General features: G+C 67.6%; 52 protein-coding genes and 4 tRNA genes (2 of these 56 only partly in view). 28 read left to right on the top strand and 28 right to left on the bottom strand.

Annotated elements, in window-relative coordinates:
• On the bottom strand, window positions 1-459 hold the 5' portion of the coding sequence (locus tag ACFWUR_RS26180; protein ID WP_378910289.1) for a TetR/AcrR family transcriptional regulator. Its footprint begins 165 nt before the window's first position; the window shows 459 of its 624 coding nt (coding positions 1-459); its start codon is at window positions 457-459; the stop codon falls past the left edge of the window.
• 132 nt (window positions 460-591) lie between these two features.
• Between ACFWUR_RS26180 and ACFWUR_RS26175 the strand changes: the two genes are divergently transcribed.
• From ACFWUR_RS26175 to ACFWUR_RS26150, 6 genes are read left to right on the top strand one after another with little or no spacing between them, the layout of a single operon-like run.
• Window positions 592-1992 (top strand): MFS transporter, encoded by a 1401-nt coding sequence (locus tag ACFWUR_RS26175; RefSeq protein ID WP_378910288.1) that lies wholly within the window; start codon window positions 592-594, stop codon window positions 1990-1992.
• A gap of 60 nt (window positions 1993-2052) precedes the next feature.
• Window positions 2053-2874, top strand: a complete 822-nt coding sequence (locus ACFWUR_RS26170; RefSeq protein ID WP_378910287.1) for an SDR family oxidoreductase — start codon at window positions 2053-2055, stop codon at window positions 2872-2874.
• 15 nt (window positions 2875-2889) lie between these two features.
• On the top strand, window positions 2890-4104 hold the full coding sequence (locus ACFWUR_RS26165) for an acyl-CoA dehydrogenase family protein (RefSeq protein ID WP_378910285.1): 1215 nt from the start codon (window positions 2890-2892) through the stop codon (window positions 4102-4104).
• Between the two features lies 1 nt (window position 4105).
• Entirely contained in the window at window positions 4106-4888 is a 783-nt protein-coding gene (locus tag ACFWUR_RS26160; protein WP_378910284.1) for an SDR family oxidoreductase, read from the top strand.
• A 29-nt stretch (window positions 4889-4917) separates the two neighbouring features.
• Window positions 4918-5901 carry an NADPH:quinone oxidoreductase family protein gene (locus ACFWUR_RS26155; RefSeq protein ID WP_378910282.1) on the top strand — a complete coding sequence of 328 codons (984 nt, stop codon included), beginning with the start codon at window positions 4918-4920 and terminating at the stop codon, window positions 5899-5901.
• Window positions 5902-5923: 22 nt separating this feature from the next.
• Entirely contained in the window at window positions 5924-6613 is a 690-nt protein-coding gene (locus tag ACFWUR_RS26150; protein ID WP_378910280.1) for a TetR/AcrR family transcriptional regulator, read from the top strand.
• 65 nt (window positions 6614-6678) lie between these two features.
• Here the strand turns inward: ACFWUR_RS26150 and ACFWUR_RS26145 are convergent.
• The 4 genes from ACFWUR_RS26145 to ACFWUR_RS26130 form a co-directional block, all read right to left on the bottom strand.
• A tRNA-Phe gene (locus ACFWUR_RS26145) sits at window positions 6679-6752 on the bottom strand.
• A 30-nt stretch (window positions 6753-6782) separates the two neighbouring features.
• Window positions 6783-6856, bottom strand: a tRNA-Asp gene (locus ACFWUR_RS26140).
• Between the two features lie 40 nt (window positions 6857-6896).
• Window positions 6897-6969: transfer RNA gene (locus ACFWUR_RS26135), tRNA-Glu, on the bottom strand.
• Between the two features lie 91 nt (window positions 6970-7060).
• A complete protein-coding gene (locus tag ACFWUR_RS26130; RefSeq protein ID WP_378910279.1) occupies window positions 7061-7732 on the bottom strand; it encodes a TetR family transcriptional regulator in 672 nt (223 codons plus the stop codon).
• A 731-nt stretch (window positions 7733-8463) separates the two neighbouring features.
• Here ACFWUR_RS26130 and ACFWUR_RS26125 point away from each other — a divergent pair.
• The 3 genes from ACFWUR_RS26125 (at window position 8464) to ACFWUR_RS26115 (ending at window position 10522) form a co-directional block, all read left to right on the top strand.
• Window positions 8464-8539 (top strand) — tRNA-Lys (locus ACFWUR_RS26125).
• 193 nt (window positions 8540-8732) lie between these two features.
• The gene (locus tag ACFWUR_RS26120; RefSeq protein WP_378910277.1) at window positions 8733-9335 is read left to right on the top strand and encodes a DUF937 domain-containing protein; all 603 of its coding nucleotides are present in this window, start codon (window positions 8733-8735) and stop codon (window positions 9333-9335) included.
• A gap of 230 nt (window positions 9336-9565) precedes the next feature.
• Window positions 9566-10522, top strand: a complete 957-nt coding sequence (locus ACFWUR_RS26115) for an acyl-ACP desaturase (protein ID WP_378910276.1) — start codon at window positions 9566-9568, stop codon at window positions 10520-10522.
• A 106-nt stretch (window positions 10523-10628) separates the two neighbouring features.
• Here the strand turns inward: ACFWUR_RS26115 and ACFWUR_RS26110 are convergent, their stop codons facing one another.
• Window positions 10629-11201, bottom strand: a complete 573-nt coding sequence (locus tag ACFWUR_RS26110; protein ID WP_378910274.1) for a hypothetical protein — start codon at window positions 11199-11201, stop codon at window positions 10629-10631.
• Window positions 11202-11522: 321 nt separating this feature from the next.
• On the bottom strand, window positions 11523-12164 hold the full coding sequence (locus ACFWUR_RS26105; RefSeq protein WP_378910273.1) for a TetR/AcrR family transcriptional regulator: 642 nt from the start codon (window positions 12162-12164) through the stop codon (window positions 11523-11525).
• 61 nt (window positions 12165-12225) lie between these two features.
• Here ACFWUR_RS26105 and ACFWUR_RS26100 point away from each other — a divergent pair, with 61 nt between their 5' ends.
• The 7 genes from ACFWUR_RS26100 (at window position 12226) to phoU (ending at window position 19940) form a co-directional block, all read left to right on the top strand.
• A complete protein-coding gene (locus ACFWUR_RS26100) occupies window positions 12226-12897 on the top strand; it encodes a class II aldolase/adducin family protein (RefSeq protein ID WP_378910271.1) in 672 nt (223 codons plus the stop codon).
• 1 nt (window position 12898) lies between these two features.
• Window positions 12899-13828: a carbohydrate kinase family protein gene (locus ACFWUR_RS26095; protein WP_378910269.1), complete on the top strand. Its 930-nt coding sequence runs from the start codon at window positions 12899-12901 to the stop codon at window positions 13826-13828.
• Window positions 13825-15174, top strand: coding sequence for a flavin monoamine oxidase family protein (locus ACFWUR_RS26090; protein ID WP_378910267.1), 1350 nt, complete (start codon window positions 13825-13827; stop codon window positions 15172-15174). The genes ACFWUR_RS26095 and ACFWUR_RS26090 overlap by 4 nt, the downstream gene beginning before the upstream one ends.
• The gene (locus ACFWUR_RS26085) at window positions 15171-15605 is read left to right on the top strand and encodes an SRPBCC family protein (RefSeq protein ID WP_378910266.1); all 435 of its coding nucleotides are present in this window, start codon (window positions 15171-15173) and stop codon (window positions 15603-15605) included. The genes ACFWUR_RS26090 and ACFWUR_RS26085 overlap by 4 nt, the downstream gene beginning before the upstream one ends.
• 135 nt (window positions 15606-15740) lie before the next feature.
• On the top strand, window positions 15741-16862 hold the full coding sequence (gene dusB, locus ACFWUR_RS26080; protein ID WP_378910307.1) for a tRNA dihydrouridine synthase DusB: 1122 nt from the start codon (window positions 15741-15743) through the stop codon (window positions 16860-16862).
• Window positions 16863-17108: 246 nt separating this feature from the next.
• A complete protein-coding gene (locus ACFWUR_RS26075; protein ID WP_378910264.1) occupies window positions 17109-19181 on the top strand; it encodes an LCP family protein in 2073 nt (690 codons plus the stop codon).
• Window positions 19182-19274: 93 nt separating this feature from the next.
• Window positions 19275-19940 (top strand): phosphate signaling complex protein PhoU, encoded by a 666-nt coding sequence (phoU, locus tag ACFWUR_RS26070; protein WP_378910263.1) that lies wholly within the window; start codon window positions 19275-19277, stop codon window positions 19938-19940.
• 826 nt (window positions 19941-20766) lie between these two features.
• Here the strand turns inward: phoU and pstB are convergent.
• From pstB to ACFWUR_RS26040, 6 genes are all read right to left on the bottom strand, one after another.
• The gene (gene pstB / locus ACFWUR_RS26065) at window positions 20767-21543 is read right to left on the bottom strand and encodes a phosphate ABC transporter ATP-binding protein PstB (RefSeq protein ID WP_378910261.1); all 777 of its coding nucleotides are present in this window, start codon (window positions 21541-21543) and stop codon (window positions 20767-20769) included.
• 20 nt (window positions 21544-21563) lie between these two features.
• Window positions 21564-22469 (bottom strand): phosphate ABC transporter permease PstA, encoded by a 906-nt coding sequence (gene pstA, locus ACFWUR_RS26060; protein WP_378910260.1) that lies wholly within the window; start codon window positions 22467-22469, stop codon window positions 21564-21566.
• Window positions 22469-23440 (bottom strand): phosphate ABC transporter permease subunit PstC, encoded by a 972-nt coding sequence (gene pstC, locus ACFWUR_RS26055; RefSeq protein WP_378910259.1) that lies wholly within the window; start codon window positions 23438-23440, stop codon window positions 22469-22471. Before pstC ends, pstA begins: the two co-directional genes overlap by 1 nt.
• A gap of 91 nt (window positions 23441-23531) precedes the next feature.
• A complete protein-coding gene (pstS, locus tag ACFWUR_RS26050) occupies window positions 23532-24644 on the bottom strand; it encodes a phosphate ABC transporter substrate-binding protein PstS (RefSeq protein WP_378910258.1) in 1113 nt (370 codons plus the stop codon).
• 295 nt (window positions 24645-24939) lie between these two features.
• Window positions 24940-25848: a mycothiol synthase gene (mshD, locus tag ACFWUR_RS26045; protein ID WP_378910256.1), complete on the bottom strand. Its 909-nt coding sequence runs from the start codon at window positions 25846-25848 to the stop codon at window positions 24940-24942.
• A gap of 129 nt (window positions 25849-25977) precedes the next feature.
• Complete coding sequence (locus ACFWUR_RS26040) at window positions 25978-26739, bottom strand: winged-helix domain-containing protein (RefSeq protein WP_378910255.1); 762 nt, start codon at window positions 26737-26739, stop codon at window positions 25978-25980.
• 300 nt (window positions 26740-27039) lie between these two features.
• Here ACFWUR_RS26040 and ACFWUR_RS26035 point away from each other — a divergent pair, with 300 nt between their 5' ends.
• From ACFWUR_RS26035 to ACFWUR_RS26010, 6 genes are all read left to right on the top strand, one after another.
• Window positions 27040-27885 carry an LmeA family phospholipid-binding protein gene (locus ACFWUR_RS26035; protein ID WP_378910254.1) on the top strand — a complete coding sequence of 282 codons (846 nt, stop codon included), beginning with the start codon at window positions 27040-27042 and terminating at the stop codon, window positions 27883-27885.
• Complete coding sequence (locus ACFWUR_RS26030; protein WP_378910252.1) at window positions 27882-28316, top strand: thioredoxin family protein; 435 nt, start codon at window positions 27882-27884, stop codon at window positions 28314-28316. The genes ACFWUR_RS26035 and ACFWUR_RS26030 overlap by 4 nt, the downstream gene beginning before the upstream one ends.
• 272 nt (window positions 28317-28588) lie before the next feature.
• Window positions 28589-29131, top strand: coding sequence for a DUF4395 domain-containing protein (locus tag ACFWUR_RS26025; protein ID WP_378910251.1), 543 nt, complete (start codon window positions 28589-28591; stop codon window positions 29129-29131).
• 32 nt (window positions 29132-29163) lie between these two features.
• Complete coding sequence (locus ACFWUR_RS26020) at window positions 29164-29997, top strand: sulfurtransferase (RefSeq protein WP_378910250.1); 834 nt, start codon at window positions 29164-29166, stop codon at window positions 29995-29997.
• A gap of 5 nt (window positions 29998-30002) precedes the next feature.
• Window positions 30003-30308, top strand: coding sequence for a DUF1416 domain-containing protein (locus tag ACFWUR_RS26015; protein ID WP_378910248.1), 306 nt, complete (start codon window positions 30003-30005; stop codon window positions 30306-30308).
• Between the two features lie 180 nt (window positions 30309-30488).
• Window positions 30489-31181, top strand: coding sequence for an FABP family protein (locus ACFWUR_RS26010; protein WP_378910246.1), 693 nt, complete (start codon window positions 30489-30491; stop codon window positions 31179-31181).
• Between the two features lie 528 nt (window positions 31182-31709).
• On the opposite strand, the gene ACFWUR_RS26005 is transcribed toward ACFWUR_RS26010, so the two are convergent.
• The 6 genes from ACFWUR_RS26005 to ACFWUR_RS25980 all read right to left on the bottom strand — a co-directional run bounded on the left by ACFWUR_RS26005 (window position 31710) and on the right by ACFWUR_RS25980 (window position 39822).
• Window positions 31710-32267, bottom strand: coding sequence for a CAP family protein (locus tag ACFWUR_RS26005; RefSeq protein ID WP_378910245.1), 558 nt, complete (start codon window positions 32265-32267; stop codon window positions 31710-31712).
• A gap of 230 nt (window positions 32268-32497) precedes the next feature.
• Window positions 32498-34330 carry a thiol reductant ABC exporter subunit CydC gene (gene cydC / locus ACFWUR_RS26000; RefSeq protein WP_378910305.1) on the bottom strand — a complete coding sequence of 611 codons (1833 nt, stop codon included), beginning with the start codon at window positions 34328-34330 and terminating at the stop codon, window positions 32498-32500.
• Between the two features lie 17 nt (window positions 34331-34347).
• A complete protein-coding gene (cydD, locus tag ACFWUR_RS25995; protein ID WP_378910244.1) occupies window positions 34348-36285 on the bottom strand; it encodes a thiol reductant ABC exporter subunit CydD in 1938 nt (645 codons plus the stop codon).
• Window positions 36286-36288: 3 nt separating this feature from the next.
• Window positions 36289-37317 carry a cytochrome d ubiquinol oxidase subunit II gene (gene cydB / locus ACFWUR_RS25990; protein ID WP_378910243.1) on the bottom strand — a complete coding sequence of 343 codons (1029 nt, stop codon included), beginning with the start codon at window positions 37315-37317 and terminating at the stop codon, window positions 36289-36291.
• A gap of 9 nt (window positions 37318-37326) precedes the next feature.
• On the bottom strand, window positions 37327-38781 hold the full coding sequence (locus tag ACFWUR_RS25985) for a cytochrome ubiquinol oxidase subunit I (RefSeq protein ID WP_378910242.1): 1455 nt from the start codon (window positions 38779-38781) through the stop codon (window positions 37327-37329).
• 135 nt (window positions 38782-38916) lie between these two features.
• Window positions 38917-39822: an aminodeoxychorismate lyase gene (locus ACFWUR_RS25980; RefSeq protein ID WP_378910241.1), complete on the bottom strand. Its 906-nt coding sequence runs from the start codon at window positions 39820-39822 to the stop codon at window positions 38917-38919.
• 177 nt (window positions 39823-39999) lie between these two features.
• Between ACFWUR_RS25980 and ACFWUR_RS25975 the strand changes: the two genes are divergently transcribed.
• The 4 genes from ACFWUR_RS25975 (at window position 40000) to ACFWUR_RS25960 (ending at window position 43171) form a co-directional block, all read left to right on the top strand.
• Window positions 40000-41103, top strand: a complete 1104-nt coding sequence (locus ACFWUR_RS25975) for a YgfZ/GcvT domain-containing protein (protein WP_378910240.1) — start codon at window positions 40000-40002, stop codon at window positions 41101-41103.
• Window positions 41100-41783 carry an MOSC domain-containing protein gene (locus tag ACFWUR_RS25970; RefSeq protein WP_378910239.1) on the top strand — a complete coding sequence of 228 codons (684 nt, stop codon included), beginning with the start codon at window positions 41100-41102 and terminating at the stop codon, window positions 41781-41783. The genes ACFWUR_RS25975 and ACFWUR_RS25970 overlap by 4 nt, the downstream gene beginning before the upstream one ends.
• A gap of 43 nt (window positions 41784-41826) precedes the next feature.
• Window positions 41827-42777, top strand: coding sequence for an asparaginase (locus tag ACFWUR_RS25965; protein WP_378910238.1), 951 nt, complete (start codon window positions 41827-41829; stop codon window positions 42775-42777).
• A 175-nt stretch (window positions 42778-42952) separates the two neighbouring features.
• On the top strand, window positions 42953-43171 hold the full coding sequence (locus ACFWUR_RS25960; RefSeq protein WP_378910237.1) for a DUF3073 domain-containing protein: 219 nt from the start codon (window positions 42953-42955) through the stop codon (window positions 43169-43171).
• A 281-nt stretch (window positions 43172-43452) separates the two neighbouring features.
• Here the strand turns inward: ACFWUR_RS25960 and purM are convergent, their stop codons facing one another.
• From purM to purF, 6 genes are all read right to left on the bottom strand, one after another.
• Window positions 43453-44532, bottom strand: coding sequence for a phosphoribosylformylglycinamidine cyclo-ligase (gene purM / locus ACFWUR_RS25955; RefSeq protein ID WP_378910236.1), 1080 nt, complete (start codon window positions 44530-44532; stop codon window positions 43453-43455).
• Between the two features lie 88 nt (window positions 44533-44620).
• Complete coding sequence (locus ACFWUR_RS25950) at window positions 44621-46303, bottom strand: ABC transporter ATP-binding protein (protein WP_378910235.1); 1683 nt, start codon at window positions 46301-46303, stop codon at window positions 44621-44623.
• Window positions 46296-47246, bottom strand: coding sequence for an ABC transporter permease (locus ACFWUR_RS25945; RefSeq protein ID WP_378910234.1), 951 nt, complete (start codon window positions 47244-47246; stop codon window positions 46296-46298). Before ACFWUR_RS25945 ends, ACFWUR_RS25950 begins: the two co-directional genes overlap by 8 nt.
• Complete coding sequence (locus ACFWUR_RS25940) at window positions 47246-48286, bottom strand: ABC transporter permease (RefSeq protein WP_378910233.1); 1041 nt, start codon at window positions 48284-48286, stop codon at window positions 47246-47248. Before ACFWUR_RS25940 ends, ACFWUR_RS25945 begins: the two co-directional genes overlap by 1 nt.
• Before the next feature lie 69 nt (window positions 48287-48355).
• Window positions 48356-49954: an ABC transporter substrate-binding protein gene (locus ACFWUR_RS25935; RefSeq protein WP_378910303.1), complete on the bottom strand. Its 1599-nt coding sequence runs from the start codon at window positions 49952-49954 to the stop codon at window positions 48356-48358.
• A 285-nt stretch (window positions 49955-50239) separates the two neighbouring features.
• Window positions 50240-51811: an amidophosphoribosyltransferase gene (purF, locus tag ACFWUR_RS25930; RefSeq protein WP_378910301.1), complete on the bottom strand. Its 1572-nt coding sequence runs from the start codon at window positions 51809-51811 to the stop codon at window positions 50240-50242.
• A gap of 228 nt (window positions 51812-52039) precedes the next feature.
• On the opposite strand from purF, the gene ACFWUR_RS25925 reads away from it, so the two are divergent.
• Complete coding sequence (locus ACFWUR_RS25925) at window positions 52040-53458, top strand: YhgE/Pip domain-containing protein (RefSeq protein WP_378910232.1); 1419 nt, start codon at window positions 52040-52042, stop codon at window positions 53456-53458.
• 19 nt (window positions 53459-53477) lie between these two features.
• On the opposite strand, the gene ACFWUR_RS25920 is transcribed toward ACFWUR_RS25925, so the two are convergent.
• Window positions 53478-53891 carry a sterol carrier family protein gene (locus tag ACFWUR_RS25920; RefSeq protein WP_378910231.1) on the bottom strand — a complete coding sequence of 138 codons (414 nt, stop codon included), beginning with the start codon at window positions 53889-53891 and terminating at the stop codon, window positions 53478-53480.
• A 106-nt stretch (window positions 53892-53997) separates the two neighbouring features.
• Between ACFWUR_RS25920 and ACFWUR_RS25915 the strand changes: the two genes are divergently transcribed.
• Window positions 53998-54864 (top strand): alpha/beta fold hydrolase, encoded by an 867-nt coding sequence (locus tag ACFWUR_RS25915; RefSeq protein ID WP_378910230.1) that lies wholly within the window; start codon window positions 53998-54000, stop codon window positions 54862-54864.
• A gap of 68 nt (window positions 54865-54932) precedes the next feature.
• Here the strand turns inward: ACFWUR_RS25915 and ACFWUR_RS25910 are convergent, their stop codons facing one another.
• Together ACFWUR_RS25910 and ACFWUR_RS25905 are read right to left on the bottom strand one after the other, a co-directional pair.
• Entirely contained in the window at window positions 54933-55562 is a 630-nt protein-coding gene (locus ACFWUR_RS25910; protein WP_378910229.1) for a CPBP family intramembrane glutamic endopeptidase, read from the bottom strand.
• Window positions 55559-57254, bottom strand: the 3' portion of a protein-coding gene (locus ACFWUR_RS25905) for an alpha/beta hydrolase (protein WP_378910228.1). Its footprint extends 35 nt past the window's final position; the window shows 1696 of its 1731 coding nt (coding positions 36-1731); the start codon falls outside the window, past its right edge; its stop codon occupies window positions 55559-55561. Before ACFWUR_RS25905 ends, ACFWUR_RS25910 begins: the two co-directional genes overlap by 4 nt.

The raw sequence follows: 57254 nt of genomic DNA, 5'->3' as shown, positions 1-57254 counted from the left end.
GCGCTCGATCCCCGCCCGCACCTCCGCGACCGCGGCCTGCCGGATGCGGCGCCGGATCGCGGCGACGATGTCGTGATGCTCGGGGGCGAGATGCCTGCTCTCGTACTGGGCGATCCGGGCTCGCCGGTAGCTGCGCGCGTGCAGGACGCTGAACGCGGTGACCAACGCGCGGATCCGGTCCACCGGCTCGTCGTAGGGAGCGACCGCTGCCTCGACGATGGCGAGGGCCTTGCCGACCGCGTGCTCGACCAAGCGGAAGAGCAGATCCTCCTTCGACGCGAAGTGCACATACATCGCCGCCGGGCTCAGTCCCGCCGCGGCGGTGATGTCTCGGGTGCGGGTGGCCTCGAAACCCTTGTCGGAGAACAGCACCACCGCGGCGTCGAGTAGCCGCTGTGCGGTGTCGCCCAACCCGACGGCCGGGTCGGCCAGCGGGTCGTCATCGAGCAGCTCGGCCACCTGATCCCCCTTCGCTGTGCATGTGATTGACATTACATTCCCGCTGAATCACACTAAGCGAGCGCTCACTTACTTGAAGTTGACGTCAAGTTCCAATAGGTTCAACCCAGCGGATTCACTGAGGAGTCACCGATGATCGAACCCGGCCAGCGGACAGACATCGACACGCCGCCGCCCCTGCCCGACACAGCACCGTCGTCGGCCGCCACCCAGCGCGCGCACCGCAAGCTGCTCGCCGCGGGCCTGGTCGGCAGCTCGATCGAGTGGTACGACTTCTTCCTCTACGGCACCGCCGCCGCGCTGGTGTTCCCGCACGTATTCTTCCCCGACGCCTCGGCGCTGATGGGCACCCTGCTCTCGTTCAGCACCTTCTGGGCGGGGTTCCTGGCCCGCCCGATCGGCGGCCTGCTCGCCGGGCACTTCGGCGACCGGTACGGCCGCAAGCCCGTGGTCGTGGTCTGCCTGCTGGCCATGGGCGTGGCCACCTTCGCGATCGGTTGCCTGCCGAGCACCGGCTCGATCGGGATGCTCGCCCCCGTGCTGCTGGTGACGCTGCGCTTCGTGCAGGGCATCGCCTGCGGCGGCCAGTGGGGCGGCATCGTGCTGCTGCTCACCGAATCGGCGGATCCCAAGAAGCGCGGGTTCGCGGGCACCTTCGGGCAGATGGGCGTGCCCCTCGGCTTGATCATGGGCAACCTGGTGTTCCTGGCCGCCACCGCGGCACTGTCGACCGACGCCTTCCTCAGCTGGGGCTGGCGCGTGCCGTTCCTGGCCAGCGCGCTGCTGTTCCCGGTGGTGCTCTACATCCACACCAAGGTCGAGGACTCCCCCGAATTCCGCGCGTTGCAGGCCGAGACCGCGAAGAAGAACAAGGCACCCGCCGTCGCCCAGGCGCCGCTGGCCGAGGCGGTCACCCAGCACTGGCGCACCATCCTGCTCGGCTGCGGCCTGCTGGCGGGCACCAATTCCCTGTTCTACGTGAGCATCGCCGGCCTGCTCAGCTACGGCACCACCGAACTCGGCATGAATCGCAATGCGCTGCTTGCCATCTCGTTGGTCTCCTCAGCCCTGCTCACCGGGGTGATCCTGTGGGCGGGCGCGCTGTCGGACCGGATCGGCAGGCGACCGCTGATCCTGATCGGCGGCGCGGGCATGGCGCTGTGGGCGTTCCCGTTCTTCGGACTGATCAACACCGCCAGTGTGCTCGCCGTTTTCGTGGCGGTGTCGGTCGGCGCGGTCATGCAGTCGCTCACCTACGGCCCGATCGCCGCCTTCATGAGTGAGCTGTTCGCCCCGCGAGTGCGGTACTCGGGCGCCTCGCTGGCCTACCAGCTGGCCGCGATCACCATCAGCGGCGGCACCCCGTTCATCATGACCGCGATCATCGCCGAAACCGGTTCCACCACGGGGGTCTCGCTGTTCCTGATGGCGATGGGACTGATCACCGTGTTCAGCGCGTGGAAACTGCGCGAGACCAACACCCCGGCGGTCCGTGACGACCCGGAGGCGGTGCCAGGAACCCAGCTGTACTGACCGACCCATCCGAATCGAACGCTGCTCGGGCTCGACATGGCCCGAGCGAAAGGATTTCTCGTGAGAGTTGCCGAAAAGGTGGCCATCGTGACCGGAGCCGGCGCGGGCATCGGCGCCGCACTCGCCGCCGCACTCGCCGCGGCGGGCGCGAAGGTGGTGGTCTCCGACCTCGACGAGCCCGCCGCGCTGGCGGTGTCGGAGCAGATCAACGCCGAGCACGCCGGCGCCACCGTCGGTATCGGCGCCGACGCCGCCGACACCGCGGCGATCCAGACCGTGATCGCGCTGGCCGAGCGCGAGTTCGGGCCGGTCGACCTGTACTTCGCCAACGCGGGTATCGGCGGCGCCCCCGGGCTCGACGCCACCGAGGACGACTGGGACCGCTCGCTCGAGGTGAACCTGCGCGCCCACATCCGCGCCGCGCGACTGCTGGTGCCGCAGTGGGTCGAACGCGGTACGGGCTATTTCATCGGCACCGCGTCCGCCGCGGGGATGCTCACCCAGATCGGTTCGGCCACCTACTCGGTGAGCAAGCACGCCGCGGTCGGGTTCGCCGAGTGGCTCAGTGTCACCTACGGCGACCAGGGTGTCCGCGTCAGTTGCCTGTGCCCGATGGGCGTCAACACGAAACTGCTCTACTCGGGCCGGGATTCGGGCGCGCGACTCGGCGCCACCGCGACGCGTGCCGTCGTCTCGGCGGGCGAGGTCCTCGAACCCGCCGACGTGGCCGACATCGTGCTCACCGCCGTCGACGCCGAGCAATTCCTGATCCTGCCGCATCCCCAGGTGCTCGACATGTACCGCAACAAAGGCGCCGATTACGACCGATGGCTGCGCGGCATGCGCCGCTACCAGTCGTCGCTACTGGCGCAAACCCACTGAGCGAGAGAGCACGTCATGTCACTGTTCGATCTGAGCGACCGCGCGAAGAAGTACTCCGAAGGCCTGCTCGACTTCATGGACGCGCATGTCTACCCGGCCGAGTCCGTCTACGCCACGCAGATGCGCGAATCCGACGACCCCCACTTCCAGCCACCGATCCTGGAAGAACTCAAAGCCGAAGCCAAAAGGCGCGGACTGTGGAACCTGTTCCACCCGCACCCAGGACACGGACCGGGCCTGACCAACCTCGAATACGCGCCGCTGGCCGAGATCATGGGCCGCAGCCACCTCGCCTCCGAGGCCTGCAACTGCAACGCCCCCGACACCGGCAACATGGAAGTCCTCGAACTGTTCGGTACCGCCGAGCACAAGGAGAAGTACCTGAAGCCGCTGCTCGACGGCACCATGGCCTCGGCCTTCGCGATGACCGAGCCCGCCGTGGCCAGCTCCGATGCCACCAACATCGAACTGTCGATGGTGCGCGAGGGCGACCACTACATACTCAACGGCCGAAAGTGGTTCGCCACCAACGCCTTGCACAAGAACTGTCGCGTGATGATCGTGATGGGCAAGACCGATCCCACCGCGGCGCCGCACCGCCAGCAGTCGATGATGGTGGTCCCGATCGACGCTCCGGGCGTCACGATCGTGCGCGGGCTGCCGGTGTTCGGCTACCACGACCGTGAGGGCCACGCCGAGATCGACTTCGCCGACGTGCGGGTGCCCGTCGCCGACGTGCTCAAAGGTGAGGGTGAGGGTTTCGCGATCAGCCAGGCCCGGCTCGGACCCGGCCGCATCCACCACTGCATGCGCAGCATCGGCACGGCCGAACGCGCGCTGGAACTGATGTGCAAGCGCGCACAGGCGCGGGTCACCTTCGGTAAGCCGGTGTCCGACAACGCCAATATCCAGGACTGGATCGCCGAGGCGCGCATCGACATCGAGATGATCCGACTGCTCACGCTCAAGGCCGCGCATCTGATGGACACCGTCGGCAACAAGGCCGCGCGCACCGAGATCGCCGCCATCAAGGTGGCCGCGCCGAACATCGCACTGAAGATCGTCGACCGGGCCATCCAGGTGCACGGCGCGGGTGGCGTCACCGACGACTTCCCACTCGCTGCCGCCTGGGCGCATCTGCGCACCCTCCGCCTGGCCGACGGCCCCGACGAAGTACACAAGCGTGCCATCGCACGTCAGGAACTGCGCAAATACAAGGAGAGCAACTGATATGACCGGACTGGATCTGACCGGCCGCACCGCCATCGTCACCGGCGCCTCACGCGGGATCGGGCTGGCGATCGCCCAGGCACTCGCCGCGGCGGGCGCGAACGTCGTCTTGACCGCACGCACACAGCAAGCCGCTGACGCGGCCGCCGCCCAGGTGGACGGCACCGCGATCGGCGTCGGTGCGCACGTGGTGGACGAAGAGGCCGCGCGGCGCTGTGTCGAGCTCACCGTGGACCGGTTCGGCAGTGTCGACATCCTGGTCAACAACGCGGGCACCAACCCCGCGTACGGGCCGACCATCGACCAGGATCACGCTCGCTTCGCCAAGATCTTCGACGTGAACCTGTGGGCTCCGGTGCTGTGGACATCGCTGGTCACCCGCGCGTGGATGGGCGAACACGGCGGCGCTGTCGTCAACACCACCTCCATCGGCGGACTGACCCTCGAGCCGAACATCGGGCTGTACAACGCGTCCAAAGCCGCGCTGATCCACCTGACCAAGCAGTTGGCGCTGGAACTGTCGCCGAAGGTGCGCGTGAACGCGGTCGCCCCGGGCGTGGTGCGCACCAAACTGGCCGAGGCGCTCTGGCAGGAGCACGAGCAGGCACTCACAGCCACGACCGCGCTGAACCGGATCGGCGAGCCCGACGACGTCGCCGCCGCGGTGGCGTTCCTGGTCTCCGACGCGGCGAGCTGGATCACCGGCGAGACCATGGTGATCGACGGCGGTCAGCGACTGGGCGACGTGGCGCCTTTCCGCAGCACGGCAACCGTGGGTCTGTGACCTACTCGGCAACAGGAGGACTGAACACGATGAAAGCCTGGCAGGTAGCCGAACTCGGCGAACCACGAGATGTGCTGCGTTTCACCGAAGTCGACGACCCCGTAGCCGGTCCGGGGCAGGTGCTGGTGCGAGTTCTCGCCGCGCCCGCCAACTTCCCCGATGTGCTGCTGTGCCGTGGGCAGTATCAGATAAAGCCGTCGCTGCCGTTCACCCCGGGCGTCGAACTGTGCGGTGAAGTGCTGGCGGTCGGTGCGGGTGTCGACCGGTTCGCCGTCGGCGACCGGATCGTCGGCACCGCGAACCTGCCCGGTGGCGGCTTCGCCGAGTTGGCCGTGCTCGACGCCGACAGCGCTTTTCCCGCACCGGCTTCCCTCGACGACGCCGAGGCGTCCGCACTGGTGATCGGCTACCAGACGAGCTGGTTCGCACTGCATCGCCGGACTCGGCTGCGCGCGGGCGAGACGCTGCTCGTGCACGCCGCGGCGGGCGGCGTCGGCAGTACCGCCGTGCAACTGGGCAAGGCGGCGGGCGCACGGGTGATCGGCGTCGTCGGCGGGCAGGCGAAGGCCGACTACTGCCGCGAGCTCGGCGCCGACCTCGTGATCGATCGGCACACCGAGGATTTCGTGCCGCTCGTCAAGGAGTTCACCGACGGGCGCGGCGCCGATGTGGTCTACGACCCGGTCGGCGGCGACGCCTACACCAAGTCCACCAAGTGCATCGCCTTCGAAGGCCGCATCCTGGTGATCGGCTTCGCCGGCGGCACCATCCCCCAGCCCGCGCTCAATCACGCGCTGATCAAGAACTATTCGATCATCGGTCTGCACTGGGGGCTCTACAAGCAGTACAACCAGCAGGCGATCCACGACTGCCACGCCGAGCTGACCGAGCTCGCCGCGGCCGGGCTGGTGAAACCACTGATCAGCGAGCGGCTCTCGTTCGCCGACGTCCCCGCGGGACTCGGCCGCCTCGGCGACGGCGATACCGTCGGCCGCGTCGTGTTCCACCCGTGAACGCCGGTATATAACTACAACCATGGAACAAGCCGCGAACACCGACAGCGAGGGCGCGCTGCCCTCGATGGCACGCACCTCGCTGTTGCGCGACCTGCCCACCACCCAGCGAGGCCTGCGGACCCGGGACTCACTGATCGCGGCAGGCCGAAAGGTGTTCGAGCGGATGGGGTACCTCGATACCCGGCTGATCGACATCACCCAGGAAGCCAGCTGCTCGTCGGGCACTTTCTACACCTACTTCGCGAGCAAAGAGGAGATCTTCGCCGCGATTCTCGAGCACGCCCAGGAAGACATGATGCATCCCGGTATGCCGCATGTGACGGGTGAAGACAACCCGGCCTCCATCATCGAGGCCGCCAACCTGGCCTACTTCGAGGCCTACAAGCGCAACGCGAAGCTGATGGGCCTGCTCGAGCAGGTCGCCCATATCGACCCCGAATTCAGCAAGCTGCGCCAGAACCGTGGTGACGCCTTCATCGCCCGCAACGCCCGCGGCATCGCCGACCTACAGCGACGCGGCCTGGCCGACCCCGATCTCGATCCGGTGCTCACCTCGCGCGCGCTCTCGGGCATGGTCAGCCGCATGGCCTTCAACTACTTCGTCATCGGCGACGGGCAGCTCGACGGCAAGCCGGTACCGATGGAAGAAGTTGTCCACACCCTGTCGCGCCTGTGGGCCAACGCGTTGCGGATGCCGACCAGGAGCTGACCGGGTTCACCGGGGGGTCAACGAAAAAATCCCCTCACCGCGAACTTCGGTGAGGGGATCGAAGGTGGCCAGAGCCGGGATCGAACCGGCGACCTACCGCTTTTCAGGCGGTCGCTCGTACCAACTGAGCTACCTGGCCGGAAGTACCGGATTGCTCTGGTACTACGTGCGACCCTGACGGGACTCGAACCCGCGACCTCCGCCGTGACAGGGCGGCGCGCTAACCAACTGCGCTACAGGGCCATGCATACCTGCAGTACTACTAGACACAGTCCGAAGACTGTACCCCCTACGGGATTCGAACCCGCGCTACCGCCTTGAAAGGGCGGCGTCCTAGGCCGCTAGACGAAGGGGGCTCGTTCCGAATCTCTCCGGGGCGGCTTCAACGTTTCCGTTGGGAGCTCGCATAGCTTATGACAGGTGTGCGCAGAGTTCCAAATCGCCTGGTCAGGCGCCCAAACCGAGGTCATCCAGGCGTGCCTGTTCGCGCCAGCCCTCGGTGCGGAAGTTCTGGATCCACAGCGGGGTCGCCATCGCCTCCACGATAACCTCCAGCACCTCGGCGAAGCGGGCGCGCAGGTCGGCGGCGGAGCCGTTGGCGATCGGGTCGACCAGATAGCGCTGGCCGGCCAGCGCCGCGGACAGGGTGCGCGTGAAGCGGTCGGGGTCGGCGTCGGGGCGCAACTGGCCGTCGTCGATGGCGCGGACCGCGAGCACGCGGGTGGCGCGGCCGACGATGCGCCCGCCGCCGTTGCCGGTGTCGCGATGGAAGTCGGGTTCGATCACCAAGCGGTACTCGGCTTGCACGATGGTGTCGTGCTCCAGCCGCAGGGCGATCTCGTCGACCATGCCGTGCAGCACGTCGAGCGGACCGAGGTCGGCGCGCGCGAGCCAGCGCTCCGCGCAGGCTCGGTAGTGCTCCACCGCGGTCTCGAGCACCGCGCGGGCGAGGTCTTCTTTGGAGTCGAAGTGGAAGTACATCGCGCCCTTGGTGGCGCGCGAACCTTCCAGAATGCGGTTGAGCGATGCCGCGGCATAGCCACTCTTCCCGAACTCGACGGCCGCGGACTTGATTATCGCCGCGCGTGTCCGGCGCGCCCGCTCTTGCTGCCGTGCCATGCTCGAAACGCCTCCGAACCTTCTCGACGCCGCCGATCTAATACAGACCGTTGGTGCGAATTGTGGTTTTAATTCAAACTTTCGGTATGAAAAACTCGCGGCGCCTCGCACAGCGGCCGCGCCACCTGTGAGAACCGCCTCCTCCCGCGGCAACGACTACCCCTTTGCCGGGAGTTCGCGCACCCATCGCGATCACCCCGGCCTGCAATCCGTCGATGAATTCCGAAACGCCGCACCCTGCACCGGAGTCACGGAAAACGCGGCACCGGTGATTGTTTCGAAATTCACCAGGCGATCACCGTACCCGCATTTCCGAGTCGACACGCGGCGATTGGAGTACCTGTTCGAACATCCGCTTCGGTTATCCACATCAGCAAACGGGGCGCTACCGGGACGGTTACTCCGGGTACGAATTCCACAGGCGCGCAGCCCGGTTGAACCCCGCACCGGCACCGCCGAAATTCGCCGAACGGTCGCGAGACCGGCGCCCGCCTTGGACCACTCCATCGCTGCTGCACCCCTGCTCGTCGAAAGCTGTTGCGATACAACAGTATTCGATGAACATGCGCAACCGGTAGCGCGAACCACACTGGGCACCAGGTGTTTACCACCGAATCGTCGCGACGGCCCGCGGCGTTACCGGCCGTCACCAGCGGCGATCAGCCGCCCACGACTCGACCGAGGACCACGGTTCGGCCCTTCGGCCCGGCGTCCGCTAGACTCCGCTGCGCGCCCCTTTAGCTCAGTTGGTAGAGCTGGTGACTTTTAATCACTAGGTCGTAGGTTCGAGTCCTACAGGGGGCACCACGAACCACCACCGTGACCATCGTCACGTGGCGACGCGCCCGGTGCGGACGCCGCCGATCTCGCTCACCGATTCCCCTGCTGGACATCGAGGCGCGGCGCTGTTCTGTCGCGAACGGCCGCAGCCGAGGCGGAGGTTTCGCCTACCCTGGGCGCGACCCGGGCTACCGGGCACCCACAACCTCAGGCGGAGCCGATGACTTCCTTCGACGACTTGCTCTCCCAAGTACCCATCGCCCAGATCGCCGACCAACTCGGCGTCGACCAGGCGACCGCGACCACGGCCGTGCAGGCCGCACTGCCGACGCTGCTCGGCGGACTCCAGGTCAACGCCGCACAGCCGCAGGGCGCGGCCTCACTGCTCGGCGCGCTCGACAACCACGGCGGACTCGTCGAGGGCGAGGGCGCCGTCGACCTGCGGCAGGTGGATGTCGGCGACGGCGAGAAGATCGTCGACAACGTCTTCGGCGACGAGAAGAACACCGTCATCAGCGCGCTCGGCGCAGGCGGCGCGGGTGGCGGGACCGGCGGCAACGACCTGATCGCCAAGCTGCTGCCGATTCTGGCCCCGATCGTGCTCGCCTACCTCGCCAAACAGCTCACCGGCGGCGGGGCGCCTGCCCCGGCACCCCAGCAGACCCAGGCCTCCGGCGGGGTTCTCGGCGACCTGCTGGGCGGTCTGCTCGGCGGCAGCAGCAACAGCGGCGGGCTCGGCGGCGTGATCGGCGACGCCCTGTCGAAGAACGCGGGTGGTGCCCTGGGCAGCGTGCTCGGCGGCCTGCTCGGCGGGAAGCGCTGAGATGTTCATCTACCGGTAGTTAACGTCGCGAGGCCCGCAGCGATAGTCCCTATGCTGCGGGCCGAACGCCTAGACTCGTCAGCAGAACCATCGGATCTACCGACGAGTTGTGGCGTTGCTCAACATCGTCGGAAAACCGCTCTGTTGCGTTTCGCATCACACCTACGGTGCCGTAAGGTATGGCCGCATCGCGACGTTCGACCGCAAGCACGACAGCGAAGGGTTTTTACATGGCAAGGGATCTGACTCAACTCGAACTGCTCACGGAGTTGGAGCCGGTTGCCGAGGAAAACGTCAACCGGCACATGTCGCTGGCCAAAGAATGGCATCCGCACGACTACGTCCCGTGGGACGAGGGCCGTAACTTCGCCGCCATGGGCGGCATCGACTGGGATCCTGAGCAGTCCAAGCTCAGCGAGGTCGCCAAGGCGGCCATGATCACCAACCTGCTCACCGAGGACAATCTCCCGTCCTACCACCGCGAGATCGCCGAGAACTTCTCCCAGGACGGCGCCTGGGGCACCTGGGTCGGTCGCTGGACCGCCGAGGAGAACCGGCACGGCATCGTGATGCGCGATTACCTCGTTGTCACCCGCGGCGTGGATCCGGTCGCCCTCGAAGAGGCGCGCATGATCCACATGACCAACGGTTTCGCCTCCCCCACCGAGGTCGACGCCGGCTTCCTGCACTCGGTCGCCTACGTGACCTTCCAGGAACTGGCCACCCGGGTGAGCCACCGCAACACCGGCAAGGTGTGCGACGACCCGATCGCCGACCGCATGCTGCAGCGCGTCGCCGCCGACGAGAACCTGCACATGATCTTCTACCGCAACCTCTGTGGTGCGGCGATGGACCTGAGCCCCGACCAGACCATCGAGGCGATCTCGCTGATCGTCGAGAACTTCCAGATGCCCGGTGCCGGCATGCCGAACTTCCGTCGCAACGGCGTGCTGATGGCCAAGCACGGCATCTACGACCTGCGCCAGCACCTCGAAGAGGTCGTGCAGCCGGTGCTCAAGAAGTGGAACGTCTTCGATCGCACCGACTTCACCGCCCGTGGCGAGGCCACCCGTGAGCGGCTGGCGGGTTTCCTGGAGAAGCTGAGCGAGGACGTGCTGAAGTTCGAGGAGCAGCGCGACCGGATGCTCGCCCGCGAGGCCAAGAAGCGCGAAATGGCCGCGGTCTAGGTTTCGAGAAAGCGCTGCGTCCCTTGATCGCAAGGGACGCAGCGCTTTTTTGTGTCGACACCCGTCTGCCGCGTCCGGGCCCGCTCGGGCGATGCGGCTCGTGCAGTTACTTGATCGGGAGGGCGCCGTCGGCATTGCCGACGTCGGTGATCTTCCAGTCCTTGCCCGCGTCGACGGTGATGTTGTAGGTGACCGTGTTGCGCAGCCCGTCCGGGTTCTGCGCGTTGGTGGTGCTCACGTCGACGAAGGCGGCGACCTTGTAGACCTCGCCCTCGCGCGAGAGCACCTTGGCGGTGATCGGGGTCGCCGAGGAGGTCCACTTCAGCGGGATGATGATCTGTTCGAGCTTGGCGCCCGTGGCGTCGAACTTGCTCGACAGCTCAGGCGAGGTGTTGGCCTTGAGCTTGGCGACCCAGGCATCGACGTCCTGGTAGTTCAGGGTCGCCGAACCGACGGAGTAGTCGAGGGCGATCTGCTCGGCCTTCGCGTTGTCGGCGGCCTGATCCTTCATGTCGGAGATCTCCGAGCGGGCCGAGCCGAGCAGCACGCCGAGCACGATCGCGATGATCGCGAGCACGGCGATCACGGCGCCGCCGACCAGTGAGGACACGCGCACGGCGACGGTGCCCTTGTCGGGAGTGGCGGGGGTTTTCGTCAGATCGGTGGCGCCTTCGGCCATGGGTGTTTCTCCGATTACGTGGGGACAGCGCACCGCCGGAGGCGACGATGCCAGCAGTCACAGGCTACTGAGGTGAGGCCGGATCATCGATCACCGCAGGGGGGATGCGGTGGTGTTGCTCACCGTGCCCGGGCGCCCGCCGACCCGCCGTGACCACGGCTTCGGGGCTCGACTCGCCGGATGCCACGGCATGAATCCGCCGCTCAGGCAGCACTGTTGCGTGGCTCGTGCCACAGCAGGCTGGTACCGGGTGCGGTTGTTGTGGCCACGCACGAATACGCGCACCGGGTGCGAGCGAGATGAATCACACCGCTGTAGAGGTCACTCGCCGCGCGATTGTCCGCGGCGAGCGACCTCCAGGTAGTGCGCGAGCATGACCTTGCACTCGCCGAGCAACGCGTCGTCACCGTTCGGATCGGTGCGGAAGGCTTCCTGGACCAGTGCGTCGGCGGCCAGGTGCGCGGCTCGGCACCGCGCCGGAAGCATGTTGTCGTCGGGGACCCCGAACGCGAGCAGCAGTTGGTGCAGACCGGCGCTCATCGCCTGTTTGTGCGCCCGGTCGGCTTCCCAGGTCCGCTCGCTGAGGTGACGCCCGAACCACAGCGCGCGGAAACCGGGTTGCTCGCGGTAGGCGGCGGCGTACCCGTCGAGCACCGTGCCCACCAGATCGTCCCATCGCAGCTCCTTCGCCCGGAGCACGAACTGCTGCATCTGGGCTTCGAATCCGGACAGGTACCGCAGGGCGAGCGCGTGCAGGATCGCGTCCCGGTCGGGCAGGTAGTGATACAGCGACCCGATGGACACACCCGCCTCGGCGGCGACGCGGGTGGTGGTGATGGCGTCGGCGCCCTCGCGGGCGAGCAGGTCGTCCGCCGCGGCCAGGACCTTTTCCAGGCGGGCACGGCTGCGCGCCTGCTGCGGCCGGTTGCGCAACCGGTCCACCGATTGCGATGCGGCGGTCACTCGCACTCCTCACAAAACTCGAACTTGAGATTGTTTCGAATTAACCATAGCATTTTCGATCATGACCCATGTCACAGACCTGCCGGACGAGCGCAGGCACATCGCTGCCGTGTGCCGACGACTGGCCGACGCGGGGCTGGTGATCGGCACAGCGGGCAATATCAGTGTCCGGACCGGTGACCTCGTCGCGATCACCGCGACCGGTGCGGCCTTCGGCCGGTTGACCGAGGACGAGGTCACCGTGGTGGATCTGGCCGGCAACGTCGTCGCCGGCGCACTCGCGCCCACCTCGGAGATCGAGCTGCATCTGGGCGTCTATCGAAAGACCTCGGCGGGCGCGGTGGTGCACACGCACGCGCCGATGGCGACCGCGGTCGGCTGCGTGGTCGACGAACTGCCGTGCGTGCACTACCAGATGTTGACCCTCGGCGGCAGCGTGCGAGTGGCCCCCTACGCGACATTCGGCACCCGCGAACTCGCCGACAACGTGCTCGCCGCGCTCGACGGCCGCACCGCGGCCTTGATGGCCAACCACGGAGCCATCACCTACGCCAACGATCTGGATGCCGCGGTCGAGCTGGCGCTCACGCTCGAATGGGCCTGCACCGTCTACTGGCGCGCCGCGGCGATCGGCACCCCGCGTGCTCTCACCGAAGCCGAACAGATCGCCTGCGTCGAGGCGGTCGTCGAACGCCGTTACTACACAACGCAACCTGTGAAGAACAAGGATTGACATGAAGATCGTCGCTCTGGGCGTCTACGTCCTCGACACCCTGGTCCGCCCGGTCGAAGAGATCCCGGCGGGCCAAGGCAGCGCGCTCGTCCAACAGATCGAGATGACCGTCGCGGGCACCGCGGGCGGCACCGCGGCGACACTCGCCAAGCTGGGCGCCACGGTGCACGGAGCGGGTGCGATCGGCGCCGACGCGATCGGCGATCTGCTGGAATCACTGCTGCGACGGCGGGGAATCGACACCGCGAACCTGCTGCGGCGTCCCGCCGTGCAGACGTCGGCCAGTGTGCTGCCGATTCGCCCCGACGGGTCTCGACCGGCTTTTCACGTGGTGGGCGCGAATGCCACCTACGGACCAGAGGACGCCCCATGGGACCTCATCGCCTCGGCGACGCACCTGCATCTGGGCGGCCCGGAATTCATGGGCGGCGCCGCCGCGGCGAGAATCCTGTCGTTCGCGCGTGATCACGGGGTGGTGACCTCGGCCGACCTGCTCGCGCCCGGCGATCCCGGGCTGCTCGAATGGATCGCCCCCGCGCTCGCCCACCTGGACTACCTGCTGCCCAACGACGAGCAGGTTCTCGGGCTCACCGGCGCGACCGACCTCACGGCCGGCTGCCTCGCCCTGCTCGAGCATGGCGTCGGCACCGTCGCCGCGACCGCGGGCGCCGACGGTGTGCTCGTCGTCGACAAGGACGGCCGGGACCGGATTCCGGCTTTCGCGGTCGATGTCGTCGACACCACCGGTTGCGGTGACGCGTTCTCCGCCGGATTCCTCCGGGGCCTCGCCCTCGGCGACAACACCCACGATGCCGCGGTCCTCGGCTGTGCCGCCGCCGCTCTGGTCGCGGGCGGGCTGGGCAGCGAGTTCGGCGACTTCGATCTGGACAGCGCGCGCCGGTTCGCCGCCACCACCCCCGTCCGCGCATGAACGACGTGGATGTGGTCGTCGTCGGGGCCGGGCTCTCCGGCCTGACCGCCGCCCGCGACCTCGCCGCCGCGGGACTGTCGGTGTTGGTCACCGAGGCACGTGATCGCGTCGGCGGACGCACCGTGAACGGAACCGTCGCCGGGGTCAATGTCGATCTCGGCGGCACCTTCATCGGTCCCGGCCAGGACCGGGTGCAGGCTCTCGCCGCCGAGCTCGGCTGCGCGACGCACCCCACCTACACCGCGGGCGACAACCTCGTCTTCTGGCGCGGGCGGATCCGTCGATACGCGGGCACGATCCCCCGGGTGAACCCGGTGACGCTCGCCGACGTGGAGAGAACGCGACTGCTGCTCGAACAGATCATGCGGAGGGTCCCGATCGGCCGTCCCTGGGACGCACCCGACGCCGCCCGACTCGACTCGCACACGCTCGCCTCCTGGCTGCGCAAGATTCACGCGAGCGCGGGGGCGCGCGATCTGATCGGCGTCGTCACCAAGACCGCGTGGGGATGTGAACCCGACGAGGTCTCGCTGCTGCACGTCGCGCACTACCTGCACACCTGCGGCGGCCTGAACCCGATGCTCGACACCGAGGGCGGCGCGCAGCAGGACCATTTCCCGGCGGGCGCGCAACAGCTTTCGACCAGGCTCGCCGACGAGCTGGGTGGCAGGGTCGTCCTCAACGCCGCGGCGACCCGGATCGACTGGACGGCCGACGGGGCGAAGGTGACCACCGACGACTCGATCACCCACTGCCGCAACGTGATCGTCGCGGTGCCGCCCGCCCTGCGCGGCCGGATCGTGTTCACCCCCACCCTCCCCCTCGCCCACGACGTCCTTCCGCAGCGCTGGCCGCAGGGTGTGATCACCAAGGTCTACGTCGCCTATCCGACGCCGTTCTGGCGCGCCGACGGCCTGAGCGGCCAGGCCGTCTCCGATGCCGCGCCGATCTACGGCACCTTCGACACCAGCCCCACCCCGGACGGTCCCGGCGTGCTCCTGGGTTTCATCGGCGGTTCCTACGCCCGCGACTTCGCGACCCTTCCACCCGACGAGCGGCGGGCGCGCGCGGTCTCCGCGTTCGCCACCCTGTTCGGTGAGCGCGCGCGCGAGCCGATCGACTACATCGAACAGCAGTGGGGCCGTGAGCCGTTCAGCGGTGGCGGTCCGACGGCGGCCGTCCCGGCCGGCGCGTGGACGAGTTACGGACGTGCCCTCGCCACGCCGGTGGGCCCGATCCATTGGGCGGGCTCCGAAACCGCACACCAGTGGCCCGGCTACCTCGACGGGGCGGTCCGCGCCGGCGAACGGGCCGCCCGCGAGATCATCGAAGGAGCATCGAAGTGACCTGGACCGGTTCGCACACGTTGACGACAACGGCCTCGGCGGAGGCCATCTGGTACCGCTGGACGACACCGCAGACGTGGCCCGTCGACGATCCCGACTGCCGGTGGGCACGCATCGACGGACCGGTCGTGGTCGGCGCCACCGGAACCCTCAAAGCGAAAGGGCCCGCCTCGCGATTCACCTTCACCGAAGTGGAGCCGAATCGTCGCATGGTCTTCGACATCGCGCTCCCCCTGGCCACCCTCCGCCTGCCGCACACCATGCGCGCCACCCCCGACGGCGTCACACTCACCCACGCCGTCGAGATCACCGGACCACTGGCCGGGCTGTGGGGCGCGTTGATCGGTCGCGGAGTCGTCAAGGGGCTGGCCGCGGTGGTGGCCAACGTCGCGACCAACGCCCTCGCCCACCCCACCGACGAGCGCCGGTAACTCTGGCCGGTCCCCCGCTCTGCGCGCAGCACGGCTGCCGGTGTGACCAGCGGCACCAGGGTATTCCCGGTCGCGCACTCGCCGGATGAGACAATGGTGTGCGTGACTACCACGATGCCCCAGGCGCCCACGGCGCTGCGGATCGGGCCCTACCCGGTCGATCCGCCGGTTGTGCTCGCGCCGATGGCGGGCATCACCAACCGTGCCTTCCGCAGGTTGTGCCGGGAGTTCGGTAGCGCGACCTCCATCTACGTGTGCGAGATGATCACCGCGCGCGCGGTGGTGGAGCGCAACGAGAAGACACTGCACATGATGTCGTTCGACGCCGACGAGCATCCGCGCTCGATGCAGCTCTACGGCGTGGATCCGAAAACCCTCGGCGAGGCGGTGCGGATCATCGTCGGCGAGGGCTGGGCCGATCACATCGACCTGAACCTGGGCTGCCCGGTGCGCAAGGTGACCAAGCTCGGTGGCGGATCGGCGCTGCCCTACAAGCGCAGGCTGTTCGCCAATATCGTCCGCGAGATGGTGGCCGCGGCCGAACCCGCCGGTGTTCCGGTGACCTTCAAGTTCCGTATCGGCATCGACGACGACCACCACACCTACCTCGACACCGGCCGGATCGCCGAGGCCGAGGGCGCGGCCGCCGTGGCGCTGCACGCGCGCACCGCGGCCCAGCTGTACTCGGGCGCGGCCGACTGGTCGGCGATCGCGCGACTCAAGGAAGCCGTCACCACCATCCCGGTGCTCGGCAACGGCGATATCTTCACCGCCGACGACGCGCTGCGGATGATGGACGAGACCGGTTGCGATGGTGTGGTCGTCGGCCGCGGTTGCCTCGGACGGCCGTGGCTGTTCGCCGAACTCAGCGCCGCCCTGCGCGGCGAACCGATTCCCGATGGCCCGAATCTGGGCCGCGTCGGCGAGATCCTCGTGCGCCACGCCACCCTGCTCACCGAGCACGACGGGGAGGACAAGGCCATGCGCGACATCCGCAAGCACATGGCCTGGTACCTGATGGGTTTCCCGGTCGGTTCGCAGCTGCGTCGCAGCTTCGCCACCGTGTCGAAGCTGTCCCAGATCGAGGAACTCGTCGGTCGGCTCGACCCGGCAGTGCCGTTCCCCACCGACGCGCTCGGTCCGCGCGGGCGGCAGGGCTCGCCGCAGGCCAAGGTCGCGCTCCCGGAGGGCTGGCTCGACGACCCGGAGGACGACACTGTTCCGGCGGCGGCCGATGTGATGCACAGCGGCGGCTGATCCAGCGCCGCTGACGAGCCGACATCAATTCGTAAGCCGCCGCCGTTTCGACCCGCGGCACCCGCTCGAGCAGGGATTTCCGATACCCACCGACGTGTCGCAACCACATTGCCCGCGATTCCGGTGTGCACTGGAGTGGCCACTCGTGGCGGAATCGTTATCATTGCGGGATCGTTCGACTCCGATACGAATTGGGGCCGGGCGATGACGCGCAGGCTGCGCCGGATAGAGGAGTGAGGTTCGTTGGTGGGTGACGATCGGCGCGGGCGTACGCCCCGGCCCGGAAATCGCGCCCCCTGGGAGCGCTACCCGACGGCCGAACCCACCGAGCAACCGGAAGCCGGTTCGCGACGGTCCCGGCACGCGGACACGCCGGACGCCGCGCCGCTGACGGTGGCCGACCTCGTCAACCGGGTCGACAGCGAACGCACCAGGCGCGGCAGGCGCGCGCCCGCCGACAACATCGACCCCAACTCCCGCGCGGGCCGCCGCGCCCGCGAACAAGCACCGCGCCCCACCCCGCGCCCCGACATCGCACCCCGCTCCGACGGCTCCCCCGTGGTCGACGACATCGCGGGAACCCCGCCCCATCGCGCCGAATCCCCCGCCGACCGCACCGCCACGACCGCGCTGCCCGCGCAGTCGAAGGAGCCGGTGCGCACCGCCGTTCCCGCGCGACGCGTCTCCGGGCCGATCGATCCACCCACCGATATCCTGCCCACGGTCACCGCCGTCGAGCCCAAGCGAGCCAGGCCGGTCAAAACCGCCTCCGCCGCCCCGCCGCGTCGCCCGGACACTCGTGCGGGCGCCGACGGGCGCCGGGGCAAGCAGGCACGGATGGCCGGTCGGGTCACGCTCACCGTCGTCGCGGTCCTCGCGCTCGTGATCACCGGCGGCGGCTGGAGTTACCTGCAGGCCACCGGCAACAGCTTCACCCAGATCGACGCGCTCGGCGGCGGCAACTCCGAGGACGTCCTCGACGGCGACATGCAGCTCGGCGACGAGAACTACCTCATCGTCGGCACCGACACCAGAGCGGGCATCAACGCCGACATGGGCGCGGGCTCGGCCACCGATACCGAAGGCGCCCGCGCCGACACGGTGATGCTGGTGCACATCCCGAAGAACCGTTCGCGCGTGGTGGTCGTGTCGTTCCCGCGTGACCTCGATGTCACCCGCCCGGTGTGTTCGAGCTGGGACAACGAGAAGGCCACCTACACCGACGAGAAACTCCCGTCGGCCATGAGCGACAAGCTCAACGCCGTCTACGCCCGCGGCGGGCCCAAGTGCCTGGTCGACGTGGTGCGCAAGATGTCGGGCCTGACCATCGGCCACTTCATCGGGATCGACTTCGCCGGCTTCGAGGCCATGGTCGACCAGATCGGCGGCGTCGAGGTGTGCTCGACCAAGCCGATCATCGACGGCGTCCTCGGCACGGTGCTCGAGACCTCGGGCAAGCAGCGGGTCACCGGCGAGACCGCGCTCGATTACGTGCGCGCCCGGCATGTGGTCGGCGAGGAACGCAGCGACTACGACCGGATCAACCGCCAGCAACGCTTCCTCGCCTCGCTGTTGCGTGGCGCGCTGTCGAGCAAGGTGCTCTTCGATCCGGGCAAGCTCAACGGGTTCATCCAGGCGTTCACCGCCCACACCTTCGTCGACAAGGTGAACCCGCAGGACCTGCTGTTGCTCGGGCGTTCCTTGCAGAAGATGGACGCGGGCGCGGTGACCTTCCTGACCATCCCGACCGCGGGCACCACCTCCTACGGCAACGAGATTCCGCGCGAATCCGACATCAAGGCCATCTTCCGCGCGGTCATCGACGACCAGCCGCTGCCGGGTGAGACCAAGGCGCCCGAGGTGGAGAGCTCGGCGCCGGCACCGGCCCCGGTCGCGCCGAAGCAGTACGCGGTCGCCCCCGGCACGATGTCGCTGCTGGTGTCCAACGGTTCGGGCACGGCGGGCGCGGCCGGGGCCGTGGCCTCCAAACTCGGCTACCAGGGCTTCGGGATCTACAGCACCGGCAACTACGCCGGCGGCAGCGCGACGACCTCCAAGATCCGCTTCGCCGCCGGCCTGGAGGCCGAGGCCGCCACAGTGGCGAGCACCATCCCCGGTGCGGTTCTCGAGCAGGCCAACGAGCTGGGCAGCATCATCGAAGTGGTGGTCGGCACCGATTTCGCGGGCACCGTCCGCACCGCCACCCCGGTGGGCGCGGAACTGCCGAGCGTGCCGATCGGCGAACCGCTCAGCGCGGGCCCGATCGCGTTGCCGTCCGACCTCGAGCACATGAACGCCGCCGACGACACCTGCAAGTAAAGATCGGCACCGCTGACCTGCCACGACACTGCCATGCGGCATTAACCCGGTGTTGGGTGACAGCGTTGCGGGTACCCAGTAGGGTCTGCAATTATGCGTGTCATCTACAACGAGCAAATGGCCGACCTCGCCAACCTCCTCGGCGAGATGGCCGGTCTCGCTGGCCAGGCCATGGAACAGGCCACCCAGTCACTGCTGCAGGCCGACCTCGGCCTGGCCGAGCAGGTCATCGGCGAGCAGGATCGGATCTCGGTGATGATCGCCGAGGCCGAGGAGAAGGCCTTCGCCCTGCTCGCGCTGCAAGCCCCCGTCGCGGGCGACCTGCGCCAGGTCGTCAGCGCGATCCAGATCGTCGCCGACGTCAACCGGATGGGCGCGCTGGCACTGCACGTCGCCAAGGTGACCCGCCGCCGCCACCCCGCCCACGCCCTCCCGGAGTCGGTCAACGGCTACTTCGCCGAAATGGGCCGCATCGCCGTCAACATGGGCGCGGGCGCCAAAGAGGTACTCGAGACTCGCGACCCCGAGCGCGCCGCCCAGCTCAACCAGGACGACGAGGCGATGGATGACCTGCACCGCCACCTGTTCACCCTCCTGATGGACCGCGAGTGGAAGTACGGCGTCGCCGCCGCCGTCGACGTCACCCTGCTCGGGCGCTACTACGAGCGCTTCGCCGACCACGCCGTGGAGATCGGCCGTCGGGTGATCTTCCTCGTCACGGGCGTCCTGCCGAGCGACGAAGAAATCGAAACCAGCTGAAAGCTGTTCCACCTCCCCGCGTATTCAGGCCGGACCTGAGCGCGGGGAGTTCTGTTTCTACGGTTCGGCAGTAGTCTCCCCCGCACTCGGCGAGCGCCGACGAAACAGGAGGCCCGCAACGGGCTTGTCGAGGCGGTCCTTGACCGCGTTCCAAAGGTCGGCGCCGCTTGGATCATTGTCTCCCCCAGAATGGTTAGGTAGGCTTCGTATCGGGGGGCGAATAGCGCAACCTCTGTGAAATCTTCTGAAGGGGAACAGGATTCACGATGGTAGTACGATTGATCTCTGGTGCGTTGGTCGGTGTGGCCACGATCTTGACCGCGACGATGCTTGCCCCGCAAGCTGCTGCTGCGCCAACAGCGCGTTGCGATGCGTATACCGTGGGCAACGTTCAGTATGAGGGCGGCACGAAGTGGCTGTGTTACTCCTACGGCGGCGGCTCGTACGGATGGATCACTGTCTAAGAGGGATCCGGCTCCTGCTGCGAGCTATGACGTCGTCACAGCCCGCTGACGTCAAGCGGTAGGAAGATCACGCGGACGCTCGACTGGGATTTCTCAGTCGAGCGTCTGCGTGAATGTCCGCGATGCCATTTCGATGAATATCGAGAATTGTTTGTGCCGCGTCGGCTGCGACTCTCCGAACTCTGTTGTGTCACAGAATATGACGCGCCGGCCAGCGGTGGCTACAAAGTCCCGGACGCGACCTGTCGCCGAACCACCGACGTACATTCCGTTTGCACTACTCACTACGCCGACGCAAAACGCTCGACTGGAACCCAGCCGAGCGTCTCACTGTCCATTGACCGCCGAATCCAGCCGAGCCCTTATCCGAAGCGGCCGGAGATGTAGTCCTCGGTGGCGCGCTGAGTGGGGTTGGAGAAGATCTTCTCGGTGTCGTCGATCTCGATCAAGCGGCCGGGCTTGCCCTGGGCCTCGAGGTTGAAGAAGCCGGTCTGGTCACTCACGCGAGCGGCCTGCTGCATGTTGTGGGTGACGATGACGATCGTGAACTCTTTCTTGAGCTCGGTGATCAGGTCCTCGATCGCCAGGGTGGAGATCGGGTCGAGCGCCGAACACGGCTCGTCCATGAGCAGCACGTCGGGCGAAACCGCGATGGCGCGGGCGATGCACAGACGCTGCTGCTGACCACCGGAGAGGCTGCCACCGGGCTTGTCGAGGCGGTCCTTGACCTCGTTCCAGAGGTTGGCGCCCTTGAGCGAGCGCTCGGCGACCTCGTCGAGTTCCTTCTTGTTGCGCACGCCCTGCAGCTTCAGCCCGGCCACCACATTGTCCTTGATCGACATGGTGGGGAACGGGTTCGGGCGCTGGAACACCATGCCGATGGTGCGGCGCACGCCGACCGGGTCGATCGAGGAGCTGTAGATGTCCTCACCGTCGAGCAGCACGGCACCTTCGACGCGGGCGTTCGGAGTCACCTCGTGCATGCGGTTGAGCGAACGCAGCACGGTGGACTTGCCGCAGCCGGAGGGGCCGATGAAGGCGGTGACGCTGCGCGGCAGCACGGTCAGTTCCACATTCGCCACGGCGTGGAAGCTGCCGTAATAGATGTTGAGATCTTTGACGTCGATCCGCTTGGCCATGAGGAGTATTCCGTTCGCTTCTATCGGTTCCGGGTGAGCAGCTTGTTGACGCCGGCGGCCGCCAGGTACAGCACCGCGATCATCAGGATGAGCGTGAGCGCCGCACCCCAGACACGTTCGCGGCCCGCGGCTTCCGGGTTGGCGAGCTCTTGGTAGATCAGCAGCGGCAACGAGGCCATGTTGCCGTCGAAGATGTCCTGGTTGATCGACTTCGCGTAACCGACCAGCACCAGCACGGGCGCGGTCTCGCCCATCACTCGTGCGAGCGAGAGCAGGATGCCGCTGATCATGCCGGGCGCGGCGGTGGGGATGACGATCCGCAGGATGGTCTTCCACTTCGGCACGCCGAGCGCGTAGGACGCCTCACGCAGCTCGTCGGGGACGAGCTTCAGCATTTCCTCGGTACTGCGCACGACCACCGGCAGCATCAGCAGCACCAGTGCCAGCGAGACCGCGAACGCGCTCTGCGGCATCCCGAAGGTGGCGATCCACAGCGCGAAGATGAACAGCGCCGCGACGATCGAGGGCACACCGGCCAGGATGTCGACCATGAAGGTGGTGACCTTGGCCAGTCGGCCGCGACCGTATTCGACCAGGTAGACCGCGGCCATGATGCCGAGCGGCACCGCGATGATCGAGGCGACCGCGGCCTGCACGATGGTGCCGTAGATGGCGTGGTAGACACCACCGCCGGTCTGGTCGGGCAGGATGCCCTTCTGCGAGTTGAACCACCAGTCGGCGGAGATGATCGCCGTGAAACCCTTGCTGATCACCAGCCCCAACACCCACACCAGCGGGATCAAGGCGATGACGAAACAGAGGGTGACCAGGCCGGTCGCGACGTTGTTCTTGATCCGCCTGCCGGTACTGACGTGCCGGAAGGTCGGTGCCTTGAGCGGCTTGTCGAGGGTCGTCGTGGTGGTCATCAGCCGTTCACCTTTCCACCGGAGGCCAGGCGGGCCAGTGCGTTGACGATGAAGGTCAGCGCGAAGAGAACGAAGCCGGCGGCGATGTAGGCGCCGGTCGGCAGCGGTGAACTGAACTCCGAGGCCGCCGAGGCGATCTTGGAGGCGAAGGTGTAGCCGCCGTCGAACAGCGACCAGGTACCCGCGTTACTCGCGGTGCGGAGCACCACCAGGACGGCGATCGTCTCACCGAGTGCGCGACCGAGGCCGAGCATGGAGCCCGCGATCACGCCGCTGCGACCGTAGGGCAGCACAGTCATTCGCACGACTTCCCACTTGGTGGCGCCGAGAGCCTGGGCCGCCTCGATGTGGGCGCGCGGGGTGAGCGCGAACACTTCGCGGGCCACCGAGGTGATGATCGGCAGGATCATCACGGCGAGCACGACGCCGGCGGTGAAGATGGTGCCGCCACCCGCGATCGAGACATTGCCGTCGGCGAACAGGAAGAACCAGCTCAGATTCTCGTTGAGGAAGTTCTGCACCGGCGAGATCTGCGGCGCCAGTACCAAGAAGCCCCACAGGCCGAACACGATGGAGGGCACCGCGGCGAGCAGGTCGATCAGCATCGTGAAGGGCTTGCCCAGCCGCGACGGCGCGTAGTGCGTCAGGAACAGCGCGATACCCACACCGATCGGCACCGCGACGATGAGCGCGAACACCGAGCTCAAGACCGTGACCATGAACAGGTCGCGGATACCGAAGCGGAGATTGTTGGCATCGCCGGTCGAGAACTCGGTGCTGGTGAAGAAGTTGGCGTTGTTGGCCATGAGCGAGGGGACCGCGCGGATCAGCAGGAACAGCGCGATCAACGCGATGGCCGCGACGATGGTCGCGCCCGCCGCGGTGGCCGTCCACCGGAAGATCGTCTCGGCGTTCAGGCGGCCGGTACGACCCCCGTCAGGGGCCTTGTCGATTTTCGGTTCGGTCGGCATATTCGCAGTATCTCCGGCCGCCCGTGGGCTCGTCGAATCCGACGAGCCCACTGCGGTCACCTCAGGGTTCATGGTCATGGCCGGGAAGCGATCAGGAGATTGCGTTGATCGCGGTGGTCAGCTTGGTCTTGAACTTTTCCGGGATGGCGATGTAGCCGGCCTGGTCCAGTCCTTCCTGGCCGTTGGTGACGGCCGAGGTCAGGAACGCCTTGACTGCCTTCGCGGTGTCGGCATCGGCGTACTTCGAGCACACGACCTCGTAGGTCGGCATGATGATCGGGTACGCGCCCGCCTCGGCCGGCTTGTAGAACGAGCTCACGTCGAGCACGAGGTCGTTGCCCTCGCCCTTGATCTTCGCGGAGTCGATGGCCTTGCCCGCGGACTCGGTGCTCAGCGCGACCGGGTCCTTGGAGGCCGAGGTGACGATCTGCGCGATCGACAGGTTCTGCGCCTTGGCGAAGGACCACTCGTTGTAGGTGATCGAGTTCTTGGTGTTCTTGATGGCGGCCGAGGTGCCCTCGTTGCCCTTGGCGCCTTCACCGACGCCACCGTTGAAGGTCTTGCCGCCGCCCTTGCCCCACGCGCCGTCCGAGGCCGCGTCGAGGTAGAGCTGGAAGTTGTCGGTGGTGCCCGACTCGTCGGAGCGGAAGATCACGGCGATCTTCTCCGAGGGGAGCTTGGCGTCGGGGTTGAGCGCCTTGATCTCGGGGGCATCCCAGGTGGCGACGGAGCCGTTGAACACCTTGGCGGCGGTCGGGCCGTCGAGGACCAGGTCGGTCACGCCGTCGATGTTGTAGGTCACCGCGATCGGGCCGAACACGGTCGGCAGGTTCCACGCGGGGCTCGCGCAACGCTCCTGCGCCTTGGCGGGCTCTTCCTTCTTCGAGCTCAGCGGCGAGTCCGAGCCACCGAAATCGGTCTGGCCGCCGATGAACTCGTTGACGCCGGCGCCGGAGCCGCTCGAGGTGTAGTTCAGGGTGAAGCCGTCGCAGTTGGCCTCGTAGGCGGCGACGAAGCGCTCCATGGCGTTCTTCTGCGCCGACGAACCGCTCGCCTTCAGAGCCGTCTTGCCGCCGCACTCGACGTTGGAGTTGGCGGTCATACCGTTTTCGCCGGCGGCGTTGTCGTCGCTGCCACAGGCGGCCAACGACATGGCGCCCGCGGCGAAGACGCCGACGAGGGCACTGGTGCGCTTGAAGTTCACTATTCCTCCGACAATGCTGGGTGTCTCACTCGGTCCCTCACCGGCCCGAGCGAGCGGGGTGGTGCGTTCTCCACAGGGAGATGCGCGCACCAGGCGACGACTGTGCCGCCCAAGAAATAACCTAGGGCGGTCCGGTTGACAGTTGGCCCGGTGTGGGTTAACGGAGAATGAACAGCCTCGCGCCATCAATGCCGCGGCTGTGACGTTAGCCCCAGTTTTACTCGCACTTGCCCGGTCGGCCTCGCGATATTCTCCTCGCGCACCAGAGTTCACCTCGGCTGTGAGGTGTCTCGCATCAGGGCAGCGCGTACGCCACGTCGATGTGCGCGGGGGCGAATCCGAGCTTGGTGTAGGTGCGCACGGCGGCGGAGTTGTCGGCCTCGGTGTAGAGCAGCACTTCCGTGGACCCGGCCGCGCGCAGGTGCCGCAGACCGGCCAGGGTCAGCAGTCTGCCGAGGCCACGCCCCTGCGCGGACGGGTCGATGCCGACCACGTACACCTCACCGGCCGGGGCGGCGTCGGGATGCTGTTTGGTCCAGTGGAACCCGAGCAGGCGGGTCGGATCGGCGGCATCGAAGGCCAGGAACAAGCCGGCCGGTTCGAACCAGGATTCGGCACGTCGGGCGGCGAGGTCGCGCTCGGTCCAGCCGCCCTGTTCGGGATGCCAGGCGAACGCCGCGTTGTTCACGCGCAACAGTTCGAGGTCGTCGACGAGACCCGCGTAGGTGCGCACGATGAGGTCTTCGGGGAGCTCGAGTTCCGGTAGCTCCGGGGTAACCAGGGAGCGGCGCATCTGCCACAGCTCGCGGGCGGTGACCAGCCCGAGGCCCGCGGCCAGCGCCTTGGCCGCGGGCAGGTCGCCGTGCGCCCACACCCTGGCGCCGGCGCCACCCTCGGCCAGTGCGGTGCCGACCAGATCCGCGCCGATGCCGTCACCGCGCGCGGCGGGATCCACGGCAGCCTCGGCCATCGCGGGGTGTTGCTCATGTGCCGCAACGAGATTCGCGTACCCGACCACCTCACCGGCGCGGACCGCGAGCAGATGCCGGGTCGACGGGTCGACGTCGGCGAGCGACAGCACCGCCTGCTCCGAGACCGGGGCCACGCCGTCGACGTCGGCGGCGCGGTCGAGCAGCGCGCGCACCTCGACCGCGGTGCCCGGCTCTAGTCGATCGGCCCAGGTCAGGTTTGCTGTCTTCGGCATCGCCATCCTCCTCGGTGCGCGGGCGGGTCCACCGGAGGTCAGCCCGAGCGCCGGTGCGCTACGCCATCGCCACCGTATTGCGACGCGCCGACGAGCGCTACCTCCACCGCAGCGACCGGGTGCCCGGGACTACTGAGCGGAGCCGTTGGCCGGGACGAAGGAGTCGTCGCCGTCGATGTCCTCGTCGGCGAAGGTCACCGCCTCACCCTTGGCCGCGGCTGTTCGGGCCGGGCGCACCGCCTTGTAACCGACATTGCGCACGGTGCCGATCAGCGACTCGTATTCGGTGCCGAGCTTGGCGCGCAGGCGTCGCACATGCACGTCGACGGTGCGGGTGCCGCCGAAGAAGTCGTAGCCCCAGACCTCCTGCAGCAGTTGGGCGCGGGTGAACACCCGGCCCGCGTGCTGAGCGAGGTACTTGAGCAGCTCGAATTCCTTGTAGGTGAGGTCGAGGGGGCGACCACGCAGGCGCGCGGTGTAGGTGCCCTCGTCGATCACCAGCTCACCCAGGGTGATCTTGCCGGTGTTCTCCGGGCTGGCCACCCCACCGTTGCGCCCGACCAGCAACCGCAGGCGCGCATCGAGTTCGGCGGGACCGGTGCCGGGCAGCAGGATGTCGTCCAGGCCCCAGTCCGCGTTGACAGCCACCAGGCCGCCCTCGGTCAGGACCGCGACCACCGGCACCGACGAGCCGGTGCTGCCGAGCAGACGGCACAGACCGCGCGCGGCCGCCAGGTCGGTTCTGGCGTCGACCAGCGCGACATCGGCACTGCTCGCCTCCAGCAGGGACGACACCTCGGTCGGCGCGGGCCGGACGTTGTGCGCCAGAAGCGTCAACGACGGCAGGACCGCATCGGGGTTGGGGTCGGAGGTCAGTAGGAGCAGCTCCATGGGGCTCTCCTCCTATCTCGTTGCTCCGCGGACGACAGCAGCCGCGCAGCTACGTCGCCGAAACACAGGTTTAGTCGTGTGCAACATTAGCGCCTATACCGCCACGACCTCGCAACACGGCGTCCAATTTGTGTCTTTCGCGCTGCGCTCGACGCGGGTCGCCCCGCCGCCGAACCGACCGGAGGGTTCGGCAGGGTCTGCTCTTCCGTCTCCGACGGAAGAAGCCCGGCGGGGGCGAGAAGTGCGGCCAACGGGCCCGCGACCCGCGGCGCCCGCCGCCGTAAATATAGAGTCCTACCCATGCGCAAGCTGATCATCGGGCTTCTCTGCCTGGCCGGTTTGGCGGTGGTCATCGATTTCGGCGCCGCCGCCTACACCGAATACCACGTCTCCCGCCAACTCCGGGCAGGCGCGGATCTCTCGGCCGATCCGGAAGTCACGTTCCACGGATTCCCGTTCACCGCTCAGGCGATGAGCGGCCGCTACGACGACGTGACCATCCGCGCCCGCGGCATGCGCCCCGACATCCCCGGCGAGATCGGCATCGAGGCCAATCTCCAAGGCCTGCACGCCCCGGCGAGCGAATTGCTCGACGGCGCGGCGCGCAATGTGCAGGTCGACCGTATCGACGCCAGGATGCACATCGAGCCCACCGAGCTCGGCAAGCTCTTCGGCATCCCCGACCTGCAGGTACACACCCGTCCCGCCGACAAGTCCGACGGCACCGGCGGTTCGGGCGGTTCGGGCATGACCACCGCGGGGGCGCTCGTGCTCACCGGCACCCTGGCGACCGCGCCGAACGGCCGCGTCCTCAGCGCGGGCGTCGTGCCCACCGGCAGCAGTACCCGGGTGCCCGTGCAGGTGCAGGCCGACCTGCTGCTCGACGGCGATCAGGTCCGCATCCAGGCCACCGGCTTCTACCGCGACAGCAACAGCGGACCGGCCGATACGACGGCCGCTACCAAGTCGGAGATCCCCGAGGCCGATCGTGGCGCGGTGCTCGAGCGGTTCAGCCGTACCATCGATACCAAGGAGTTGCCGTTCGGTGTCGCACCGACCGAGGTGTCGGCGCTCGGCGGCCAGATCGTCGTCGAGGGTGTCGGCCGCAACGTCACCATCGACCTGGACCGATTGCAGCAACCATGATCGAGATCGTCATTCTGGCCGTTGTCATCGTGGCCGCCGTCGCGGTCGGCTTCTACCTGTCGCGCAGGCAGGGACAGGTTCGTCCCGCCACCCTCGACCCCGAGACGCAACAGCGCGCCCGCCTGCTCGACGCCGCCGGTGTCACCCGCACGGCCCCCGCGGTGCTGCACTTCTCGGCCGACTGGTGCGGCCCGTGTGAGGCGGTCCGCCGGGTCGTGGCCGGGGTCACCGCCGAGTTGTCGGAGTCGCCGAATGCCCCGCGCGACATCGAGATCGACATCGACGCCGACCCCGCGCTCGCCCGCGAACTGAACGTCCTCTCCCTGCCGACGACCTTCGTCTTCGACGCCGAGGGCAAGGAGCGCTTCCGCATTTCCGGAGTTCCGAAAGCGGGCGACCTTCGCACTGCACTCGAGCCCCTGACCGTGTGATCTCCGTCTGTGTTCCGGGCCCCCGAGACATTCCCCGGCGAGACCGGGTAAACTACTTTTCGTGCAAACCGACCACGAGCTGATGCTCACCCGACGCCGCACAGTTGATCTGTGTCGCCTCGGTGGTTGTTGCTGCCTGTGCTGCTGACCGATCGGCCCCGTCTCTCCCGAGATTTCTGACGTCGATCCATGCCCGCCGTGCGAGTGATCCTTCCGATCCCCCGGTGACCAGGCAGATCCCTGACTTACTGACAAGCCAAGGAGTTCGCACAATGACCATCTCCGATTCCCCACCTCGCGTCGATGTCCGCGGGCCGCGTTTCGTGGCCTGGGTGAGCACCGGCGTGCTGATCCTGGTGCTCCTCGTCGGCGCCTTCTCGACCGCCGCGGCCGCGATTCTGATCGGCCTGCAGGCCGTCGTCTTCGCGATCGGCGCGGTCGCGGGCCCCGCCGGGCACCCGTACGGCCGGATCTACGCCGCGTTCGTCGCGCCGCGCAACGGTCCGCCGACCGAGACCGAGCCCGTGCCGCCGCTGCGTTTCGCGCAGGCACTCGGCCTCGTGTTCGCCGGTCTCTCCCTGCTGGGCTTCGCGCTCGGCTCCCCGATCGTCGGCGCGGTGTTCGCCGGCTTCGCCCTGTTCGCGGCGTTCTTGAACGCGGCGTTCGGGGTCTGCCTGGGCTGCCAGATCTATCCGCTGGTAGCCCGCTTCCGCCGGTCAGCTCCACACATTGGCGGAACTGGCCGACCCTCCGTGGTTACGCAGGCTGCCTCCTCCGGGCCTGAGTCCAACTCCGCCGCCCCGGCACCGAACTGACCCCCTTGCACGTCATCTCTGAAAGGAACAACATGGCTCGCTCCGATGTCCTGGTCTCCGTTGACTGGGCCGAAGAGAACCTCAACGCCCCCGGCGTCGTCTTCGTCGAGGTCGACGAGGACACCTCCGCCTACGAAGGTGGCCACATCGAAGGCGCCGTTCGCCTCGACTGGAAGACCGACCTCCAGGACCAGGTTCGTCGCGACTTCGTGAACCAGGAGCAGTTCTCCGACCTGCTCTCGGCGCGTGGCATCGGCAACGACGACACCGTCGTGCTGTACGGCGGCAACAACAACTGGTTCGCCGCCTACGCATACTGGTACTTCAAGCTGTACGGCCACAACGACGTCAAGCTCCTCGACGGCGGCCGTAAGAAGTGGGAACTCGACGGTCGTCCGCTCTCGCGTGACGCGGTTTCGCGCCCGGCCACCCAGTACAAGGCCGCCGCCCCCGACCTGAGCATCCGTGCCTTCCGCGACGAGGTCATCGCCGCGATCGGCACCAAGAACCTGGTCGACGTGCGCAGCCCCGACGAGTTCTCGGGCAAGATCCTCGCTCCCGCGCACCTGCCGCAGGAGCAGAGCCAGCGTCCCGGCCACATCCCGGGCGCGATCAACGTGCCGTGGAGCAAGGCCGCGAACGAGGACGGCACCTTCCGCAGCGACGCCGACCTGGCCGAGCTGTACAAGGACGCGGGCCTGGACGGCGAGAAGGAAACCATCGCCTACTGCCGCATCGGCGAGCGTTCCTCGCACACCTGGTTCGTGCTGCAGGAGCTGCTCGGCCACCAGAACGTCAAGAACTACGACGGCAGCTGGACCGAATACGGTTCCCTCGTCGGAGCGCCTATCGAGTTGGGAGCGTAATCAATATGTGTGCAGCACCTACCCAGGGACAGGCCATTCCGGCCGGCGTCGACGTGGAGAAGGAAACGGTCATCAGCGGCCGCGTCCTGAGCACCGACGGCCAGCCCGTCGGCGGCGCGTTCGTGCGCCTGCTCGACGGCAACGGTGACTTCACCGCCGAGGTCGTGGCGTCGGGCACCGGTGACTTCCGCTTCTTCGCCGCGCCGGGTTCGTGGACCCTGCGCGCGCTGAGCTCGTCGGGCAACGGCTCCGCCGAGATCAGCCCCGAGGGCGCGGGCATCCACTCGGTCGACGTCGCGGTCGCCAAGTAAGAAAGCTCACAACGGCCCTGGTAGTTCCTGTGCGGGAACTACCAGGGCCGTTTTCGTATCTGTTGCGCCGAGTAGCTAGACTCCGATCGTGGTCATCTTCTTCGAGGTACTCCTAGTCGCCGTGTCGATTCTCATCGGCTGGTTCGGCCTGTACGTCCTCTACCGGCTGTTCACCGAGTCATGAGCGGACTCGCTGGCGAAGGTAACGAACCGGCCGAGCGAGCGAGTACCGAGCAAAGCGCTCCGGCCGAGCGCCGTAGCGGCGACGAAGCCGTCACCGTCGCCGCCGAGCGGGCGAAGGAAACCGGCGCCCGCAATATCGCGGTGCTGCCCGATCTTCCCCTGCCCGAGGACACGGCCAATCTGCGCCACGGCCCAGATCTGAACCACGCGATGCTGGCCCTGCTGCCGCTGGTGGGCGTATGGCGCGGCGAGGGCGAGGGCAACCACCCCACCGACGGTGACTACCGCTTCGGCCAGCAGATCGTCGTCTCCCACGACGGCGGCGACTACCTGGTCTGGGAATCGCAGACCTGGAAACTCGACGCGGAGGGCGCGTACACCGCCCCCGACCTGCGTGAGAGCGGCTTCTGGCGGGTCGGCGGCGAGGGCGCCGACGAGATGCTCGAGCTCCTGCTCACCCACAGCAACGGCGTGGTCGAGCTGTACTACGGCAAGGCCCGCAACCAGGCCTCCTGGGAGCTCGCGACCGACGTCTCCATTCGCAGCACCTCCGGCGTGGTGGTGGGCGGTGCGAAACGCCTCTACGGCATCGTCGACAACGGCGACCTCGCCTATGTGGAAGAACGAGTCGATCCCGACGGCGCGCTCGTCCCCCGCCTGTCGGCGCGGCTGGTGCGCTACATCGGCTGACGATCCTTCGCGAACGGCCCGCCCAGATCTCTACTGGGCGGGCCGTTTTCGTTCCGACATGGAGCGACCCCCGAGCCGTTCCACCGCGTTCGATGAACGTGATGGTCCCGGTTGGATCGTCCGGGGGCTCGGGGGTCGGGTGACTGCCTGGGATTCGCTCAGCGCACCGCTGGGGAATCTCCCGCAGTGGAGCTGCTAGCGGGCAGCCACCTCACGCATCCGATGAACATACATTCTTCAGACCACCTCCTCTCTTGTGTACTGATGAATCTAGCTCCGCCCGACGCGGTCGGCAATTGATTTAATTGCGCGCCTGACCTGGGTGGATACGTACTACAGGCCGGGTACCGGCTGGCACGCGCGCACCGACTCGTTCAGACTCCGACTGTTCGCCGAGCCCCTCCTCGGTCCCCCGGTAGGGTCACGGGGTCCGAGGAGCATCGGCGCGAAAAGTGCCGGCAGCCGGACTGATCCAGGCGTTTCGGTAGTAATCGCCGGATCCGGGTTGCGCGGCGGAGTCGTCGGCGGTCAGCCCAGTCGGCCCACGTTCTGGGCGAATTGGCCGATGATGTTGCCGGTGGGCGCGTAGTTGGCCACGACATAGGCGGTGGAGCCATAGCATGAGGCCCCGATTCCAAGCTGTCTGCTGCTTTTCCAGACCGTCTGTGTGAAGTGACCGGCTTTGCGGTGGTTCGCCGTATCGTCAGGATTGTTGAAGTCGTAGTCCCTGATCTCGTTGTACCAGGCCTGGACGACGGTCTCGCCACCGAGCTGCCGCGATGGATCCGACACCCAAGACATGTATAGGTTTTCGCCGTATTTGTTTTGCGTCCGGTGGGCGAATTGATCGGTGCGGGCCAGATGGTCCGCCCACTCCTGAGCCCAAGTGCTGATCGTTGCATCCAGTACCAGCGGTGGCGCGCTGTGGCGTGCCCGATATTTGTTGTGTGCCGTGAGCATCTCTTGGCTGATCGTCGGCGACACACAGCGTTTGTCCTGCTCATCGGCGCCGGCGGTGCCCGTAGAAGTCAGGGCTGCCGCCAGGAGCACGGTGGCGGCGGCGGAAAGGACACGGTCAAGACGCATGACGATCTCCCGAAGGAAGTGGGGATGGTGCGTGGAACAGAAACCGCGAGATCATCATCCTAATAGTCCAGGTAGCAGAATCGCTCCAACTCCACCCGGGACAACACACCGAAACGCCCGTACCCAGGCACACCCGCGTCATCACGCCGACATGAAACCACCAGCTCAACAGCAGGATTCAGCCTGCACGCTCAGCGTGACTCTTCTCCCGGATGCTCCTCAACCGCCGATTACGACACGGCGCGCGGGTGGTCGACGCGGCAGTCGCCAGTAGCGCAGAGGGTCACGATCGTGTCGGCTCCGTGGCCGGTAGGGATCTGGTGGGTGACGACGACGACGGTGCGGTCGGCGGCGACGAGACCGCTGTTCGCGTCGAGAAGATCGCGCAGGAGTTGGTCGCCTTCGGCGGCGGCCAGGTGTTCGGTCGGTTCGTCCAGGAGCAGGGTGTGCGCGGGGGCGACGAGGGCGCGGGCGAGGAGGATGCGGCGGCGTTGGCCACCGGATACCGCTGCCGCGCCCGCGGTGAGCGGGGTGTGCACGCCGTCCGACAGCGAGTCCAGCCACGAGCCGAGTCCGACTGCGCGCAATGCCTTTTCTGCCTCGTCGGCGGTGAGATCACCACGCGCCACCCGCAGGTTCTCCAGGATCGAGGTCCCGAACAGGTGCGCGTCCTCGGCGAAGAACGTGACCCCGTCGCGAGGGGTGTCGAACAGCCCCGCCCACGCCATCAGCAACGTCGTCTTCCCCGCCCCACTCGGGCCGACCACAACCACTCGCCGTCCATCCGGCATCGGGATCCGGCGGGCCGCGGCGGCGGTGGGCATCCGCTGCTCGATCGAATCCCGGTCGGCCGCCGATTCGTTGTCCGCGAGTTCGACCGCCCCCCACTCACGCCGGGCTGCGCCGGCCTCGACATCGGCGGCGTCGGCACGGGGTGCGCGGGTCGCGGTACTCGCCGAGACGCTGCGCAGGCGGTGTAGGGCCGCGCGGGAGGTCGTGAGGGCGGTCGCGGCGGCCGGGAGGGCGCCCACCGCTTCGAAAGCGGAGAGGGGAACCAGCACGAGGATCGTGAGAGCCATCGGGGTCATGCCGCCGGGAAGTCCGCCGGTGGGGCCGTAGGCGGCGATGCCGACCAGCAGCGCACCGAAGGTACTGATCCCGATCGAGACCGGAGTAGCCGCTGCCGCCCAGGCACTGCGGGAGGCGGCCGAATCCTCGGCGACCATGGCACGACGAGAAGCGTTGTCCGCCACCGCGAGTGCCGCGTCGAGCCGACCGGCGACGCGAAGTTCGGCCGCGTGATCGAGCACCGTGAGTCCCTCGGCGGTGAACTCGGCCCGATCGGCCCGCACCGCCCGCTCGGCCTCACGGGCGGCAACGGCCGACAACCACGGCGCGAGAATCCCGGAAACACTGAGCGCGACAGCCAGAATCACCGCGGCGAGTGGCGAGATGATCGCGATCAACACCACTGCCGCCAGCGACAACACCACCGCGACCGCCACGGGCACCAACACCCGCACAACCACTGCCCCGAGGTCGTCGATATCGGCACCGATGCGCACCAGCACATCGCCGCGCCGCAACTCACGCTCCGCGGCAGGCACCGAGTCGAGGTTGCCCGCTTTCCCGCGACGTCCCGGGGCGGCCTTCGCCACACCGTGGAGATCAGCCGATGACTCGGCGCGCCCCGACTCGCCGACGTCGGATCGGTTCGCTCCCTCCTCGGCGAGCCCGGCCGACGAGGCGCTGCGATCCCGCCACCACCACACATCGGACCGGGCCAACGTGCGATACACCGTGGTCCGCGCGGTGGTCATCGCCCGCAACGCCACATCGTGGGTGGCCAGGCGTTCCAGGTACCGGCACAACCCCCGCGAGATGCCAAGCGCGCGCACCGCGACCACGGCGACGCTCAGGTGCAGCACCGGCGGCATCTGCCACGCCCGTGCGATCAACCACGCGGCCAGCGCGGCCAGAGCGAGCCCGCTCCCCAGCGCGACCACCCCCCACACGATCGCGACCGCGACCCGTGCGGGCGACAACGCGAGCAGCCGCCACATCTGCCGCAGATCGCCGATCACGAGGCCGCCACCGTGGCGCGGGCAACAGGTGTGTCGGCCGCGACAACCTCGATCACCGCATCCGCCGCTGCCAGCACGGTGGGGCGATGGGCGACGACCACCACGGTCGCACCGGCGGCGGCGCATTCGCGCAGGGTGTCGAGCACGCGTCGTTCGCTCTCGGGGTCGAGGTGGGCGGTGGGTTCGTCGAGGAGCAGGATCGGGCGTTGGGCGGCGAGCACGCGGGTCAGGGCGAGGCGTTGACGTTGCCCGAGCGACAGTCCGGTGCCGTTGCGGCCGACGACGGTGTCCCAGCCGTCCGGGAGACCGGCCAGCACGCTGTCGAATCCGGTGGCAGCACCGACTTTTCGCAGGTCGACGACACCCTGCCCCGACGTGGACCGCGCACCGAGCAACTCGATGTTCTCGCGCAGAGTGCCGGGAACCAGCACCGGTCGCTGCGGCAACCAGGCGACGCGATGCCACCAGCTCTCGGGGTCGAGCTCGCGAACATCGGTGCCGTCGACGAGAACGGCCCCCGCATCCGGCTCGATCAAACCCAGGATCGCCTGCATCGTGGTCGATTTCCCGCACCCGTTCGGCCCGGTCAGGACGGTTACCTGCCCGGGTTCGAGCACGGCTGTCAATCGATCGGGCGCGGTGCCCGTCCTCGCGGCGACAGACAATCCACGCAGAGTGATTCGTGCCGGTCCGTCGCCCGTGCCGGTCGTGAAGTTCTCGCCGACCACCCGCGTTTCCCCATCCCCGCCGCTCACCGCGCCCGCACTGGGCAACCCGGTCCCGCCGACATTCCCCCGCGCCGCCGGGCCGCCGGATGCGACGACGTCACCCCAGGCGGCGCGAGGAGCGGATTCGCCCCGCCGACGTGGTTCGAGTACCGCGAAAGCCCGGTCAGCCGCGGCCATCCCGTCCTGCGCCGCGTGGAACTTCTCCCCCACCTGCCGCAGCGGCCAGTACACCTCCGGCGCGAGGATCAACGCCACCAGCCCGCTGTACAACGCCATCTCCCCGAACACCAACCGCAGCCCGATCGTGACGGCGATCAACGCGACACTCAGCGTCGCGAGACTTTCCAGCACCATCGACGACAGGAACGCGATGCGCAGCGCGCGCATGGTCCGTCGGCGCAGCGAATCACCAAGGGCCTGCACCTGATCCACCATCGAAGGGCCCTCGGCACTCTCACGTCCCAGGGCGCGCAGGGTGGGCATGCCCGCGAAGAGGTCCAGGATCTGGTCCGACAGCCGGGTGGTCGCCGCGAGCGTCGCCTCGGCTCGCCCCTGGGTGAGCAGCCCGATCAGCACCATGAACACCGGGATCAACGGCACGGTGATCACCGCGATCAGCGCGGAGGTCGGATCGTGTAAAGCGATGACCACCAACACGACCGGCGGCACCAGGCCTGCGAGCAAGAGCGCGGGCAGGTAACCCGTGAACCACCCACGCAACCCGCTGAGCCCGTTGCCGACGACGACAGCGATCTCGGTGCGGCGCATGTCGAGTTCCCGCGGCGGCAGTTCGGCACCGGCCCGCAGCACCGCCGTCTCGAGCTCGGCGACCACCGCGCTCCCGGCCCGATGAGCCAACCGCGCCTGCCACCAACTCGCCAGCCCTCGCACCGCGACGGCTACCACCAGGACTGCCAATTCCGTGGTCCACGCGCCGAATTCACGCTTGCCCGGATCCGTGATGACCCCGGCGAGTACCCGCCCCAACACGATGGCGATCACCACGATCGTCGCCGTGATCACCAGCGCCAGCGCCACCGCGATCACCAGATGTGGCCGCGCCGACCGCGCGTACCGCCACAACCGTGGATCGACCGGCCGCCGCCCGGACCGCTTGCGAGCGCGCCCTTCCTCGGACGGGCCGGGCGCCGCGTCAGAGTCCGGCCTTTCGTGCGCGAATGCTTCTCGAGACGAGGCCGAGGCCATCTGTCAGCCCTTACCGCTCAGCGGCAAGCCGACCGGTGGCGGAATCTGTTCGACGCGAATTCGCTGCCGGAAAACCCAATAGGTCCATCCCTGATAGATCAGCACCACCGGCGTCGCGATCAACGCCGCCCAGCTCATCACCTTCAATGTGTACGGCGACGACGAGGCGTTGTAGATGGTGAGGTCGTAGAGCGGGCTGATGGTCGAGGGCAGCACATTCGGGAACATCGATCCGACGATCAACACCGTCGCCGAGATCACCGTCAGTGTCGTGCCGACGAAGGCCCATCCGTCGCGGCCCGCGAGGTTCGCGATGGCGGCGAGAACGAGGCCGAGCACGGCGGTGCCCACCGCGATCCAGGTCCACCCGGCGCCGTAGGCGAGCTGGGTCCACACGCCGAATCCGCCGACCACCACCACGGTGGGAATCAGTAGCGACCTCGCGATCCGCAAGGCGTCCGCCCGGACCTCGCCCGCGGTCTTGAGCACCAGGAACACCGCACCGTGCAGCGCGAACAGCACAGCGGTGGCCAACCCACCGAGCAGCGCGTACGGGCTGAGCAGGTCCCCCACCGAGCCGACCACCTGCTTGTCCGCGTCCAACGGCACGCCACGCACCATGTTCGCGAACACCCATCCCCAGGCCAGTGCCGGAATCCACGAGCCGATACCGATCCCGATATCGCACCAGGCCCGCCATTTCGGATCATTGATCTTGCCCCGGTATTCGATCGCGCACACCCGCAGGATCAACGCGACCAGCAGGAGCAGCAGCGCCAGATAGAACCCGGAGAACATGCTGGCGTACCACTCGGGAAACGCCGCGAACAGCGCACCGGCGGCGGTGATCAGCCACACCTCGTTGCCGTCCCATACCGGCCCGATCGTGTTGAGCACCACGCGCCTGCGCGTATCGGAACCCTTGCCGAGGATCGGCATCAACATGCCGACGCCGAAGTCGAAGCCCTCGAGCACGAAGTAGCCGGTGAACAACACGCCGATCAGGACGAACCAGAACTGTTGCAGACCCATCGTCGGCTCCTAGTACGCGAAGGAAAGTTGGGGAGTTTCCGGGCCGTCCGAACTCTCGGCGTGCGTGGACGTGTCCGGCCCGGTGGCGACATATCTGCGCATCAGGTAGAACCACACCACCGCGAGCGCGCCGTAGAGCAGCGTGAACACCACCAGCGAGAACAACACGGTCGTCGCGGAGTGTTCGGAGACGGCCTGCTGCACCGTCATCCGGATGTTGGGATCACCGGTCGGATTGGGCACCACCGCCCACGGCTGACGGCCCATCTCGGTGAACACCCACCCCGCCGCGTTGGCCAGGAACGGGGTGGGGATCGCGAGCAGGCTCAGCCAGGAGAACCATCGCTGATTCGGCACCCGGCCACCGCGCGTCACCCAGAATCCGGCCAACAGCAGCAGCACCGACCCGCCTGCCAGCCCGATCATGGCGCGGAAGGACCAGTAGGTGACGAACAGGTTGGGTCGATAGTCACCGGGTCCGTAGGCGACGTTGTAGGTCTTCTGCAGGTCGACCACGCCCTCGAGGGTCACCCCGCTGAATTCCCCCTCGGCGAGGTAGGGCAGCACATAGGGCACCTCGAGCACGTGGATCACGCCGTCGCAATTGTTGTGGGTGCCCACGGTGAGAACAGAGAAGTCGGGGTCGGTCTCGGTGTGGCACAACGATTCCGCCGAGGCCATCTTCATCGGCTGCTGTTCGAACATGAGCTTGCCTTGAATATCGCCGGTGAAGATCAGGGCGACGCCGGACAGCGCGACCACCACCAGCGACGCACGCCCGACCGGGCGCCACATTGTCCGCGCTTCTTCGAGTTTCGCCGGATCGCCGCTGCGCGCGTTGCGCACCATCCACCATCCCGCGATACCGGCGACGAAGGTGGCCGCGGTGAGAAACGAGCCGGCGACCACATGGGGGAAGGCGGCCAGCGTCGTGTTGTTGGTGAGCAGCGCCCAGATGCTTTCCAGCTCGGCCCGTCCGGTTTCCGGGTTGTAGCGAGCTCCCACCGGATGCTGCATGAACGAATTGGCCGCGATGATGAAGTAGGCCGAGGCGTTCACCCCGATGGCGACGATCCAGATCGTCGCCAGGTGCACCAGCTTCGGCAACCGGGTCCAGCCGAAGATCCACAGTCCGATGAACGTCGACTCCATGAAGAAGGCGATCAGCGCTTCCAGGGCCAGTGGCGCGCCGAAGACGTCGCCGATGAAGCGGGAGTACTCGCTCCAGTTCATGCCGAACTGGAATTCCTGCACGATGCCCGTCGCGACTCCGAGGGCGAAGTTGATCAGGAACAGCTTGCCGAAGAATTTGGTCAGCCGGTACCAGCGTTCGTCGCCCGTGATCACCCAGGCGGTCTGCATCATCGCGATCAGCGGAGCGAGACCGATGGTCAGCGGGACGAACAGGAAGTGGTAAACGGTCGTGATCCCGAACTGCCACCGGGAGACATCAAGGGTGTCCATCCGACCTCCACCGATCTTCTACGACGACTTGTAGTAGATCGTACGCCGGGAATCATCTCCCCCGTGCGTGACACCCGCCACGGCGCGAGAAAACTGTCATCCCAGGGGCACGCCCACCCGTGCCCCGCGAAAGGATCACCAGTCTCCGATGGTCCCCGGCCGTTCGATGCCGAGGTCGACCATGTCGATGATCTCCTGGGCGTTGTCCGGTGCCGACAGGCGCACACCGTCGAGCTGATTCACTCGCGCGGCAAGAGTGATGCTCGACATCAGCCAAATGCTGTCACAGTCGAAAAGGTCCGCGGTGAACAGCGTCTGGTACTTGCACTGCCAGCCCGACTTCTCCGCCACGTTGAACAGCGCACGCTGCGTGACACCGGGCAGCACGCCGCTTTTCGCGGGCACGGTGATGAGCTCCTTACCGCGCGCGATCACCACCGTCGAGCGCGGGCCCTCGAGCACCTTGTGCTCGGTGCTGTGGAAGATCACGTCCTCGGCGCCCATCCGCCGCGCGAACCGCAGCGCCGCCATGTTGGTCGCGTACGACAGCGTCTTCGCGCCGAGCAGCTGCCACGGCGCCGCCTGCGCGAGGTCGACCGAGATGCCGCGTGCCAGCGACATCACCTTCACGCCCTCGGCCCGCGCGGTCGCGACCCGAGCGGGCACCGGGGAGACGAGCACATACGCGGTGGGCTGCGGATCCTCCTGCGCCAATCCCGAGCGGGGTGCGTCGAATTCCGAGTCGCGGCCGCGCGTGTAGATCAGCCGCAACATTCCTTCCTCTTCCGCTCCCCATTCCTTCACGGCCAACTCCACCGCGGCGCGCCAACGCGACAGTCCCGGCTCCGGTAGTTCGAGCGCCTGCGCCGAACGACGCAGGCGCGCCAGGTGGAATTCCAGCGCGGTGGCCGTGCCGCCGCGCACCAAAATCGTTTCGAATACTCCATCGCCGCGAAGGGCGCCGATGTCGTCGGCATACAGCGACGGCACGTTCGCGTCAGCGACCGTCCCGTCGAGTGTCACAAGAACCCGTTCTCCCATGCGCCGAGCGTAGGCGTTATCGCTCTGTTACGCCTACGGCTGCATCGAATCGAGCATCTCGACGCGCCTGGGGAAGAAATATCGGCGTCGGTCGGGGCGTGGGCCGCAAGACGACACCGGATCGTCTGCGATGCCCACGTGCGGCGCGTCTCGGCAGACGCGCCTACAGTGGGTGTCGTGTCACAGGTCGTCTCCCCCAGTCCTGTTCTCCATACTCCGGGTGCCGTCGCGGGCGCACCCGATACCCCGGACGCCGCGGTCGCCTGGCATTACGGCGACCCGTTCGGCGAGCAGAAGGCCGCCGCACAGCAGGTCGCGGTCGTGGATCGCTCCCATCGCAGCCTCGCCACGATCACCGGCGCCGAGCGGCTGAGCTGGCTGCACACCATCACCAGTCAGCACATCGCCGCGCTGCCCGACGCGCACAGCGCCGAATCGCTCGACCTCGATCTCAACGGCCGCGTCCTGAACCACTTCGTCCTCACCGACCTCGACGGCACCGTCTGGATCGACACCGAAGCCGATCGCGGCGCCGAACTGCTGTCGTTTCTGCAGAAAATGGTGTTCTGGGCCGACGCCAAGCCCGTGGCCGCCCCCGATCACGCCGTGCTGAGCCTGCTGGGCCCGCGAGTGGACTCGCTGCTCGGCACACTGGGCATCGAGCAACTGCCCGAGACCTACGTCGCCGTGGCGCTGCCCGGTGGCGGGTTCCTGCGGCGGATGCCCGACTCCTTCGACCTCGTCGTCCCCCGGGCCGAGCTGTCGACGTGGTGGACCGAGCTCACCCGGGCCGGGGCCGCACCGGCAGGCATGTGGGCCTACGAGGCGCTGCGGGTGGCCGCGCTGCGCCCCCGGATCGGCGTCGACACCGACGAACGCACGATCCCGCACGAGGCCCGCTGGATCGGCGGCATCGCCGAGCGCGGGGCCGTTCACCTCGACAAGGGGTGCTACCGCGGCCAGGAAACCGTCGCCCGGGTTCACAACCTCGGCAAGCCGCCACGCAATCTCGTGCTGCTGCACCTGGACGGCTCGGCCGACGAGCGCCCGGCGACCGGCGACGACGTGACAGCGGCCGGGCGCACCGTCGGCCGCCTCGGCACCGTGATCGACCACTACGAACTCGGCCCGATCGCCCTGGCCCTGATCAAGCGTTCGGTTCCCGCCGGCACCGAGTTGGTGGTCGGCAGCACGGCCGCCGCCATCGACCCCGACTCGGTCCCCGCCGACGATACCGAGCAGGCGGGGCGCGCCGCCGTCAACCGGTTGCGCGGGCGATGACCCGTCCGGTCATGCGTGTCGGCGACACCGGCCGTGTCGAGGCCGTGTGTGTCGTACACGCCGAGATCGAGGTGCGCACCCGCGTGGGCCGCACCGCCATCGACAAGCGTCCGGTCGAGGGTCGGGTAGCGGTCGCCGCGCCCGGTCTGGCCGGCGACCACGTCTGCGATACCGCCCACCACGGCGGCGTCGACCAGGCCGTCTACGCCTACGCCGACGAAGACGCCCGCCGCTGGGCGAGCGAACTCGAGCGTGCGCTGCCCGCGGGGTGGTTCGGCGAGAACCTTCGCCTGACCGGCCTTCCGGTCAGCGATGCGGTGATCGGCGCGCACTGCACGATCGGTGACACCCTGCTCGAGGTCAGCGGCCCTCGCGTCCCCTGCGTGACATTCCAGCAGTGGTCCGGCGAACCGCGCTGGGTGAAACGGTTCGCCCTGCGATCCGACACCGGAGCCTACTTCCGGGTGCGCACCGAGGGCACGATCGGCGCGGGTGACGAGGTGCGCGTCGTGCACGTCCCCGACCACGGCATCACCGTGCGCGACCTGTTCACCGGCGCCGACCCCGCCCGCCTCGAACGCCTGCGCGCGGAGGAACCCACGATCTCCGCCGATGTTCACAGGCAGATCGACCGCCACACCCGAACCCGCGCCGACCTCACCCTCGAGGTCCGGGCATGAACGATCAGCGTCCGCAGGCTCACGTCACCACGGAGGTCTACGCATGAGCGTCGAACTGGTCGAAGTGGTTCGGTCCGGCTTCCGTGAGTGCGTGCACCGCGGCTCGGTCGTGATCCTCGACGCCTTCGGCACCCCCACCCTCGAACTGGGCCAGATCCACGGCCCGATCTTCCCGCGCTCCACCAACAAGCCGATGCAGGCACTGGCCTTGCTGCGCAACGGTTTCGACCCCGTCGACGACGACGAACTCGCCATCGCCACCGCCTCCCACTTCGGCGAGCCCGACCACATCGCCCTGGTCCGGCGTCTGCTCGACCGCTTCGGCTTCCGCGCCGAGGACCTCGCCTGCCCGCCCGACCTGCCTTTCGAGGAACGAGCCCGCGCCGCCGCGCTCACCGGCTCGGGCCCGAGCCCGCTGTACATGAACTGTTCCGGCAAACACGCCGCGATGTTGGCGGTCTGCGCGATCAACGACTGGCCGCGTACCGGGTATCTCGAGATCGAACACCCGCTCCAGCAAGCGGTACTGGCCACCATCGCCGACGTCACCGGCGAACCGGAGACCGATCTGGGCATCGACGGCTGCGGCCTGCCGATCGTGCCCGTCTCGCTGATCAACCTCGCGCGCGCCTTCGCCGGCTTCACCACGGCCGAGCCCGGCACCGCGCCGCGCCGGATCGCCGACGCCGTTCGGGCGAATCCTCGAGTGATTTCCGGCACGAGCGGCCCGGATCTGCTGGCCATGTCGGCGACCCCAGGACTGTTCTGCAAGATCGGGGCCGACGGCGTGCACGCGGGTGCTCTACCCGACGGAAGGGCCTTCGCGTACAAGATCGAAGACGGTCACGATCGGGCCCGGATGCCGCTGACGCTGGCGATTCTGCGCGAACTCGGCGTGGAGTGGACCGATCAGCACACCCAACTCGCCGCGACCGCGGTGTTCGGTGGCGACGCCAGAGTCGGTGTGATCCGCGCGATTCCGGGAGTTGTCTGAGACCGGGCGGTTCGGGCGAAGAAGGGGCAAACCGGGGCGCTTGGACAGGTCTTCGCATACTCCTGGGAGCGCGACGCCCTGACACACGCTAAAGTGTCTGTCAGGAAGAGTATTAATTCGAACGGGGCCGCCAACACACCCCAGGCCGCCCCGCAGTGACGCGAGGGGGTCAGCCATGGGCCGTGGCCGGGCTAAGGCAAAGCAGACCAAAGTCGCACGTGAGCTCAAGTACAGCTCCGCGCCGACCGACTTCGCGAGCCTTCAGCGCGAGCTGTCGGATAGCGATGCTTCGCCCTACTCCCAACCGAGGAGTAGTGCGGTGCTGTCCGATGAGGACGAGTCGCCGTCTCGTTGGAACGACGAGGACGACGGCTACGACAGCTGGCGCCGCTGATCGAACTGCGCAGAAGGGGGAGGCCGTCAGGCCTCCCCCTTCCAGCCGTTCCCAGGTGACGACAGGCTTGCACCAGTAGTAGCGAATATCTGAATACACGACGAGCGTCCTGTGCACACACAGGACGCTCGTCGTGTTCGTCGCCCCGAGGCCCCGACCACCCCGAGCCGACGGGCAAACCCTCCGCATATGGGATAACCGGTCGGTGGCTGAACAAACCCTCGACGCACTCGAGCCGGGTCGCGGCAATCGCGACCCGGCTCGGTGGGTGGTTCGGTCGATCAGAACCTGGGGTGGTCACCCAGCAGCACCGCGCGCGGCGCCTCGGCATCGGCGGCCTTCTTGACCTGACCCAGCGTCCAGCAATCGATGTGGCGGGCGGTGAGCACCGCCAGCGCACGATCGGCGTCCTCGGGCGCCACGATCGCGACCATGCCGACGCCCATGTTGAACGTCTTCTCCATCTCGATCCGCTCGACACGTCCGCGCTGGGCGATCATCTTGAACACCGGCGCCGGGTTCCATGTTCCGCGATCCAGCTCGGCCACCAGGCCCACGGGCAGCACGCGCGCCAGGTTGGCGGCGAGGCCACCGCCGGTGACGTGAGAGAAGGTGCGCACATCGGTTTCGGCGATCAGCGCGAGGCAGTCCTTGGCGTAGATGCGGGTCGGCTCGAGCAGTTCCTCACCGAGGGTGCGGCCGAACTCCTCGACGTAGCCGGTGAGCGACATCCGGTCGATGTCGAGCAGCACCTTGCGCGCGAGGCTGTAGCCGTTGGAGTGCAGACCCGAGGAGCCCATCGCGATAACGACATCGCCGGGGCGAACCCGGTCGGGGCCGAGCACCGCGTCGGCCTCGACGACACCGACGCCGGTGGCGGACAGATCGTAGTCGTCGGGGTCCATCAGGCCCGGGTGCTCGGCGGTCTCGCCACCGAGCAGTGCGCAGCCGGCCTTGATGCAGCCCTCGGCGATGCCGGAGACGAGCTCGGCGACCTTCTCCGGGATGACCTTGCCGATGGCGATGTAGTCCTGCAGGAACAGCGGCTCGGCGCCACACACCACCAGGTCGTCGACGACCATGGCGACCAGGTCGAGCCCGACGGTGTCGTGCTTGTCCAGCGCCTGGGCGACGGCGATCTTGGTGCCCACGCCGTCGGTGGAGGCGGCGAGCAGCGGTTCCCGGTATCCGCCCTTGAGCGCGAACAGCCCGGCGAAGCCGCCGATGCCGCCCTGCACCTCGGGTCGGCTGGCCTTCCTGGCCAATGGTCCGAACAATTCGACGGCGCGGTCACCGGCTTCGATGCTCACGCCCGCCGCAGCGTAGGAAGCGCCTGCACCGCTGGGTGTCTGTTCAGTCATTGTGGGGGAAAGCTCCAAACCGAATCGGCGGATAGATGCCTAGTAACTCTAAGTGATCCGCCAGTTCAGCTGTCGTGCGGCTCCTGACTCATTGTTCCAGTTCGGTGGCCGATGTCGGCGCTTCACGCCTGCCTGCGGAGGTCTCGGCCCGGCGCCGCCGCTGTTCGACGGGGTCGGGCACCGGAACCGCGGCGACGAGACGGCGGGTGTATTCGTGCCGCGGGTTACGCAGGATTTGCTCGTTGTCGCCTTCCTCGACGCAGGTCCCCGCACGCAGGACCATGATCCGGTCCGCGAGCTGGTCGACGACGGCGAGATCGTGGCTGATGAACAGGCACGCCCAACCGCACCCGCGCTGCAGGTCGGCGAACAGCTCGAGCACCGCCGCCTGTACCGATACGTCCAGGGCACTGGTCGGCTCGTCGGCCACGAGCAGATCGGGGTCGAGCACGAGCGCGCGCGCCAGACTGGCCCGCTGGCGCTGCCCACCGGACAGTTCGTGCGGATACCGATTCTCGGTGCCCGCGGGCAACTGCACGTCGTCGAGCATGTGCCCGACCCGCGCGCGGATGCTCGCCTTGTCGCCGATTCCGTGCACGACCAGGGGTTCGGCGACGCATTCGCCGACGGTCAGGCGCGGGTTGAGTGAACCGGCCGGGTCCTGGAACACGAACCCGAACCGCCGCCGGATCGGCCGCAGTTTGCGCTGGGACAGGTCCGCGATGTCCTGCCCGCGGATCAGCACATGCCCCTGGCTCGGCCGCTGCAGCGCGGCCACACAGCGCCCGATGGTCGATTTCCCCGACCCCGACTCGCCCACCAGCCCGAGGGTCTCCCCCGGCCTGATCTGCAAGCTCACACCGTCGACGGCCCGGAACGCGGGTCGACCGAACGGCCCGGGGAACGTGACGACCAGATCCCGCACATCGAGCACCGGCTCCACGGTCCGGTCGATCGCGGGTCGCTCGATGGTCGCCGCGCCGAGATGCGGAACGGCATCGAGCAACGCCCTGGTGTAGTCGGCCTTCGGGTTGGCGAACAGCTCGTGCACCGGCGCCTGCTCGACCACCTCCCCCGCGCGCATCACCACCACCCGGTCCGCGAGGTCCGCCACGACACCCATGTTGTGGGTGATCAGCACGATCGCACTGCCGAGCCGATCGCGCAGGTCGCGCAGCAGTTCCAGGATCTCGGCCTGCACCGTGACATCGAGCGCGGTGGTGGGCTCGTCGGCGATGATCACCTTCGGCTCACACGAGATGGCGATCGCGATCATCACCCGCTGCTTCTGCCCACCGGAGAGTTGATGCGGGTAGTAGTCGACGCGATGCTCGGGGTCGGGCAGCCCGACCGTGCGCAACAGCTCGATCGCTTTGGCCTTGGCGGCTTTTCGGCTCATCCTGCTGTGCGCGCGCAGTGCTTCACAGATCTGGAAGCCGACGGTGAACAGCGGGTCCAGCGCACGCGCCGGCTCCTGGAACACCATCGCCACCTCGCCGCCGCGTAGTGCGGTGAGCTGACGTTCGGTCATCGAGGTGACCGGCCGATCGCCGAGGGTGACCAGCCCGCGCACCGAAGCCGACTGCGGCAGCAACCCGATCGCGGTGCGCGAACTCACCGACTTGCCCGACCCGGACTCGCCGACGATGGCGAGCACCTCCCCGGGAAACACCTCGTAGGACACATCGCGCACCGCGTTCACGGGTCCGCTGTCGGTCGAAAAGGTGACCGACAGGCCCGAGACAGCCAGTGCGGCAGTCTTTTCACTCATCGACGGTTTCCTTGTCTGCCGAGGTGACCGCACGCCTGGTGCGCAGCAGCGGGTTCAGTGTTTCGTCGAGGCTCTCGCCGACCAGCGTCATCCCGAGCACGACCAGCACGATCGCGGTTCCGGGGAAGATCGAGGTCCACCAGATGCCGTTGGAGACATCGTTGAGCGCCTTGTTCAGGTCGTAGCCCCATTCGGCGGCCTGGGTCGGCTCGATGCCGAACCCGAGGAAACCGAGCGCGGCGAGGGTGAGGATCGCGTCGGCGGCATTGATCGTGACGATCACCGGCAGCGAGCCGGTGACGTTGGACAGGATGTGGCGGAACATGATTCGTGACGTCGACGCGCCGGTCACCCGGGCGGCATCCACGTACGGTTCGGTCTTCACCGCCACCGTCGCGTTGCGTACCACCCGAAAGTATTGCGGCACATACACAACCGTGATCGCGATGGCCGCCGACAGCATGCCGCCGAGACTGCTCGACGTGCCACCGGCGACGACGATCGACACCACGATGGCCAGCAGCAACGACGGGAACGCGTAGATCGCGTCCATGATCAGCACCAGTGTCTTGTCGACCCAGCGCCCCACATACCCCGACAGCAGGCCGAGCGGCACCCCGACCAGCAGCGACAGCGTCACCGAGATCGCGATCACCAGCAGCGCGGTGCGCGCACCGAACAGCACCCGCGAGAGCACGTCCTCGCTGCGCACCGAAGTCCCGAACCAGTGCTCGGCCGACGGACCCTGTTGCGGCACGAAAGCCACACCGTCAGCGGAGTTCTGGGCCAGGCCGTACGGCGCGAGCAACGGCGCGAACGCCGCGACGAGCACGAACACGGCGACGAGCACCAGACCGGTGAGCAGCGTGACCCGTTGCAGGCCGCCGGTTTTCGACAGCAGCTCGGCGCCGGGCAGGCGCCGCCGTTTCACAGCGGTGGTCATCAGAACCTCACCCTCGGGTCGATCAACGCGACAATGGCGTCGACGACGAAGCTCATCACCGCGACGACCAGCGCGATGAACGCCACGATGCCCTGCACCGCGATGAAGTCACGCGCCCGCAGGTACTCCGCGAGCTGATAGCCAAGGCCTTTCCATTCGAACGTGGTCTCGGTGAGCACCGCGCCGCCGAGCATCATCGCGATGCACATGCCCATCACCGTGATGATCGGGATCAGCGCGTTGCGCACCGCGTGCCTGCCGGTGACCACCCTCGTGGACAACCCGCGCGCCCGCGCCGCCTCGACGAAATCGCTGCGCAGCGTCTGGATGAGGTTCACCCGCACCAGGCGCAGGAAGATGCCGCCGGTGAGCAGGCCGAGGGCCAGCGCGGGCAGCACCGCGTGCTCGAGCACGTCGAGCACATAGGACGGCTCGCCGTAGAGGATCGAATCGATGATCAGGATGTTGGTCTTCGGCGACACATGTTGCAGCGCCAGCTCTACGTCGGTGCTCGCCCGCCCGCCGACCGGGAACCAGCCCAGCCACACCGAGAAGATCAGCTTGAACAGCATGCCGACGAAGAACACCGGCGCCGCGTAGGCCAGCACCGCGGAAAACCGCAGGAACGCGTCCGTCGCCGTATCCCGGTGTGTCGCCGCGTATCTGCCCAGCGGAACGCCGACAGCGAACGCGACCACCAAACCCCAGAACACGAGTTCGAAGGTGGCGGCACCGTAGGTGATCACCACATCGCTGATCGCCTGGTTGTCCTGCGTCCGTCCGAAATCACCGTGCAGAAAACCGGTGATGTACTCCCAATACTGGGTCAGGACAGGACGATTGAGCCCCGCGGCTTCCTTGCGGTCGTGGATCTGGTCCTGCGTCAGGCGGCCACCCATGGCCGCGCTGATCGGGTCACCGATCACCCGCATCAGGAAGAACACCACCGTCACCAGCAACCACGCGGTCGGCAGAATCAGCAACAGCCGAATCAGCAGGTACCGCAACAGAGCCACCTGGCGGGAACCCCCGCCGCGCATCCACCCGAAACGTTGCGCCCGGACCGGTGATCCGGGCGCAACGGGAACGTCACTCACTCGCGGCGTCGCTTACTTGCTCAGCACCGTGAACCGGAATTTGAACGAGCCGTCGAGGGTCTGATCGACACCGTTGACGTCCGGCGTCGACACCGCGACCTGCTTACCCGAGAGCAACGGCAGGGTCGGCAGGTGGTTCTGCGCCAGATCGGTCTGGATCTTCTTCAGCAACTCGGTCCGCTTGACGGGGTCGGACTCGGTGGCCTCGGCCGACAGCTGGGCGGTGATGGCGGGGTTCTCGAAATGCGACTGCAGGAAGTTGTTCGGACCGAAGAACGGCGTCAGGTAGTTGTCGGCGTCCGGGAAGTCCGGGAACCAGCCGAACTGGTACATCGGGTAGCCGTCGGAGGCGCGCTCCTTCTGGTAGGTCACCCACTCGGTGGACTGCAGGTTCACCTGGAACAGGCCCGAGGCCTCGAGCTGGGATTTGATCGCCGCGTACTCCTCCGAGGAGCTGGAGCCGTAGTGGTCGGGGTTGTACTGCAGGTTCAGCGTCACCGGGGCGGCGACGCCCGCGTCGGCGAGGAACTTCGCGGCCGCGGCCTTGTCCGGCTTGGCACCGTAGAGATCCTCGAGCGGCTCGGCCGAACCGGTCATGCCCGCGGGCACGTAGCCGAAGGCGGGCTGGTAGGTGCCCTTGTAGACACCGGTGGCCAGCGCCTCGCGGTCGATGGAGGACGCGAATGCCTTGCGCACGGCCAGCTTCTGCTCAGGGGTGTCGCCCGGCATGGTGTTCATGTTGAACACCACATAGCGCAGCTCACCGCCGGGACCGTCGGTGACCTTCACCTTGGAATCGGCTCGCAGCGAGTCGATATCGGTGGGGGTGAACGAGCGGTAGCCGACGTCGATGGCGCCGTTCTGCAGGTCCAGCTTCAGGTTGTCGGAGGTGGCGTAGTACTTGGTCGACACCGTGGCGGTCTTCGGCGTGCCGAGGATGCCCTGGTACTCGGGGTTGGCCTGGTATTCGACGAGCTTGTTCTTGTCGTAGCTCGAGATCGTGTAGGGGCCCGCGTAGCCCTTGGCCGCGACCACCTCGTCATCGGTGGCGACCTTGTCGGCGGGCAGCGACTTCTCGTCGACGATCGGCCCGGCCTGGGTCGGCAGGATCGTCGGGAAGGTCTGATCGTTGGCGACCTCGAGCGTGAACGCGACGGTGAGATCGTCGATCACATCGGTCCTGTCGAGGTTGCCGAGCAGCGACGCCGGACCGTGCGGATCGTTGATCTTCACCATCCGGTCGAAGGAGAACTTCACGCTCTTGGCGGTCAGCGGATTGCCGTTGGCGAACTTCAGCCCGGATTTGATCTTGCAGGTGTACACCGTGGGGCTGGTGAATTCGCACTTTTCCGCCGCATCCGGCTTGGGCGTGGTATCGCCCGGCGCGAAATTCAGCAGATACGAATAGATCTGGTTCTCCACCAGCAGCGAGCCGTTGTCGTACGCCGCGGCCGGATCGAGCGAGAAGATCTTGTCGGTGGTGCCGACGACCAGGCCCGCACCGGAGCTCGCCTCGTCGGTGCGACCGGAGCCACAACCGGCCAGCGCGGCGGCGACAGCGGCGGTAATGCCCACTGCGGCAATTTGTTTCGCGCGCTTACTTCGTCCCATGTTCAACGTCAGGTCCCATTCTCGAACGCCGCGCAGCCGTCGCTCCCGGATCACAGGAGCGACGACCACAGGGTGAGCCAGCGATATAACGAGGGACCGTACAGGTGAACCATTACCGCCCAGTTTCAATTGGCCGGAATTATTGCCGCGGTGTTATGAACTAATCTTACGAAATTGCGGGGTACCGGAATTACTCTCGTACACAACACAAAAGGGGCCGTCCAGGTTTATCCTGTCCGACCCCTCTGGTGAAGCGCGGTAGACCAGCCTTACCGACGACCCGCGTCAGGGGCGACTGAGCGCGTCCACGTTGGCGTTCTCGCCGAGCAGCTTCGACTCGGCCTTGCCCGAGAGCATCCCCTCGAGCACGTTCTTACCGATGGCGGCCTCGGGCGGCAGTTCGATCGGGTAGTCGCCGGTGAAGCACGCCGTGCACAGGCGCGAACGCGGCTGTTCGGTGGCCGCGATCATGCCCTCGGTGGAGACGTAGCCGAGGGTGTCGGCGCCGATGGAGCGACGCACGTTCTCGACCATGTCGGCGTAGCTGTCGTCGGCGCCGGTGCCGTTGGCGATCAGTTCCGCGCGCGAGGCGAAGTCGATGCCGTAGAAGCAGGGCCACTTCACCGGCGGCGACGCGATCCGCACATGGATCTCGAGCGCACCGGCCTCACGCAGCATGCGGATCAGCGCGCGCTGGGTGTTGCCGCGCACGATGGAGTCGTCGACGACGATCAGCCGCTTACCGCGGATCACTTCCTTCAACGGATTGAGCTTGAGCCGGATACCCAGCTGACGGATCGTCTGGCTGGGCTGGATGAAGGTGCGGCCCACATAGGCGTTCTTCATCAGGCCCTGGCCGTACGGGATGCCGGAGCCCTGGGCGTAACCGACCGCGGCGGGCGTGCCCGACTCGGGCACCGGGATCACCAGGTCGGCCTCGACCGGAGACTCCTTGGCCAGCTTGCGGCCGATCTCCACGCGGGTGGAGTGCACCGAGCGGCCGGCGATCGTGGTGTCGGGGCGCGCCAGGTACACGTACTCGAAGACGCAACCCTTGGGTTCGGGGTTGGCGAAGCGCATGGAGCGCACACCCTCGGAGTCGATGGCGAGCAGCTCGCCCGGCTCGATCTCGCGAACGAACGCGGCACCGACGATGTCGAGCGCGGCGGTTTCGGAGGCCACGACCCAGCCACGATCGAGCCTGCCCAGCACCAGCGGGCGCACGCCGTGCGGGTCACGCGCGGCGTAGAGGGTGTGCTCGTCCATGAAGGTGAGGCAGAACGCACCGCGCAACTGCGGCAGCAACTGCATCGCCGCGGCCTCGATGCTGGAGTCCGCCGAGGCGTGCGCCAGCAGCGCGGTGACGACGTCGGAGTCGGAGGTGGCGCCGGTCATCTGCGGGCGGCCGTCGATCACACCGGTGCCGATCAAGCCGAGTTCGCGTGCGCGACCGGCCAATTCGGCGGTGTTCACCAGGTTGCCGTTGTGGCCGAGCGCCAGGCCGGAGCCGACGGAGGTGGTGCGGAATATCGGCTGCGCGTTCTCCCAGGTGACTCCACCGGTGGTGGAGTAGCGGCAGTGTCCGACGGCGATATGCCCCGGCATCGCCGCGAGCGTCTGCTCGTCGAAGACCTGGGACACCAGGCCGAGATCCTTGAAGACCAAGATCTGCGAACCGTCGGAAACGGCGATACCGGCCGCCTCCTGCCCGCGATGCTGCAGGGCGTACAGGCCGTAGTAGGTGAGCTTGGCCACGTCTTCGTCGGGAGCCCAGACGCCGAAGACGCCACACTCCTCGCGAGGGTCGTGTTCGATCTCGTCGGGTACGTTCTCGACCGCTGTGGCCGGGGGGATGATCGTGGATTCGGCGTGGGTCACCGTTTGCTCCCTGTTCGGGCGGGCTGGGGGAGTGTCGAGTCGGTGCACGAATGCGTCAACGGTTACTCCCTGTGTTGCATAGGGCTGGGCGCACTCGTCAGTCTACGGGTGAATCAGGGGCAGGTTGTACGCGCGCTCGCATACCGGCAGCAATCCACCGTTCACGAACCCGCCGATCGGCCACAGGGAGCTGTTACGGTGCGGATTGTGACGACGGACGACAGTGCACACGTTGCAGCCGGTGGGACCGGGTCGAATAGTGACAACACCAGCGCGGAGTCCGTTGATTCCGGGCGATCGGCCGTCGGCGACGCGACGTTCGCCACACCGATCTTCGATCGGCGCCACTGGGCTCGGATAGTGCTCTCGCCGACCGCGGTGCTGGCCGTGCTCACCGCCCTGCTCGGTGTGATGTACCTCGGCTATATCGCCGACCCGGAGAAGAACCTGCACGACTTCCCCATCGCGCTGGTCAATTCCGATGTCGGCGATGTGATGGGTTCGGGCGATCAGCGCAAGCAGGTCGATTTCGGCAAGCAGGTCGCGGACGCGCTCGTGGCCGGCGTGCCCGCCGACAAGGTGGACCTGCGCGTCGTCGGAAAACCGGAGGCCGAACAGTTGTTGCGCTCCGGGCAGGTATACGGCGCGATCGTCATCCCCGGCGACTTCAGCAAACGCCTGGGCATTCTCGGTACGGGCTCCATCGTGCCCGGCGAGATGGAACGGCCGATCATCACCCTGCAGACCAATCCGCGCATGGGCGCCTACGGCGTCGGGATCGTGCAGCGCATCGGCGACCAGGCACTGGCCGAGGTCGACAAGCAGGTCGGCATCCAACTCACCGAGCAGGTGCGGGCCACACTGGCCGAGACGCCAGAGGGCGCACCGACGCCGCAGATGTCCGGTGCGGCGATGCTCACCCTCGAGAGCCCGATCGACGTGGTGTCCCAGGACTTCCGCCCGCTGCCCAGCGGCACCGGCATCGGCCTGACCGCGTTCTTCTACTCGCTGCTCCTGCTGCTGGCAGGCATGGTCGGGGCGATGGTGATCCACACGATGGTCGATTCCCAACTCGGTTTCCTGCCCACCGAATACGGTCCCTGGTCGGTGCACTCGCCGCCGACCCCGATCTCACGCTTTCGCACCCTGCTCATCAAGTGGGGTGTCTCGGCACTGGTCGCGGTGGTCGCCTCGCTGATATTCCTGCTGGTGGGCAAAGCGGTCGGCATGCCGATCGACAATCCGCTCGCCCTGTTCCTGTTCTCGGTGCTGGCCATGGTCGCGGTCGGCTGGACCGCGCTGATGACGCTGGCCGCCCTGGGCACCGCGGGCCTGCTGGTGAACCTGACCCTGTTCGTCATCCTCGGTCTGCCGTCCTCCGGCGGTACCGTCCCGATCGAGGCGACTCCGACCTACCTCGCGTGGCTCGCCGAATTCGAGCCGATGCACCAGGTGTTCCTCGGTGTCCGCTCGATCCTGTACTTCGACTCCGGCTACGAAGCCGGTCTCGACCGGGGCATCTGGATGTCGTTGCTCGGTATCGCGATCGCCGTGGTAGCCGGCACGATCATCACCCGCTACTACGACTACAAGGGCCTGCACCGCAGGCACACCACGGCCGCCTGAGCCGCCGGCCCGGTCGCCGCTACCCGGCGGCCGGGTCGGACTCGGCGGGCAACGGCACGATCGGCAGCCACCCCGCGACCTCCCCCGCCCTGGTCCCCGAGGCGCTCACCACCCCCGCCCGCACCGCGTCCTCGAATCCGAGCAGTCCGGTAGCCAGCAACAACCAGTTTCGAGCATCCGTCTCCACCACGTTCGGCGGATTCCCTCGGGTGTGCCGCGGCCCCTCGATACATTGCACCGCCACGAACGGCGGCACCCGCACCTCCACCGAGTGCCCCGGCGCACTCCCCGCCAACGCCCGCGCCGTCCCCTTCACCGCCTCCCCCAACTCCCGCCGCCCCGGCACCGGCACCGTGGAATCGCGCAACCACTCCCCCACCACCAACACAGCCGCCCGCACCTGCGCGGGATCGATCACATTCCGTCCAGCCATACCCGAGACGCTACCGAGCCGGCTGAACCCGCGGATCACGGCCACCGCGCCTACCGATCGAATGCCCGAGCGCGCCGGGACGCGGGGCCCGTCGTACATTCGTCCTATGAGTGTCTCCGGTCCCCTCGAGCCGACCACGTTGCGCTTGCGCGGCGTCGACGGTCTCACCCTGGTCGCCGACAGCTTCGGTGCAGAAGACGGCCCGTTGGTCGTGATGCTGCACGGTGGTGGGCAGAACCGGCATTCGTGGAAGCGGACCGGGCGGGCGCTGGCGGCGGCGGGGATGCGGGTGGTCACCGTGGACGCGCGCGGGCACGGTGACAGCGATTGGTCGCCGACCGCCGACTACGGCCGGACCACGATGGTGGGCGACCTGCACGCCGTCCTCGAACAACTCGGTGCGACGCCGGACGCGGGTGCGGTGGTCGTCGGAGCCAGCATGGGCGGGATCACGGGGCTGCTCGCCACGGCGAGGCCCGGTGGCAGCGCGATTCGCGCGCTCGTGCTGGTCGACATCGTGCCCAGATCTGAATCGGCGGGCGTGAGCCGCGTGATGGACTTCCTCGGCAAGCACCGCGACGGCTTCGACACCCTCGACCAGGTGGCCGACGCGGTGGCCGCCTACCTGCCGCACCGCCCGCGCCCCGACAATGCCGACGGCCTGCTGCGCAATCTGCGCGAGCGTGACGGCCGCTGGTACTGGCACTGGGACCCTGACTTGATCAGCGACGTCAACGACGACCCGGAAGCTCGCATCGTCGAGATGGAAGCCGCTGCCGAGGCGTTGACCATCCCCGTCCTGCTGATCCGCGGTGGCAAGTCCGATGTGGTCAGCGACGAGGGGGCCGCGGCGTTCCTCGCCCTCGCACCGCACGCCCGCCTGGCCGAGATCAGCGCGGCGGCCCACACCGCCGCGGGTGACGACAACGATGCCTTCACCGAGGCCGTCGCCGGTTTCGTCGCCACGGCCTGAGCCTGGTCGCCTTGCCGCGCCGGGTCTGGTGACTGTCGTCGGCGCACCGGCGCCCGAACCCGGCCGGGCTAGCGCTTCAGCCCGTCGACCCACCGGGCAGCGATGGGCGCGAGTGCTCCCCCGGCATTGATCGCCAGGTGCAGGAGCGCGGGTGCGGTCGCGCTGCCCGATCGACGCCCGAGTTCGCTGAAGACGAGGCCGGCGAGGGTGGTGGCCGCGACCGTCGGGAACACGGGATCATCGGCGGCTCTTGCCGGTTGGATGTGCCAGAGGCCGAAGTCGATCGCGCCGACGACGGGCGACGTGGCGCCGATACTCTCGGCGAGCAATGGGTCGAGAGTGCCGCGAAATATCGCTTCCTCGGCCAGGACCGTGCCGACAGGGATGTGCAGGGCGATCCACTCCAGGGTCGAGGTCTCTGGTGCGCGGATGGCGATTTCGAGTGGGAGGCGCCGCAGAGACGGAACGGCAAGGGCGACGGCGTAACCGGCGAGCACTACCGCCGCACTGCCAAGTCCCCAATTAAATCCACTGCGCGACAACCAGTTCGGACTACCACGGAAGACTTTCGCGTATCCCGCGGCGAAGGCGATGTTCGCTGCGGTGCGGCCGCGCAGCGGGAGGTCGAGGGCGGGGAGGAGCCGATTGCTCCAGAGGAGCGGAAAAACCAGCGCTGCAACACATTCGATCCTTCTCACTTCACCTCCCGCTCATAGTCCTCCGCCGATTCCACCGCGGTACGGATACTTTCGACGACCTCATCGTCCACTCCGTCGGGCGCTCCCACCGCCAGCCACCCGTCCAACACCAAACTCCCGTACCGGTGCCCGTGCCCGTCCACCACCCCTTGCGCGTTGGTGAGATCAGCGGTGACCTGCCAGAACGTCACGAAAGGCGCCCACCGCATCTGGGTCGACACATCGGAACCCCGTGGCTCGCTCAACCAATCCGGCCGCGTGAAGATCAGATCGGCCGACCACCACACGATCGGGTCGGAGGGGTGTTGCAGGTAGGCGATGCGGGGTTCGCGCCACGGCTCCGAACTGTCGAAATCGGTGGCGTCATCAGCGAATCGGACCACCAGCCCGTCCGCGTACACCGGCGCCACCTCGGGCGATCCGGGATCGCGCCGGTCGACGAACTGGCGCCACAACCGATTCGAATTCGGCGGCCCCACCCACAGCGCGCCGTCGACCTCCTCGCGAAGATCGGCCAGCCCGTCGAAGGCCTCCTCCGACCCCTGCGAGCCGAGGCTCTCCCCGTAGACGAACAGCTTCGGCCGCTGCCCTTCCGGCTGAGCCGACCACCGCTCGTGCACCGCGTCGAACAGCTCCCGGCTGGCCGCGGCCGCTTTGTCCCGGTCCGACAGGAACGAGAGCACGCTGGGCAGGTACGAGAACTGGGTGGCCACGATCGCCGTATCACCGCCGTAGAGGTATTCCACAGCGCCGGCCGCCATCCCGTTGACCCAGCCGGTGCCGGTAGTCGTGACCACCACCATCGCCTCGCGTTCGAACGCGTCGGTCCGCTCCAGCTCGGCGACGGCCAACTCCGCCGCCGTCCGGTCCCGGGTCACCGACTCCAATCCCACATACGCCCGAATAGGTTCGCGCGCGGTCTTTCCCGTCACCTCGGTGATCGCGGCGGCGCTGGGACCGTTGGACACGAACCACCGCCCCTCGAATCCCAGTGTCTGCCAGGGCACGAGCGACCCGGCACTGCCCGATCGCTCCGGCGCGACCGGCTGTACCGCATACGGTGTGGCGCGATCGTTGCGCACGCTGAACGCCGAGTTGGCCACCGCGAAGAACGCCCGCGAGGCGACACCGTTGAAGATCGTCATCGCGAAGACGACCAGTACCAGCAATCCGGCGGCAGGGGCTACTTCGCGCGGCACTCGGACCCACCGATTGAGCTGACGGGCCAGCCCGAGCACCATGATCCGCACCGTCCGGTAGGCGGCCACCACGGCCACCCCGACAGCCACGCTGAGCAGCCCGGTGCGCAGATAGGCGGGCGTGGTCGTCCCCGCCATCCCCATCAACGAGGTGATCTCACGCTGCCACCGAGCCGATTGCACCAGCATCACCGCCGCTACCAGCGCGCACGCCACCAGCACGGTCGCCTTCAACACGTATCGCACCCGATCGGAAGGACTCGGAATCGGGATCCTGGACCGCACCCATCGCCGCGACACCCACTCGAGCACACACCCGAGCCCGTACCCGATCGCCGCGTTGATCCCGCTGATCAGCCCTTGGAACAGCCAGTCGCGCGGCACCAGCGACGGCGTCACCGACAGCCCGAAGAACAGCGTCGCCAGCGCCAGCCCCGGATAGTTCAGATCGACGATGTCCTCCACGCGCCGCGCGAGAACGCCGCCGCGCGCA

The organism is Nocardia sp. NPDC058633, from assembly GCF_042717045.1.
GTDB lineage: Bacteria > Actinomycetota > Actinomycetes > Mycobacteriales > Mycobacteriaceae > Nocardia.
The sequence above is the reverse complement of the archived record's forward strand: the minus strand, read 5'-3'. Positions and strand labels throughout refer to the sequence as shown.

Bases quoted from the DNA above. Each gene is read 5' to 3' on its own strand.
- ACFWUR_RS25970 (WP_378910239.1), top strand. From the start codon at position 41,100: ATGACCCGTCCGGTCATGCGTGTCGGCGACACCGGCCGTGTCGAGGCC.
- ACFWUR_RS26130 (WP_378910279.1), bottom strand. From the start codon at position 7,732: ATGGCACGGCAGCAAGAGCGGGCGCGCCGGACACGCGCGGCGATAATC.
- ACFWUR_RS26165 (WP_378910285.1), top strand. From the start codon at position 2,890: ATGTCACTGTTCGATCTGAGCGACCGCGCGAAGAAGTACTCCGAAGGC.
- pstA (WP_378910260.1), bottom strand. From the start codon at position 22,469: ATGACCACCACGACGACCCTCGACAAGCCGCTCAAGGCACCGACCTTC.
- ACFWUR_RS25920 (WP_378910231.1), bottom strand. From the start codon at position 53,891: ATGGCTGGACGGAATGTGATCGATCCCGCGCAGGTGCGGGCGGCTGTG.
- ACFWUR_RS26120 (WP_378910277.1), top strand. From the start codon at position 8,733: ATGACTTCCTTCGACGACTTGCTCTCCCAAGTACCCATCGCCCAGATC.
- ACFWUR_RS26095 (WP_378910269.1), top strand. From the start codon at position 12,899: ATGAAGATCGTCGCTCTGGGCGTCTACGTCCTCGACACCCTGGTCCGC.
- ACFWUR_RS25945 (WP_378910234.1), bottom strand. From the start codon at position 47,246: ATGACCACCGCTGTGAAACGGCGGCGCCTGCCCGGCGCCGAGCTGCTG.
- ACFWUR_RS25980 (WP_378910241.1), bottom strand. From the start codon at position 39,822: ATGGGAGAACGGGTTCTTGTGACACTCGACGGGACGGTCGCTGACGCG.
- ACFWUR_RS26115 (WP_378910276.1), top strand. From the start codon at position 9,566: ATGGCAAGGGATCTGACTCAACTCGAACTGCTCACGGAGTTGGAGCCG.
- ACFWUR_RS25965 (WP_378910238.1), top strand. From the start codon at position 41,827: ATGAGCGTCGAACTGGTCGAAGTGGTTCGGTCCGGCTTCCGTGAGTGC.
- cydD (WP_378910244.1), bottom strand. From the start codon at position 36,285: ATGGCCTCGGCCTCGTCTCGAGAAGCATTCGCGCACGAAAGGCCGGAC.
- ACFWUR_RS26025 (WP_378910251.1), top strand. From the start codon at position 28,589: ATGACCATCTCCGATTCCCCACCTCGCGTCGATGTCCGCGGGCCGCGT.
- cydC (WP_378910305.1), bottom strand. From the start codon at position 34,330: ATGTGGCGGCTGCTCGCGTTGTCGCCCGCACGGGTCGCGGTCGCGATC.
- ACFWUR_RS25915 (WP_378910230.1), top strand. From the start codon at position 53,998: ATGAGTGTCTCCGGTCCCCTCGAGCCGACCACGTTGCGCTTGCGCGGC.
- ACFWUR_RS26035 (WP_378910254.1), top strand. From the start codon at position 27,040: ATGCGCAAGCTGATCATCGGGCTTCTCTGCCTGGCCGGTTTGGCGGTG.
- purM (WP_378910236.1), bottom strand. From the start codon at position 44,532: ATGACTGAACAGACACCCAGCGGTGCAGGCGCTTCCTACGCTGCGGCG.
- pstC (WP_378910259.1), bottom strand. From the start codon at position 23,440: ATGCCGACCGAACCGAAAATCGACAAGGCCCCTGACGGGGGTCGTACC.
- ACFWUR_RS26010 (WP_378910246.1), top strand. From the start codon at position 30,489: ATGAGCGGACTCGCTGGCGAAGGTAACGAACCGGCCGAGCGAGCGAGT.
- cydB (WP_378910243.1), bottom strand. From the start codon at position 37,317: ATGGGTCTGCAACAGTTCTGGTTCGTCCTGATCGGCGTGTTGTTCACC.
- ACFWUR_RS26175 (WP_378910288.1), top strand. From the start codon at position 592: ATGATCGAACCCGGCCAGCGGACAGACATCGACACGCCGCCGCCCCTG.
- ACFWUR_RS26005 (WP_378910245.1), bottom strand. From the start codon at position 32,267: ATGCGTCTTGACCGTGTCCTTTCCGCCGCCGCCACCGTGCTCCTGGCG.
- ACFWUR_RS26110 (WP_378910274.1), bottom strand. From the start codon at position 11,201: ATGGCCGAAGGCGCCACCGATCTGACGAAAACCCCCGCCACTCCCGAC.
- ACFWUR_RS26020 (WP_378910250.1), top strand. From the start codon at position 29,164: ATGGCTCGCTCCGATGTCCTGGTCTCCGTTGACTGGGCCGAAGAGAAC.
- ACFWUR_RS26100 (WP_378910271.1), top strand. From the start codon at position 12,226: ATGACCCATGTCACAGACCTGCCGGACGAGCGCAGGCACATCGCTGCC.
- ACFWUR_RS25950 (WP_378910235.1), bottom strand. From the start codon at position 46,303: ATGAGTGAAAAGACTGCCGCACTGGCTGTCTCGGGCCTGTCGGTCACC.
- ACFWUR_RS26155 (WP_378910282.1), top strand. From the start codon at position 4,918: ATGAAAGCCTGGCAGGTAGCCGAACTCGGCGAACCACGAGATGTGCTG.
- ACFWUR_RS26090 (WP_378910267.1), top strand. From the start codon at position 13,825: ATGAACGACGTGGATGTGGTCGTCGTCGGGGCCGGGCTCTCCGGCCTG.
- ACFWUR_RS26040 (WP_378910255.1), bottom strand. From the start codon at position 26,739: ATGGAGCTGCTCCTACTGACCTCCGACCCCAACCCCGATGCGGTCCTG.
- ACFWUR_RS26030 (WP_378910252.1), top strand. From the start codon at position 27,882: ATGATCGAGATCGTCATTCTGGCCGTTGTCATCGTGGCCGCCGTCGCG.
- mshD (WP_378910256.1), bottom strand. From the start codon at position 25,848: ATGCCGAAGACAGCAAACCTGACCTGGGCCGATCGACTAGAGCCGGGC.
- pstB (WP_378910261.1), bottom strand. From the start codon at position 21,543: ATGGCCAAGCGGATCGACGTCAAAGATCTCAACATCTATTACGGCAGC.
- ACFWUR_RS25935 (WP_378910303.1), bottom strand. From the start codon at position 49,954: ATGGGACGAAGTAAGCGCGCGAAACAAATTGCCGCAGTGGGCATTACC.
- ACFWUR_RS26150 (WP_378910280.1), top strand. From the start codon at position 5,924: ATGGAACAAGCCGCGAACACCGACAGCGAGGGCGCGCTGCCCTCGATG.
- ACFWUR_RS25960 (WP_378910237.1), top strand. From the start codon at position 42,953: ATGGGCCGTGGCCGGGCTAAGGCAAAGCAGACCAAAGTCGCACGTGAG.
- phoU (WP_378910263.1), top strand. From the start codon at position 19,275: ATGCGTGTCATCTACAACGAGCAAATGGCCGACCTCGCCAACCTCCTC.
- ACFWUR_RS25985 (WP_378910242.1), bottom strand. From the start codon at position 38,781: ATGGACACCCTTGATGTCTCCCGGTGGCAGTTCGGGATCACGACCGTT.
- ACFWUR_RS25940 (WP_378910233.1), bottom strand. From the start codon at position 48,286: ATGCGCGGCGGGGGTTCCCGCCAGGTGGCTCTGTTGCGGTACCTGCTG.
- ACFWUR_RS26160 (WP_378910284.1), top strand. From the start codon at position 4,106: ATGACCGGACTGGATCTGACCGGCCGCACCGCCATCGTCACCGGCGCC.
- ACFWUR_RS26015 (WP_378910248.1), top strand. From the start codon at position 30,003: ATGTGTGCAGCACCTACCCAGGGACAGGCCATTCCGGCCGGCGTCGAC.